This window comes from Azotobacter salinestris (assembly GCF_009363155.1).
In the GTDB taxonomy this organism is placed as follows: Bacteria; Pseudomonadota; Gammaproteobacteria; order Pseudomonadales; family Pseudomonadaceae; genus Azotobacter; species Azotobacter salinestris.
Map to the genome: position 1 here is coordinate 1041179 of NZ_CP045302.1, position 57450 is coordinate 1098628.

Annotated in this window: 49 protein-coding genes and 2 pseudogenes (1 of these 51 running past the window's edge); 23 read left to right on the top strand and 28 right to left on the bottom strand. The window is 67.1% G+C overall.

Annotated elements, in window-relative coordinates; translation table 11 throughout:
* Positions 1–22: 22 nt before the first annotated feature.
* From GCU53_RS04980 to GCU53_RS04995, 4 genes are all read right to left on the bottom strand, one after another.
* Positions 23–1393 (bottom strand): MFS family transporter, encoded by a 1371-nt coding sequence (locus GCU53_RS04980; protein WP_152386635.1) that lies wholly within the window; start codon positions 1391–1393, stop codon positions 23–25.
* 250 nt (positions 1394–1643) lie between these two features.
* Entirely contained in the window at positions 1644–2981 is a 1338-nt protein-coding gene (locus GCU53_RS04985; protein ID WP_152386636.1) for a sigma-54-dependent transcriptional regulator, read from the bottom strand.
* A 1-nt stretch (position 2982) separates the two neighbouring features.
* Positions 2983–4776: an ATP-binding protein gene (locus GCU53_RS04990; RefSeq protein ID WP_152386637.1), complete on the bottom strand. Its 1794-nt coding sequence runs from the start codon at positions 4774–4776 to the stop codon at positions 2983–2985.
* A gap of 4 nt (positions 4777–4780) precedes the next feature.
* Complete coding sequence (locus GCU53_RS04995) at positions 4781–8854, bottom strand: DEAD/DEAH box helicase (RefSeq protein WP_152386638.1); 4074 nt, start codon at positions 8852–8854, stop codon at positions 4781–4783.
* Between the two features lie 203 nt (positions 8855–9057).
* Here GCU53_RS04995 and GCU53_RS05000 point away from each other — a divergent pair, with 203 nt between their 5' ends.
* Both GCU53_RS05000 and GCU53_RS05005 read left to right on the top strand, forming a co-directional pair.
* On the top strand, positions 9058–9405 hold the full coding sequence (locus GCU53_RS05000) for a YajD family HNH nuclease (protein ID WP_152386639.1): 348 nt from the start codon (positions 9058–9060) through the stop codon (positions 9403–9405).
* A gap of 238 nt (positions 9406–9643) precedes the next feature.
* The gene (locus tag GCU53_RS05005) at positions 9644–10201 is read left to right on the top strand and encodes a magnesium transporter (RefSeq protein ID WP_152386640.1); all 558 of its coding nucleotides are present in this window, start codon (positions 9644–9646) and stop codon (positions 10199–10201) included.
* A gap of 66 nt (positions 10202–10267) precedes the next feature.
* Here the strand turns inward: GCU53_RS05005 and GCU53_RS05010 are convergent, their stop codons facing one another.
* Entirely contained in the window at positions 10268–10696 is a 429-nt protein-coding gene (locus GCU53_RS05010; protein WP_152386641.1) for a universal stress protein, read from the bottom strand.
* 65 nt (positions 10697–10761) lie between these two features.
* Complete coding sequence (locus GCU53_RS05015; RefSeq protein ID WP_152386642.1) at positions 10762–10998, bottom strand: DUF2789 domain-containing protein; 237 nt, start codon at positions 10996–10998, stop codon at positions 10762–10764.
* A gap of 320 nt (positions 10999–11318) precedes the next feature.
* Here GCU53_RS05015 and GCU53_RS05020 point away from each other — a divergent pair, with 320 nt between their 5' ends.
* Positions 11319–11528, top strand: coding sequence for a cold-shock protein (locus tag GCU53_RS05020; protein ID WP_152386643.1), 210 nt, complete (start codon positions 11319–11321; stop codon positions 11526–11528).
* 79 nt (positions 11529–11607) lie between these two features.
* Entirely contained in the window at positions 11608–11796 is a 189-nt protein-coding gene (locus tag GCU53_RS05025) for a hypothetical protein (RefSeq protein WP_152386644.1), read from the top strand.
* A 5-nt stretch (positions 11797–11801) separates the two neighbouring features.
* Here the strand turns inward: GCU53_RS05025 and gpgF are convergent, their stop codons facing one another.
* From gpgF to GCU53_RS05060, 7 genes are all read right to left on the bottom strand, one after another.
* Positions 11802–12794, bottom strand: a complete 993-nt coding sequence (gpgF, locus tag GCU53_RS05030; RefSeq protein ID WP_152386645.1) for a glucosaminyl phosphatidylglycerol flippase — start codon at positions 12792–12794, stop codon at positions 11802–11804.
* Entirely contained in the window at positions 12791–13558 is a 768-nt protein-coding gene (gene gpgD, locus GCU53_RS05035; RefSeq protein WP_152386646.1) for an N-acetylglucosaminyl phosphatidylglycerol deacetylase, read from the bottom strand. Before gpgD ends, gpgF begins: the two co-directional genes overlap by 4 nt.
* Positions 13551–14666, bottom strand: a complete 1116-nt coding sequence (gpgS, locus tag GCU53_RS05040; RefSeq protein ID WP_167520035.1) for an N-acetylglucosaminyl phosphatidylglycerol synthase — start codon at positions 14664–14666, stop codon at positions 13551–13553. The genes gpgD and gpgS overlap by 8 nt, the downstream gene beginning before the upstream one ends.
* 383 nt (positions 14667–15049) lie before the next feature.
* Positions 15050–16648, bottom strand: coding sequence for a SulP family inorganic anion transporter (locus GCU53_RS05045; RefSeq protein ID WP_152386647.1), 1599 nt, complete (start codon positions 16646–16648; stop codon positions 15050–15052).
* Positions 16649–16726: 78 nt separating this feature from the next.
* Complete coding sequence (locus GCU53_RS05050) at positions 16727–18595, bottom strand: proton-conducting transporter transmembrane domain-containing protein (protein ID WP_152386648.1); 1869 nt, start codon at positions 18593–18595, stop codon at positions 16727–16729.
* A gap of 9 nt (positions 18596–18604) precedes the next feature.
* Positions 18605–21193, bottom strand: a complete 2589-nt coding sequence (locus GCU53_RS05055; RefSeq protein WP_152386649.1) for a YbcC family protein — start codon at positions 21191–21193, stop codon at positions 18605–18607.
* A gap of 444 nt (positions 21194–21637) precedes the next feature.
* Positions 21638–22735, bottom strand: coding sequence for an IS630 family transposase (locus GCU53_RS05060; protein WP_152386650.1), 1098 nt, complete (start codon positions 22733–22735; stop codon positions 21638–21640).
* A gap of 261 nt (positions 22736–22996) precedes the next feature.
* On the opposite strand from GCU53_RS05060, the gene rloA3 reads away from it, so the two are divergent.
* Entirely contained in the window at positions 22997–23524 is a 528-nt protein-coding gene (rloA3, locus tag GCU53_RS05065) for a retropepsin-like aspartic peptidase RloA3 (protein WP_425278171.1), read from the top strand.
* On the opposite strand, the gene GCU53_RS05070 is transcribed toward rloA3, so the two are convergent.
* The 4 genes and pseudogenes from GCU53_RS05070 to GCU53_RS05085 all read right to left on the bottom strand — a co-directional run bounded on the left by GCU53_RS05070 (position 23521) and on the right by GCU53_RS05085 (position 25632).
* Positions 23521–23736 (bottom strand): hypothetical protein, encoded by a 216-nt coding sequence (locus GCU53_RS05070; RefSeq protein ID WP_152386652.1) that lies wholly within the window; start codon positions 23734–23736, stop codon positions 23521–23523. The genes rloA3 and GCU53_RS05070 overlap by 4 nt on opposite strands.
* Positions 23737–23778: 42 nt before the next feature.
* On the bottom strand, positions 23779–24921 hold the full coding sequence (locus GCU53_RS05075; RefSeq protein WP_152385995.1) for an RNA-guided endonuclease InsQ/TnpB family protein: 1143 nt from the start codon (positions 24919–24921) through the stop codon (positions 23779–23781).
* Between the two features lie 130 nt (positions 24922–25051).
* A pseudogene (locus GCU53_RS26750) lies at positions 25052–25165 on the bottom strand (YkvA family protein); the annotation flags it as partial.
* A 236-nt stretch (positions 25166–25401) separates the two neighbouring features.
* Positions 25402–25632 carry a hypothetical protein gene (locus GCU53_RS05085; protein WP_152386653.1) on the bottom strand — a complete coding sequence of 77 codons (231 nt, stop codon included), beginning with the start codon at positions 25630–25632 and terminating at the stop codon, positions 25402–25404.
* 211 nt (positions 25633–25843) lie between these two features.
* Here GCU53_RS05085 and GCU53_RS05090 point away from each other — a divergent pair, with 211 nt between their 5' ends.
* From GCU53_RS05090 to GCU53_RS05115, 5 genes are all read left to right on the top strand, one after another.
* Positions 25844–26527 (top strand): response regulator transcription factor, encoded by a 684-nt coding sequence (locus GCU53_RS05090; protein WP_152386654.1) that lies wholly within the window; start codon positions 25844–25846, stop codon positions 26525–26527.
* Positions 26528–26695: 168 nt separating this feature from the next.
* Positions 26696–27961, top strand: coding sequence for a sensor histidine kinase (locus GCU53_RS05100; RefSeq protein ID WP_152386656.1), 1266 nt, complete (start codon positions 26696–26698; stop codon positions 27959–27961).
* A gap of 125 nt (positions 27962–28086) precedes the next feature.
* Complete coding sequence (locus GCU53_RS05105; protein ID WP_152386657.1) at positions 28087–28782, top strand: class I SAM-dependent methyltransferase; 696 nt, start codon at positions 28087–28089, stop codon at positions 28780–28782.
* Positions 28779–29489 (top strand): lipopolysaccharide kinase InaA family protein, encoded by a 711-nt coding sequence (locus GCU53_RS05110; RefSeq protein ID WP_152386658.1) that lies wholly within the window; start codon positions 28779–28781, stop codon positions 29487–29489. Before GCU53_RS05105 ends, GCU53_RS05110 begins: the two co-directional genes overlap by 4 nt.
* Before the next feature lie 905 nt (positions 29490–30394).
* Positions 30395–30664 (top strand): DUF2790 domain-containing protein, encoded by a 270-nt coding sequence (locus GCU53_RS05115; protein ID WP_152386659.1) that lies wholly within the window; start codon positions 30395–30397, stop codon positions 30662–30664.
* 94 nt (positions 30665–30758) lie between these two features.
* Here the strand turns inward: GCU53_RS05115 and GCU53_RS05120 are convergent, their stop codons facing one another.
* The 7 genes from GCU53_RS05120 to GCU53_RS05150 all read right to left on the bottom strand — a co-directional run bounded on the left by GCU53_RS05120 (position 30759) and on the right by GCU53_RS05150 (position 39616).
* Positions 30759–31973 carry an aldose 1-epimerase family protein gene (locus GCU53_RS05120; protein WP_152386660.1) on the bottom strand — a complete coding sequence of 405 codons (1215 nt, stop codon included), beginning with the start codon at positions 31971–31973 and terminating at the stop codon, positions 30759–30761.
* A gap of 142 nt (positions 31974–32115) precedes the next feature.
* Positions 32116–33087 carry a carbohydrate kinase family protein gene (locus GCU53_RS05125; protein ID WP_152386661.1) on the bottom strand — a complete coding sequence of 324 codons (972 nt, stop codon included), beginning with the start codon at positions 33085–33087 and terminating at the stop codon, positions 32116–32118.
* Between the two features lie 64 nt (positions 33088–33151).
* Positions 33152–34432 carry a sugar MFS transporter gene (locus tag GCU53_RS05130; RefSeq protein ID WP_152386662.1) on the bottom strand — a complete coding sequence of 427 codons (1281 nt, stop codon included), beginning with the start codon at positions 34430–34432 and terminating at the stop codon, positions 33152–33154.
* 88 nt (positions 34433–34520) lie between these two features.
* Positions 34521–36188, bottom strand: a complete 1668-nt coding sequence (gene pgi, locus GCU53_RS05135; RefSeq protein WP_152386663.1) for a glucose-6-phosphate isomerase — start codon at positions 36186–36188, stop codon at positions 34521–34523.
* A gap of 103 nt (positions 36189–36291) precedes the next feature.
* Positions 36292–37005 carry a 6-phosphogluconolactonase gene (gene pgl, locus GCU53_RS05140; protein ID WP_152386664.1) on the bottom strand — a complete coding sequence of 238 codons (714 nt, stop codon included), beginning with the start codon at positions 37003–37005 and terminating at the stop codon, positions 36292–36294.
* Entirely contained in the window at positions 36992–38458 is a 1467-nt protein-coding gene (zwf, locus tag GCU53_RS05145; RefSeq protein WP_152386665.1) for a glucose-6-phosphate dehydrogenase, read from the bottom strand. The genes pgl and zwf overlap by 14 nt, the downstream gene beginning before the upstream one ends.
* A gap of 399 nt (positions 38459–38857) precedes the next feature.
* Positions 38858–39616: an enoyl-CoA hydratase/isomerase family protein gene (locus GCU53_RS05150; RefSeq protein ID WP_152386666.1), complete on the bottom strand. Its 759-nt coding sequence runs from the start codon at positions 39614–39616 to the stop codon at positions 38858–38860.
* A 161-nt stretch (positions 39617–39777) separates the two neighbouring features.
* On the opposite strand from GCU53_RS05150, the gene GCU53_RS05155 reads away from it, so the two are divergent.
* The 9 genes from GCU53_RS05155 (at position 39778) to GCU53_RS05195 (ending at position 49116) form a co-directional block, all read left to right on the top strand.
* Positions 39778–41175 (top strand): sigma-54 interaction domain-containing protein, encoded by a 1398-nt coding sequence (locus tag GCU53_RS05155; protein ID WP_152386667.1) that lies wholly within the window; start codon positions 39778–39780, stop codon positions 41173–41175.
* Positions 41176–41453: 278 nt separating this feature from the next.
* Entirely contained in the window at positions 41454–42845 is a 1392-nt protein-coding gene (locus tag GCU53_RS05160) for a GntP family permease (RefSeq protein ID WP_152386668.1), read from the top strand.
* A gap of 20 nt (positions 42846–42865) precedes the next feature.
* The gene (locus GCU53_RS05165) at positions 42866–43639 is read left to right on the top strand and encodes a 3-hydroxybutyrate dehydrogenase (RefSeq protein WP_152386669.1); all 774 of its coding nucleotides are present in this window, start codon (positions 42866–42868) and stop codon (positions 43637–43639) included.
* Between the two features lie 85 nt (positions 43640–43724).
* Positions 43725–45068 carry a short-chain fatty acid transporter gene (locus tag GCU53_RS05170; RefSeq protein ID WP_152386670.1) on the top strand — a complete coding sequence of 448 codons (1344 nt, stop codon included), beginning with the start codon at positions 43725–43727 and terminating at the stop codon, positions 45066–45068.
* Between the two features lie 43 nt (positions 45069–45111).
* On the top strand, positions 45112–45810 hold the full coding sequence (locus tag GCU53_RS05175) for a CoA transferase subunit A (protein WP_152386671.1): 699 nt from the start codon (positions 45112–45114) through the stop codon (positions 45808–45810).
* Between the two features lie 2 nt (positions 45811–45812).
* Entirely contained in the window at positions 45813–46442 is a 630-nt protein-coding gene (locus GCU53_RS05180) for a CoA transferase subunit B (RefSeq protein ID WP_152386672.1), read from the top strand.
* A gap of 342 nt (positions 46443–46784) precedes the next feature.
* Positions 46785–47651, top strand: coding sequence for an MBL fold metallo-hydrolase (locus tag GCU53_RS05185; RefSeq protein WP_152386673.1), 867 nt, complete (start codon positions 46785–46787; stop codon positions 47649–47651).
* Between the two features lie 157 nt (positions 47652–47808).
* Positions 47809–48270, top strand: a complete 462-nt coding sequence (locus GCU53_RS05190) for a DUF2243 domain-containing protein (RefSeq protein ID WP_152386674.1) — start codon at positions 47809–47811, stop codon at positions 48268–48270.
* 6 nt (positions 48271–48276) lie between these two features.
* Positions 48277–49116 (top strand): cytochrome c oxidase assembly protein, encoded by an 840-nt coding sequence (locus GCU53_RS05195; RefSeq protein ID WP_152386675.1) that lies wholly within the window; start codon positions 48277–48279, stop codon positions 49114–49116.
* Between the two features lie 21 nt (positions 49117–49137).
* Here the strand turns inward: GCU53_RS05195 and GCU53_RS05200 are convergent, their stop codons facing one another.
* Both GCU53_RS05200 and GCU53_RS05205 read right to left on the bottom strand, forming a co-directional pair.
* A complete protein-coding gene (locus GCU53_RS05200) occupies positions 49138–49356 on the bottom strand; it encodes a hypothetical protein (RefSeq protein ID WP_152386676.1) in 219 nt (72 codons plus the stop codon).
* 37 nt (positions 49357–49393) lie between these two features.
* Entirely contained in the window at positions 49394–49816 is a 423-nt protein-coding gene (locus tag GCU53_RS05205; protein ID WP_152389793.1) for a hypothetical protein, read from the bottom strand.
* Positions 49817–50044: 228 nt separating this feature from the next.
* Here GCU53_RS05205 and GCU53_RS05210 point away from each other — a divergent pair, with 228 nt between their 5' ends.
* The 4 genes from GCU53_RS05210 to GCU53_RS05225 all read left to right on the top strand — a co-directional run bounded on the left by GCU53_RS05210 (position 50045) and on the right by GCU53_RS05225 (position 56064).
* Positions 50045–51307: a NupC/NupG family nucleoside CNT transporter gene (locus GCU53_RS05210; protein WP_152386677.1), complete on the top strand. Its 1263-nt coding sequence runs from the start codon at positions 50045–50047 to the stop codon at positions 51305–51307.
* Positions 51308–51512: 205 nt separating this feature from the next.
* Positions 51513–52604 (top strand): glycosyltransferase family 4 protein, encoded by a 1092-nt coding sequence (locus GCU53_RS05215; protein WP_152386678.1) that lies wholly within the window; start codon positions 51513–51515, stop codon positions 52602–52604.
* The gene (locus GCU53_RS05220; RefSeq protein ID WP_244307056.1) at positions 52601–54766 is read left to right on the top strand and encodes an amylo-alpha-1,6-glucosidase; all 2166 of its coding nucleotides are present in this window, start codon (positions 52601–52603) and stop codon (positions 54764–54766) included. The genes GCU53_RS05215 and GCU53_RS05220 overlap by 4 nt, the downstream gene beginning before the upstream one ends.
* A gap of 1076 nt (positions 54767–55842) precedes the next feature.
* Positions 55843–56064: a hypothetical protein gene (locus tag GCU53_RS05225; RefSeq protein WP_152386679.1), complete on the top strand. Its 222-nt coding sequence runs from the start codon at positions 55843–55845 to the stop codon at positions 56062–56064.
* 303 nt (positions 56065–56367) lie between these two features.
* On the opposite strand, the pseudogene GCU53_RS05230 reads toward GCU53_RS05225, so the two are convergent.
* Together GCU53_RS05230 and GCU53_RS05235 are read right to left on the bottom strand one after the other, a co-directional pair.
* A pseudogene (locus tag GCU53_RS05230) lies at positions 56368–56892 on the bottom strand (type I restriction endonuclease subunit R); the annotation flags it as partial.
* A 151-nt stretch (positions 56893–57043) separates the two neighbouring features.
* Positions 57044–57450, bottom strand: partial view of a hypothetical protein gene (locus GCU53_RS05235; protein WP_152386680.1) — the 3' portion only. Its footprint extends 226 nt past the window's final position; only the last 407 of its 633 coding nucleotides appear in the window; its start codon lies off the right edge, out of view; its stop codon occupies positions 57044–57046.

The window sequence follows — 57450 nt, forward strand, 5'->3', positions numbered from 1 at the left end:
GGGACGGCGGGCGGGATGGCTCTCAGCGCTCGTGGTGCAGGTAGGCCGCCTGCTTCGGCAGGCGCAGGCTGAAGAGGAAGCCGATCGCCAGCATGCCCGAGACATACCAGTAGAAGGCCTCCTCGTGGCCGATCGACTTCAGGCCGAGCGCCACGTATTCGGCGGTGCCGCCGAACAGGGCGTTGGCGATGGCGTAGGACAGGCCGACACCCAGGGCGCGCACCTCCGGCGGGAACATCTCGGCCTTCACCAGGCCGCTGATGGAGGTGTAGAAACTGACGATGGCCAGCGCCAGGACGATCAGCAGGCCGGCCAGGACGGGGCTGTCGACGCTTTTGAGGGTCATCAGGATCGGCAGGGTGCAGAGTGCCCCCAGGGCGCCGAACCAGAGCATCGAGGCGCGCCGGCCGATGCGGTCGGACAGCGTGCCGAACAGCGGCTGCATCAGCATGTAGCAGAACAGCGCGAAGGTCATGATGCCGCTGGCGGTCTTGGCGTCCATGCCCACCGAGTTGACCAGATACTTCTGCATGTAGGTGGTGAAGGTATAGAAGATCAGCGAGCCGCCGGCGGTGTAGCCGAGCACGGTGATGAAGGCGGCCTTGTGGTGCTTGAACAGCCCCGCCAGGCTGCCGGCCTCCTTGTTGGCGCGGGTTTCGGCGCTGCTGGTTTCCTCCAGCGAGTTGCGCAGCAGCAGGGCGATCACCGCCGCCACGGCGCCGATCACGAAGGGGATCCGCCAGCCCCAGGCACGCAGTTCCTCGGTGCTGAGCAGGCCCTGCAGGATCACCACCACCAGCACCGCCAGCAACTGGCCGCCGATCAGGGTGACGTACTGGAAGGAGCCGAAGAAGCCGCGGCGGCCCTTGAGCGCCACCTCGCTCATGTAGGTCGCGGTGGTGCCGTACTCGCCGCCGACCGACAGCCCCTGGAACAGGCGGCAGAGCAGCAGCAGGGCCGGCGCGGCGAGGCCGATGCTCTCGTAGGTGGGCAGGAAGGCGATGGCCAGCGAGCCGGCGCACATCATCAGCACCGAGATCAGCATCGAGGTCTTGCGGCCGTGCTTGTCGGCGATCCGGCCGAACAGCCAGCCGCCGATCGGGCGCATCAGGAAGCCGGCGGCGAACACCCCGGCGGTATTCAGCAGCTGGACGGTGGGGTCGGCCGCCGGGAAGAAGGCCGGGGCGAAGTAGATGGCGCAGAAGGCGTAGACGTAGAAGTCGAACCACTCCACCAGGTTGCCGGAGGAGGCGCCGACGATGGCGAAGATCCGCTGGCGGCGCTCGGCGGCCGTGTATTCGGGCTCCCGGGCAGTCGTGGCTGCGGCTTCGTCGGGACGGTTGGCGGCAAGGTCGGCAGGGGCGTACAGCTCGGGACTGCTCTGCATTGTCATTGTATTTCTCCGTTTCTCGTGGGAGTTGCGGGCCGAGCGGCAGAGCGCCACGGCCGGCAGAGGGCCGCCGGACGCCGGAGCGGGCAAACGCCACGCTGGGCACCGGGGCAACGGAGGGTGCTTTAGCAGGAACCAGGCCAAGGCTTGGAAAGGCTCTGGCCCGGGGATTATCGCCAGGATGGCCGGTCGCTGCCGGCTGATTTTCGCCGATGCCGGAGGGCCGACCGGCAAGAATCCGCCGATGAACGCCTCACTCCTGGCCGTCGGCCGGCAGGAACTCGCTGCGGCTCAGGCCATGGCGCTGCATCTTCTCGTTGAGGGTGCGCCGCGGCAGTTGCAGGCGCTCCATGACCTCGGCGATGTTGCCGCGGCACTGCTGCAGGGCCTGGCGCAGGCACTGGGCCTCGAAGGCCTCCAGCTGCGCGGCCAGCGACTGCGGCGCCGCGGCCCCTGCCCTGTCGCCCAGGCCGAGGACGTGGCGCTCGGCGGCGTTGGCCAGCTCGCGCACGTTGCCCGGCCAGTCGTGGGCCAGCAGCCGGGCCAGCTCGGCGGCCGACAGCGGGCGCGGCTCGCGGCCGTGGCGTTCGGCCGCAGCGAGGGCGAAGTGCTCGAACAGCAGCGGAATGTCCTCGCGCCGCTCGCGCAGCGGCGGGATGTGCAGCTCGGCGACATTGAGGCGGTACAGCAGGTCCTCGCGGAAGCGCCCGGCGCGCACCTCGGCGACCAGATCCGGCTTGACCGCGCCGATCACCCGCAGGTCGACGGCGATGCTGCGGTTGGAGCCGAGGCGCTCCAGCGTCTTCTCCTGCAGCACGCGCAGCAGCTTGGCCTGCTGCGCCAGCGGCAGGCTCTCGATCTCGTCGAGGAACAGGGTGCCGCCGTCGGCGTGCTCGATACGGCCGATGCGCCGGCCCTGGGCGCCGGTGAAGGCGCCGCTCTCGTGGCCGAACAGCTCGCTCTCGAACAGCTGCTCGGGAATCGCCGCGCAGTTGAGCGCGACGAAGGCCTTGCCGGCGCGCGGACCGAAGGCGTGCAGGCAGCGCGCCACGCACTCCTTGCCGCTGCCGGTCTCGCCGCGGATCAGCACGTTGACTGCGGTCGGCGCCAGCTCGAGGACCTGCCGGCACAGCTCCTCCATGGCCGGCGACACGCCGAGCAGGCGGCCCTCGATGCGGTCGCGCTGCGCCACCTGGCGGCGCAGCGCGCGGTTCTCGCAGACCAGCCGGCGCATCTCCAGGGCACGCTGCAGGCTGCCGAGCAGGCGCTCGGGGGTGAAGGGCTTCTCGATGAAGTCGTAGGCGCCCTGCTGCATCGCCGTCACCGCCATGGGCACGTCGCCGTGCCCGGTGACCATGATCACCGGCAGCTCGGTGTCCAGCGCCTTGAGGCGCTCGAGCAGGGCCAGGCCGTCCATGCCGGGCATGCGCACGTCGCTGACCACCACGCCGGGAAAGTCGGCGTCGAGCAGCGCCAGCGCCTCCTCGGCACGGGCGCAGGTGCGCACCGCCAGGCCGGACAGCTCCAGCCACTGCTGCACCGCCTCGCGGATCGGCGCTTCGTCGTCGATGAAGAGAATCTGTTGCGTCATCTCACTGCTCCTGCGAACCGGCCTGCAGTGTATCCGGCGCCGCCGCGGCCGGCAGCCGCAGGCTGAACTGCGCCCCGTCGGCGAGGTTGCGCACCGCCAGCTGGCCGCCCGACTCGCGGACGATGCCGTAGGACACGGCGAGGCCCAGGCCGAGCCCCTCGCCCACCGGCTTGGTGGTGAAGAACGGCTCGAAGACCCGCGACAGGTGTTCGGCGGCGATGCCGCCGCCGTTGTCGGCGACGCTCAGCAGCCAGTCGCCGCCGTCCCGGCGCAGCCCGATGCGCAGCTCGCGGCGCGCCCGTCCGGCCATGGCGTCCAGGGCGTTGTGCAAGAGGTTGACCAGCACCTGTTCGAGGCGGATGCCGTTGCCCTCGACCCAGGCCTGCGGCTCGCGCAGGCGCAGCACCCGTACCGCGTCCTGGCGAATGCGCGCCTCCAGCAGGAGCAGCGCATGGTCGATCACGGTGTCCAGCACCAGGCGCTCGCGCAGGCCGCCCGGGGTGTCGCGGGCGAAGGTCTTGAGGTGCCCGGTGAGCGCCGCCATGCGGGTGAGCAGGCCGTCGATGCGCTCCAGGCAGGTGCGCATCGCCGCCGGGTCGTTCTTCGCCAGCAGCAGCTGGAGGCTGCCGAGCTGCATGCGCATGGCGGTCAGGGGCTGGTTGATCTCATGGGCCAGGGCTGCCGACATCTGCCCCAGGGCGGCCATCTTCGCCGCCTGCACCAGCTCGTCCTGGGCCTTGCGCAGCGCCGCGGTGCGCTCCTCGACCAGTTGCTCCAGCTCGGCCCGGCGGCGCAGCAGCAGGCGGCGGTTCTTCTGCCGCTGGCCGAGGAACAGGAAAAGGAACGCCAGTGCCAGCCAGATGCCGGCCGCCGCCAGGCCGTAGCCGCGCACCGCGCCGCCCGGCACGCGCGCCTCGCGCAGCAACTGCAGGGTCCAGCCCTCGTCGGCCAGCGCCTGGCGCAGGCGCAGGTAGTCGCGGCGGCCATCCGGGCCGTCGATGCGCAGCAGCTCGGCGTCGCCGTCGAGCTGGCGCAGCGGCTGCAGCTCCAGCGGCAGCAGGTTCTGCTCGGCATAGCGGCGGGCATCGACCAGCCGGGCGCGCAGCTCCGGGGCCAGCCCCTGCAGGTAGCGGAAACGCCAGGCCGGCCGGCTGGCGAGGATGGCCACCCCATGCTGGTCGGTCACCAGCAGGATGCCCGTCTGCCGCGCCCAGTCGCGCTGCAGGTCCTCCATCACCAGCTTGAGCGCCAGCACGCCGAGGATATGGCCGTCGCCGTCACGCACCACCCGGGAGAGGAAATAGCCGGGCACCCCGGTGGTCACGCCGACGCTGAAGTAGCGGGCGCTGCCCTCGTGCAGGGCGCCCTGGAAATACGGGCGGAAGGCGTAGTTGCCGCCGACGAAGTTGCCCGGCTCCTGCCAGTTGCTGGCGGCGATGGCCTTGCCCTGCAGGTCGAGCACGAAGATCACCCCGGCTCCCGCCTCCCGATTGAGACGCTGCAGGCGCCGGCTGAGCCGCTCGCGCGCCAGCGGATCGGCGGCGTCGCGCAGCAGCGACTGGATCTCGCTGTCCAGGGCAAGGATCGCCGGCAACGCGCGAAAGCGCTCGACCAGGATGCGCAGCGACTGGGCGTACAGCTCCAGCTGGCCGCGGGCCTCGATGACGGTCTCGCTCCAGTGGCGCCGCTCGGCGTAGCGGCCGGCCAGCCAGACGCTGGCCAGCAACCCGGCGAGGATCGCCAGCACCGCGAGCAGCACGCGCCGGCGGGCATGGAGGGCGGAGAGGAGCGGCACCGTCCTAACCGCCGCGCAGCAGGCGCAGCAGCGCCTCGGCGTCGAGCTTGGCGCTGACCTCGCCGCCCTCCAGCAGGCTGTCGGCCAGATCGCGCTTCTGTCCGTGCAGGGCGAGGATGCGCTCCTCGATGGTGTTCTCCGCCACCAGCCGGTAGATGGTCACCGGGCGCTGCTGGCCCATGCGGTGGGCGCGGTCGCTGGCCTGGTCCTCCACCGCCGGGTTCCACCAGGGGTCGAGGTGGATCACGTAGTCGGCGGCGGTCAGGTTGAGGCCGGTGCCGCCGGCCTTGAGGCTGATCAGGAAGATGTCGCCGTCGCCGCCCTGGAAGGCCTCCACCCGCGCCATGCGCTCCCTGGCCGGGGTCGCGCCGTCGAGGTACTGGTAGCGGATGCCGCGCTCCTCGAGCCACTTGCGCACGATGCTCAGGTGGTCGACGAACTGGCTGAACACCAGCGCCTTGTGGCGGCTGTCGAGCAGTTCCTCGACGATCTCGGCGAAGGCCGCCAGCTTGCTGCCGGGCAGGTCGCTGTCGGGCAGCACCAGGCTCGGGTGGCAGCAGAAGCGCCGCAGCCGGGTGATCTCGGTGAGCACCCGCAGCGGCTGGCTGCCCTCCTCGCCGCCCTGGCTGAGGGAGTCCAGCGCCTGCTGGCGCATGGCCTCGTAGAGGTGCTGCTCGGCATCGGAGAGCGGTACCCGGTAGACCACCTCGGTGCGCGCCGGCAGCTCGTCGAGCACCTGGCTCTTCAGGCGGCGCAGGATGAACGGCTGGATCAGCGCCTTGAGCGCCTTGCGCGCGCCCTGGTCGCCGCGCTCGATGGGCCCGGCGAAGCGCTGGGTGAAGTGTTCGCGGCTGCCGAGCAGGCCGGGGTTGATGAAGCGGAACAGGTTCCACAGCTCGCCCAGGTGGTTCTCCAGCGGCGTGCCGGTGGCGACCAGGCGGAAATCCGCCTGCAGCGCCATGGCTGCCTGGGAGCGCTTGCTGGCGGCGTTCTTGATCGCCTGCGCCTCGTCCAGCACCACGGTGGTCCAGTGCTGCGCGGCGAAGGCCTCGGCGTCCAGCTGCAGCAGGCCATAGCTGGCCACCACCAGGTCGCGCGGGCCCAGCCCTTCCAGGCTGCGGCTCTCGCGGTAGGCGTGCAGGCGCAGGGTCGGCGCGAAGCGGGTGGTCTCGGCCAGCCAGTTGGGCGTCACCGAGGTCGGCGCCACCACCAGCTGCGGGCCCTCGGCGGAGCGATGCAGCAGCAGGGTCAGGGTCTGCAGGGTCTTGCCCAGGCCCATGTCGTCGGCCAGGCAGGCGCCGACGCCCCATTTCGCCAGCCGCGCCATCCAGTCGAAGCCCTCCAGCTGGTAGTCGCGCAGCTCGGCCTGCAGGGTGCTCGGCACCCGCGGCCGGTAGTCGTGCAGCGATTCGAGGCGCGCCAGGTGCTCCCGCCAGGCGGCGTCGGCCTCGAAGCCGCCCACCTCCTCGGCCAGCTCGGCGAGCAGCGGCGCGGTCAGCGGGTTGAGGCGCAGGCCCTCGTCGCCATTGCGCTCGGCCAGCCGGCCCAGCTCGTCCAGGCGCCGGCGCAGGTTGCTGCCGAGGGCCAGCCAGTCCTGGTCGCCGAGGCGGACGAAGCGCCCGGGGCTGCTCTGCAGCAGCTCGAGCAGCTGGCGCAGATGCAGTACGCGGCCGTCGTCGACCACCACCTCGCCGTCCAGCTCGAACCAGTCGCCACTCTGGCGCAGGCGCAGCTGCAGCTGGCGCAGGCCGGGCCGGGCCTTGATGCGCATGCGCTCGCCCTCCGGCCAGACGCATTCGAGCAGGTCTGCATCCAGCGCCTGCAGCTCGCTCAGCACCTGCAGCGCGGCCTGCGGCTCGGCGAGTTGCCATTCGTGCCCCTCGCTGTCGGCCTCGGCCAGCGCCGGACAGGCCTGCAGCACCTGCTTGAGCCGCTGGCGCTCGACCTGCAGGTCGCGAATCGCCTGCAGCGGCCTGCCGTCCTGCTCGCCGAGCACGTTCTCGGCGCCCTGCCCCGGGCGGAACCAGCTGCCGCCGGCCAGCGGCCGCACCAGCAGTTGCAGGCGCAGGCCGTCCTGCAGCGGCAGCAGGTGGGCGTACAGCCTGCCGTCGGCGACCACCTTGTCGATGTTCACCGCCAGCTCCGGCAGGTCCGAGTGGATCGGCAGCAGCGGCGCGATGCTGCCGATGGTTTCCATCAGCTGCGCCTTGGCCGTCTGCGGCACGGTCAGCCCGCCGCCGATGATCTCGGCGACCTGCTGGGCCTCGCGGCTGAGCGGATAGATCACCAGGCGGGTCGGGGTTTCCCGCTCGACGAACAGCCCCTGGCAGTCGGCGATCCCCTCGGGCGTCAGCGCCAGGTGGATCTGCGCGCCGCGCTGCTGCAGTTGCAGGGCCACGTTGCCGGCCAGCAGGTCGAGGCGCACCTCCGGCGCATCGCTCCAGAACAGCGCCGGATGGCCGACCAGATGCGGCAGGGCGCGCTCGCCGTCGAGCTGGTAGCGGATGCCGTAGTAGTCGCTGTGCATCTGGATCTGCTGGACGACCCGGCGGTCCTGCTCCAGCAGGTAATCGAAGCTGTCGGTCTCCTCGAGCAGGCGCTTGAGCGACACCGGCCGGCCCTTGCTCCACTGGCCCCTGGCGCCGAGCTTCTGTTCGCGCGGCTCGACGCTCGGCGCCTGGGCGATGGCGCTGCCGATCATCCAGGCCAGGCGATGGGTGCTCTGCGGCTGCAGCGGGGCGCTGCCGCGGGCGCCGGGACGCAGGGCGGCCAACGCAGCCAGGGCGTGCTCCCAGAGCTCCTGGCGGCGGTACAGCTCGACCAGCGGGCGCAGCCCCTGGCGCCGGTGCCAGTCCGCCTGCGCCGGGGGCATGCCGAACTGCCGCTCGAGCAGGACATCCAGCTCCGCCACCAGCCAAGCGTAGCCCTCTTCCTCCATCTCGGCGCGGAATTGCTCCAGGCGGCGCTGCCAGGCGGAGGACGCCGGTGCGTCCATCCAGTACAACGCGATCGCGGTCAGCAGCCCGTCGAAGCCCTTCAGCTGCTGCACCCGATAAGCCGGATCGGCGCCGCGCACGCCCTTGCCCTGGAACTGCTCGAAAAGCTTGTCGAACATCTGGTAGGCGCTGCCGAGGCCCTTCTTCAGCCCCAACCCCAGCGCCTGACGCAGTGCGGCATGGTGCTGGCCGTCGCCGTCGATCAGCAGGAGCAGGCAGTAGCAGGCGTTGAGCGTGGCCGGCAGCTCGACCCGGCGCTTGCGGCTGCCGCGCTGGATACGGATGAACTCCTGGATCTGCTCCAGAGCCTCGCCGGGCTTGCCGTGCAGCAGATGCTCGAAAGCCCTGCCGAACGGCACCCGCTCGCTGCGCCCGAGGGCCTCGAAGCGCGGCCAGTCGCCGCGCCAGAGCGCCTGCAGGAACAGCTGGAAGGTCAGTTCGGCGGACCTCGCCTGATCGCTTTCGAGCAGGGACAGGCCCTGCCGGTAGGCTTCACCGGCCGCCACCAGTCCGTCGTTGGCGCGGGTCAGGTAGTCCTCCAGCAGCACTTCGCGAACCCCCGGGGTGAGCCGGGCGAACAGCTGCCGGCCGGTTTCGTCGGCCAGCAGCTGGCCGCAGGGATGCGGCAGCCCGGCCTGGTCCTGCTCCATGCCGAGCAGCAGTTGGGTCAGCTCCGGCACCTCGCCCGCCAGCAGGGCCAGCCAGAGGCCGCGCCACAGGCTCGCCGGCAGGCCGCCCGGCGTGGCGACGGCGTGCTCGATCAGCCCGCCGCGCAGCTTGGGCCACCACTGCGGCTCGCTCTGCAGCAGCAGCAGGACCTGGTTGCAGGCCAGCGGATTCAGCCTGAAGAAGCCGCGCTCGTCGGCGCGCTCCAGCCACTTCAGGCGCTGCAGGGTTTCCAGCATCTCGCCCAGCACCACGCCGTCCATGGCGCGGCTGGTGGTGGCGCGCACGCCGAGGCGCTTGAGCTGTTCGAGCAGGGTGGTCTTGTTCCTCGGGGTAGCCAGGAACAGGACATAGAGCAGTGCCTTGTAGGCATCGGGAAGGCTGGCTAGGGTCGAGCGGGCGGCAGAGCTGGACATGGGGCACCCGAAAGCGGCGAGGCAAAGGATTGGCGGAATCTTAGCAAGCTAACTCGGCCGTCTGGCCAGAGGCCGACAGCGGCATGATGAAGCATCTGCCATTCCTGCGCAGCATCGCACGGTTGCCCGGCAGGCCCCGATACCCGTAGTCTCGAAGGCATCATCCACCCAACGATCGGAACCAGCAGTCAGGCAGGCCCACCATGAGCACGAACAACAAGAGCAGCATCCCCTATGCCCAGCGCGAACAGGGTTACCGGGAAAAGGCCCTGAAGATGTATCCCTGGATCTGCGGCCGCTGCGGCCGGGAATTCTCCGGCAAGCGCCTCAGCGAGCTGACGGTCCACCACAAGGACCACAACCACGACAACAACCCCGAGGACGGCTCGAACTGGGAGCTGCTCTGCCTGTACTGCCACGACAACGAGCATTCGCGCTATACCGACAGCCAGTACCAGACCGCTCCCCGTCCCGGCGCCGACCTGGGTCCGAAGACCACCTTCAAGGCCCTCGCCGGCCTCGGCGATCTGCTCAAGGGCAAGCAGGACTGAAGCCGCCCGCCACCTGCGCCGCGTCCGCTCCGTCCCTGCAGCGGACGTCCCATCCGTCCGCACCGAACAGCCCGTCGACCTACCTCTCGTCCGCCGGCCGGTGCCGTCCGACAGCTGCCGGCAGGCCCCGAAAGCCCCATTGCTAGACTCAAGGGGGGTCTCCCCACCCGCGGCTCTTGCCGTGGGCCATCGATCGACCATTCGCCGGAACGTTTTTGCGACGCAGCGGGAGGTGAACATGAACCGGCACTACTACGTCAGTGACGATCTGGACGATCTGGAGCGAGTCGAGCAGGAGCTGGAAGCCAAGGGCATCGATACCGAGCAGATCCACGTGTTGAGCGAGCAGGATGCCGAACTCGAACGGCACGAGCGTCTGCACGGCGTGCCCTCGATGATGAAGACCGATGTGGTCAGGTCCGGCACACGGGGCGTGTTCATCGGCCTGCTGCTGGCCGCCCTGGTGCTGATCGTCGCCTATTTCAGCGACTGGACGAACACGGTCTTCGGCTGGGTACCCTTCATCTTCCTGGCCATCGTGCTGTTCGGCTTCAGCATCTGGGAAGGCGGCTTTCTCGGCTTCCAGAAGGGCAACCGCTACTTCCGCCCCCTGCAGGACAAGCTGCGCGAAGGCAAGCACGTGTTCTTCGTGGACGTGGAGCCGGCCCAGGAGCCGGTGCTCGAGCAGGTCATCCGGCGTCACCCGAAGCTGGAGGTCGCCGGGATCGGTACGGCCATGCCCAACTGGATCATGAGCGGGGAGAAGAAATGGCACCGCTTCAAGAGCAAGCTCTGAGTCTGCGCGCAGGCTGAATGAACCGGGTAGAGGGGAAAGGAAACCCTCCCTTCCCCTCGGATAGGCCTACTTGACCAGCAGCACGGGCACCGAGACCTCGTGTACCACGCGGCTGGAAACCGAGCCCATGATCAGGTTGGAGAAGTTGGTCATTCCGCGGGTTCCCATCACCACCATGTCGCAGCCGAGCAGCGCGACCGTCTTGGCGATCTCTCCCACCGTCTCGCCCAGCTCCTCATGGGCGGTGGCCTCGAGGCCGTGACTGCGGAGGAGTTCGATTCCCTTCGCATTGATCTTGCGCCCATGCTCGCGGGCGGCATTGACCAGGCTCTCCAGCATGGGGCCGGCGACGTAGTCGCCGTACATGATCGGATGCCCCTGGACGTTCAGCAGATGGATCTCCAGATCCGGCAACTGCTTCACCAGCTCCACGAGATAGAGCAAGGCGCGCTTGGCGCTTTCGGACCCGTCGAACGGAACAAGTACTTTCTTCATGGCCTGCACACTCATTGTGCCTGGTGGACGAAAAGGCCCCGGAAACCCGGCAGCCGGCAACTTCCTCAGTGCCTGGGATGCAGGCGCTCGTTGAGTTCGTCGACGAGCGGCGCCCAGTCGGCATCGTCGAGCAGCTCCTCCTTCAGCAGGGCCGCCTGGGCCGGCGTCCAGAACGGCGCCTCCGACACCTTGATTCCATCGGGCAACTGGTGGGTGGCGATGAACTCATCGATGCTGGACGAATCGGACCGCAAACCCAACTGATCGAACAGCATGGACAGATTGTGGATGGGCAATTCCATCGTTCCTTCCTCCTCTGTGGCATTGACAGGAGCGCATACCGCCTGCCTTTAACCATAGCGGAAAATCCACCGGCAACCGCTTGATCCAGGACAGCTTCCGCCCCGCAGCGGCGCCGATTGCCGCCTCCATCCATCGTGCGGATGCAGAAAAGGCTAGGTGATCCACCGGCGAGGGAGTAAAGTAGCTCCACTGTGCTGCATGCGTCACCGCGAAACGATCCGTGTGAATGTCTTCCGATCCTTTTCCGATTGCTCTTTGCGCTCAGTCAACGCCCGGGCCACATCGGTCCGGCCCTCCACTTTGTCCAAGGAGACAATCCATGTCCACTCGCCAAAACGGCACCGTCAAATGGTTCAACGATGAAAAGGGCTTCGGCTTCATTACCCCGGAAACCGGCGCCGACCTGTTCGTTCACTTCCGTTCCATCCAGGGCAACGGCTTCAAGAGCCTGAAGGAAGGCCAGCAGGTTTCCTTCGTGGCGGTGAAAGGCCAGAAAGGCATGCAGGCGGATGAAGTCCAGGTGATGTGATCGCCTGCGTCGTCCGAAAAACCGGCCTTCGGGCCGGTTTTTTCATTCTGGGCGCTTCGCCCGGCAGAGGAGAAACCTCATGACCACACGAGTTGCAGGATCGAACGTCAAGCCCAAGCCGGAACCGGCCCGGGCAACCCATGAATCCCTCGACGCCTTGGTATCGGCCTTTCTCCAGGACGGCGGCGAGATTCAGCAGATTGCCAATGGCGTCAGCGGCCAGACCAATACGCCGCCCAGCCGGCATATCAAGCTCGGCAGGAAGTAACCGTTTCAGGATTGCCGATAGCGCACCAGCCGCCGCAGCAGCGGCCGGCCGGCCAGGTGCAGGAACACCGGTGCGCCGGCGATCAGATAGAAGTAGTAGGTGACGGCGCGCCAGATCAGGATGGCCGCCCCGCTGGTCGACTTGCCGACCAGTGGGGCGAGCAGCGCCGCCGAGGCCAGCTCCGCACCGCCGGCGCCGCCCGGCAGCAGGCTGGCCTGCCCGGCGCTGAGCGCCAGCATCTGCACCAGGAAGGTCCAGGCCCAGGACAGTTCGCTGCCGAGACCGCGCAGGGTCAGGTAGAGCACGCTGTAGCGCAGTATCCAGTGCGCGACGCTGAGCAGGAACACTCCGAGCAGCACCGGGCGCGGCAGGCTCAGGCTCTGGCGCAGGGCGTTGCGAAAGCGCATCACCTGGCGCGCGTATTTCAGCCGGCGGCGCGCGCTCACCCCCAGGCGCTGCAGCAGCCGGCCGTTGAGCCGGAACATCTCGCGGTGGAAGCGGCCGAGCAAAAACAGCAGGACGAACACCCCGACCAGCAGTGCTACGCTGACGCCGAGCAGCCAGGCCAGGTGCGGATTCAGGGCATGGGACAGGGCGTAGACCAGGATGCCGAGCAGGGCGCAGGCGAACACCAGGAGATCGGTGAGCTGATCCACCGCGTAGGTGGCGGTGCCCTGCGCCGCCGACACCCCGCGGCGCATCAGCAGCGCCATCAGGGTCAGGGGGCCGCCGGCGCCGCCCGGCGTCGCGCAGATGGCGAACTCGGTGGCCATGATGATGCCCAGCGCGTCCTTCTGCCCGAGCCGGTGGCCGGGCAACAGCAGGCGCAGGCGCAGCGCATTGAGGTTCCAGCAGACCAGGATGATGCCGAGCATGGCCAGCAGCAGATTGGCCGGAAAGCCCTGCACCTGCCGCCACAGTCCTGTGCCGCCGAGCAGAATGGGGATCAGCAGGGCAGCGAGCAGGCCGCCCAGCAGCAGCCACAGGCCACGGCTCATGCGCCGCTACCCGGCAGCTGCGCAGACTGCCGGCCCAGCCAGCCGATCTTGGTCAGCGGCTGACGCCCCTCCTCCAGCAGGCGCACCAGCAGCTCCACCCAGTAGTGGCGGGAGTAGTCGTGGCGCATGTCCACCGGATGCAGTCCGAGGCGCAGCAGTGGCGCCTGCCGATGGCGGGCGGCGAGGCTCGCGCAGACCAGCCGGGACAGGCCGCGGCGCCAGCGGCTGCGGGCGCTCCAAGTCAGGCCGGGGGCATCGATGGCCTGGAAATCCGGCAACCGGTAGAGGTGGCGCAGATCGCTGGTGTAGCGCAGCGGGGTTTCGCGCAGGGCCAGGCGGGTGCCCTCGCTCATCAGCCAGGCAGGGGCGACGAAGCCGTGCAGCGGCCAGCCGCAGCGCCGGAACATTTCCATGCCCTGCTCGAGACGCTGCCGCGCCTGGAGCTGATCGAGCCGGTAGAACTCGCCTTCGTGGGTGTAGACGCGGCGCATCAGCCAGTCCTTCGGGTTGCGTGGCGGCGGAGCGTCGTCGCAGTGGTGACAACCGTGCAGGACCAGCTCGTCGCCGCGCGCCAGCCGTGCGTCGAGCTTGCGGCGCAGTTCGGGGTGCCCCGTCAACGGCTGGCGGTGATGGAAATCCGGCACTACCAGCCAGGTGATGGGCACATTGCCCAGAGCGTCCACCACCGCGACGAAATTTCGATAGTCGGCCCAGCTTTCCGGGGTGACATCGTGCAATACCAGCAGCAGGTGGCGCTCAGACATGCACGGCAACCGGCAGCTCGGCCGTGCCCAGCACGGCATGGTAATGGGCGAGCAGACCGGCAACCACGGCATCCCAGGCATGGTGGGCCTCGACGTGCTGACGCGCCTGTCGTCCCAGGCGGGCGACATCGCCCTCGAACAGCTCGCGCACGGTCGAGGCCATCGCCCGGGCGTCGTTGGGCCGGCACAGGCGGCCGGCGCTGAACGGAACGATCTCGGCCAGCGCCCCGGCGCGCGCGGCGACCACCGGGATGCCGCAGGCCATCGCCTCCAGCACCACCAGGCCGAAGGTTTCCTGGTCGCCGGCATGCAGCAGCACGTCGCTGCTGGCCATCAGCCGGGCGACCGCGGCGGCCGGCTGGAAGTCGTTGATCACCGTGACGTTGTCCGGCACCCGATGCGGCATGTCGGCACCGACCAGCAGCAAGTGGTAGGGCGTTCCGAGGCGCCGGGCGACCTCCAGCAGGATATGCAGGTTCTTCTCGCGCGCCCCGCGGCCGGCGAAGATCATCAGCCGGGTTTCCTCGGCAAGCCCCAGCTCGCGCTTGAGCCCCGGGTCGCGGCGGGCCGGCTGGAAGATTTCCAGATCGACGCCCAAAGGCTGCACGAACACCTCCCGCACGCCCAGACGCAGAAGCTTCTCCGCCATGATCCGGCTGGGCGCCAGCACCCGGTCGAACTGGCCGTAGAGATGCGCCACGTAGTCGTTCACCCGCTCGCCGCACCAGGTGCCGACACGCTTGGTCGCCAGTCGCGGCAGGTCCGAATGGTAGAAGCCGATCACCGGGATGTTCAGGCGTCGGCCGGCGTCGAGCGCGGCCCAGGCCGTCACGTAGGGATCGCCGACCTCGATCAGGTCGGGCTGCAGGCTCTGCAGTTGGTGGCGCCAGGGCGCCCGGCGCAGCGGGAAGCGATAGCCCTTGCCGAACGGCAGCAGGGGCGAAGGGACCTCGTAGATGCCGGCCTGCTCGCGGTAGCCGGGTCCGGGCACCAGCACGCTGTGGCGTACCCCAGAATACAGCCGCAGACGACGGTGCTTGGCCTCCAGATAGGTCCGCACGCCACCGCTGGCGGGGGCATAGAACATGGTCATATCGGCAATGTGCACGAGCTTCCTCCGTCCGAAGGCCTTCGGAGCTGGCCGCCTCGGCTCTGCAGCGGGACGCCCCGCCTACAGCCAGGCGTTCCCGCCATGAAAACCGCAGTGCTATAGCAACAAAAAGATAGTCTGTGCCCGTTTCGGCGTCAGGAAATCGCTTTCCGGCGAACGCGGGCGAATGGCATGCCCGGACGCGGCAGCGAAACCGGGACGCATCGGGGTAGACCGACCGAAGCGCTCCGGAGTTTCCTTGGCCCTGCCTGCCGCCGTGCGCAAAAAGGGAGTTCGCGAAGCGCGTTTGCCAAGAGGCCGGGAGAAACGGCCATCCCTGGCCGGTGGATCGGTTGCCGCTGGAGACGCGAGGTGTCCCGCCGGGCTCCGGGAATGGCCGGTCAGGCCAGCTGGACGTTGTCCGGCAGGCGCTTGCGGGCTGCCAGCGGGTGCTCCGAGAACGGCTTGAAGCGCTCGAAGCCGGTGACGGTCAGCATCCCGCCGGCATGCTCGAACTCTTCCCTGAGGTGGCTCAGGAACTCCATGAAGGTGTGGTCCACCAGATGGGCCGCGGCGAAGTCGATGGTCACCGTGCTGCTGCGCTCGAGCTGGGCGAACAGCTTCTTGAAACCCAGCAGGTTGGAGAAGATCGCCGCGCCGCCGACCTCGATCCGCTCTTCGCCGGCCTGCCGGGAGCGCGTGTAGCGGGCCTTGAAGAAGTTGCCGAACGGCACCCGGTGCGCCAGGTTGAACGCCAGTTCCGTGGCGATGCCGGCGCCGACCCCGACCAGCAGGTCGGTGGACAGCGTCACCAGCACGGTCACCACGAAGATCACCAGCTGCTCGACGCCGATGCGATAGACCTTGAAGAACTCATGGGGCGAGGCCAGGCGGTAGCCCACGGCGATCAGCAGCGCCGCCAGGGCCGCGTTGGGGATCATCTCGATGACCGGGATGAACAGCAGCATGGCGATGAACAGGAACAGGCCGTGGAAGAAGTTGCTCCAGCGGCTGCGGGCACCGAAGGTGACGTTCGCCGAGCTGCGCGCCACCTCGGAAATCATCGGCAGGCCGCCCAGCAGGCCGGACAGCGCGTTGCCCGCGCCCACCGCGACCAGGTCCCTGTTGAAGTCCGACGCGCGCTTCCAGGGATCCAGCCCGTCGACGGCCTTGACCGTCAGCAGGGACTCCAGGCTGCCGATGAAGAGGAACATCAGCACGTATTTCCAGAACACCGCGGTGCCGATCAGGGAGAAATCCAGGTTCCAGCCGACATTGGCCCAGAAGCTGCCGATGGTCACCATGTCGAACACCGGCTCGGTATGCTTGAAGTCCATGATCAGGGCCATGGGCACGGCGACCAGCAGGACCAGCATCGGCGCCGGCACCTTCTTGAGGCCCGGAATCTTCAGCAGCGGCATGCCGAAAATGATCGCCAGGCTGACGAGGCCGACCAGGGCCACGTGGGTGTCGGCGTGCATGATCGAGGCCGGAATCCGCTCGAACAGCTCGACCAGCTCGAGCCCCTTGAGGGTGGCCGGATCGATGCCGAGCAGCACGTGGATCTGCTTGGCGAAGATGATCAGGCCGATCGCCGCCAGCATGCCGTGCACCACCGAGTGCGGGAAGAAGTCGCTCAGGGCGCCGAAGCGCAGCAGGCCGAACAGCATCTGCAGCACGGCCGCCACGAAGATCGCCCCGAGCGCCAGGTGCCAGCCCTGGGCGCCGCCGCCGAACTCGACCACAGCGCCGGCGCAGATGGTGATCAGGCCGGCGGCCGGGCCCTTGATGGTGAGCCGCGAGCCGGCGAACAGGCTGACGAACAGGCCGCCGATCATGGCGGTCAGCACGCCCATGGCTGGCGGGAATTCGCTGGCCTTGGCGATGCCGAGACTCAGGGGAAGCGCCAGCAGGAATACCAGAAATCCCGATACCACATCGCTGCGCCAGTTTTGCTTGAGGCCTTCGAGGCCGTCTTCCGGAATTGCACTGAATTTCATAAGGTAATGACTCCTTCGATATTTACATGCACTTACTACTGCTCGGTATGAATATCTCCAGCCAAACTTCTCGATGAATCAGCAAGACTTGTACGCCACTTCGTAAACCGACTTGGCATGCGGCCCGAGGAATACCCGCGCATAAATGCGGATGATCGACAAACCGACCAGGACGAAACTGAAACTGGTCAAAAAGGCCAGGCCGACCTGCTCTTCCCCGATATGCGCGAACATCAGGTCTTCGCCGATGAACGTCGGACTGATCGGAAAACCGGTGGCGCACAGACAACAGAGCAGAAATACGAACGCGATCTTCGGATGCTGGCGGCAATGGCCGTGGAAACGGTCGAGATCGATGTCGCCCTCCAGATGCTTGAGTCGCCGCAGGCACAGAAATCCGATGACTCCGGCCAGGGCGACGCCGCTCAGGTAGATATAACTTTCGCTGAAGTCGAAGTTGACGTTGAAGGATGTGGCCAGGGCGATCCAGAAGTGCGTCAGGATTGCCAAAAGCCAGGCCATCCGCGCGCGCCTGCGTTCGGTGAAGGACTTGAGCACCAATACCGCTGCCATCGATGCAAAGATCACCGGCCATACTTCCGTGACCGCGGTCGGCAACGCTTCACGGTTGTAGACGAGGAATAAACCCAGCAGATAAACCGGCACGAAAATGCCGACGACCCGCCAGAAGGTCAGAAAGTCCAGATGTCGCCCCAGGCGCTTCATGGGATTCCACAACCTGCGGTACATGAAGGCATCCAGGTCGAACTCCCGCACCGAGAGCATGTAGAGGGAATACATGAACTTCTTGGGCAGCACCCATTTCGCATGGTGCTGCCGCGGCACGAAGTTGTAGAACTGCTCGCGGATCAGGTAGGTCACCACCGACGGCGAAACCAGCAGCTGGTAGGTGCGCAGGAAGGCATTCCCGGCGAAGTGCACCAGGGCCAGGGTGTCGAGGCCGGCGGCGATCTCGATGAAGATCAGGCCGATCTGGGCGATGGAGGCATAGGCGATCTGGCTCTTGATCGCCGACTGCGAGCGGGCGATCACCGTGGCGACCACACTGGTGGCCAGTCCCAGCAGGCCGACGACGATGCAGACGAGCCATTGATCCCGCCAGAGCGGCGCGGTGCGCAGCAGCAGGAACACCCCCATGTGCACCGACAGCGAGCCGTAGAAGATCGCGCTCGACGGCGTCGGCCCTTCCATGGCCCGCGGCAGCCAGCTGGAGAACGGCAGCTGCGCCGACTTGGCGGCGGCGGCCACCAGGATCATCAGCGCGATGAGGACGCCGGCCAGGGTGTGCGGCTGCAGGTGCTCGAGCACGAAGGCCCGGTCCTCGAGCATGTGGAAGCTGACGTTGGCGTGGAACAGGTGGTGCATCATCCACATTGCCAGCAGCAGGCCGACATCGCCGATCCGGTAGATGGAGAACACCTTGACCGCGTTCTTCACCGGCAGGTAGCGGTCCCGGTAGAAGGCGATCAGCAGGAACGAAGTGATCCCCAGCACTTCCCAGCCGATGAACATGGTTTCCATGTTCCCGGAGAACACCACCATGTCGTAGCCGGCATAGAAGAACAGCACCGTGCTGAAGAAGCGCTTGTAGCCCGCCTCGCGGTGCATGTAGTGCCGGCTGTAGAGCAGCACCATGAAGGTCAGGAAGGCGCCGACGAACACATAGGTCGCGGTGATCCGGTCGAACAGGAAGTCGATGTAGAACTCGTAGCTGTCCGTGCGGAACAGTACGAAATCCTTCAGTTCCAGCGTGGGAAAGCCGTGAAATGCCCAATAGGCCAGGAACAGGCCGAAGCCGGCGAGGTTGGCGCCGACCGTGACCAGGGCGGTGCGCGAGATCCGTGTCTCGTCCCGTTCCGGATGGGTCAGGCTGATCAGGAAGCCGATCAGCGGTAGAAAGATGAAGATCTGCAGTACGGAGGCCATGGCAGCTCCCTAGTTCAGGGCGAGGACAGGCAGGTTGTCCGCCTGGGTTTCGAAGAGTTTCTCGAGGTCCACGGCGACCTCGATCCGCTCGGTCAGCGGGCGGTACGGCTCGAAAGCGCCGTCCCGGAAGCGGAACAACTCATGGGTCTCGGGGTTGACGACCGCGAGGTTCAGCCATTCGTTGGCGAACCACTGCCAGGTGGTCGCCTGCTGCCGGAGGGTGTTCAGAACTATCTCGGGGAACTGCTCGACGACGATCATCATCCGCACCGGGTGGTGCACCTCGATCATCTGGCTCGGCAGGCCGGGGCGCAGGTCGCCGTCGTTGCCGTTGGCCACGCCGATCAGGCCCATTACGTTGTGCGGCAACTTGCTGCCCGCCCCCAGCTTCTGGTTGTCGACGTGGGAGAAGAAGTACTCCAGGTTGATTCCGCCGCAGACCGGCGCCGCGGCGCGCAGGATGCCGAGCAGGAACCTGCCATCCGGATCGATCCGGTAGTCGTAGGAGTTGAGGAACGAGCGCCGGTCGAGGAACAACTTGCGGCTCAGGAAGCGGCGCCCGACGATGCACAGGGCGTTGGTCGCGTGGTTCAGCTCGGGACGCGGCTCGAACAGCGACACGGAACGCGCCTTGACCGCCTCGTGCACCCGCTCCGGCGGCTGCCGGCTGTCGGTCAGCTCGAAGCGCCGCGAGCGCTCCTTGGCGTTGAGCGCCAGGGCCTTGTCGAAGACGGCCACGTTGGCCTGGTGCCGGGCGCGGTTGTCGGGGTCGAGCGACGCCTCGTCATAGAAGGCGATCTCGTCGCGGGTGGTGTCGTGCAGCGCGCCGACGAACCGGGTTGTCGCCGGGATCTCGATGCCCTTGCCGGCGAGGATCCGTCGCACCTCGGGATGGTTGAGCATGAAACAGATCACCCGCGCGTTCACCGACCCCGGCCGGCCCGAGCAGGCCCCGCAGTCGTAGGCGGCATAGTGCGGGTTGTTGGTGTTGCTCGCGCCGTGCCCGACCACGTAGACGATGGGCGCGAAATCCCGGACCAGGCCGATGCTGCTCAGCAGGTTCTCCGCGCGCTGGGCCATCTCCTCGAGGGTGAAGCCGATCTGCAGGCCGTCCTCGCGGTCGTCCGGCGAGCGGTTCAGGATGGTCAGGCTGGAGGTGCGATCCATGTGCTGGAAGGACGAGGCGCCGAGGGGGCTCGCCGAGGGCTTGAAGATGTTGTCGAGGAGCTTGATGGCCGACCAGAAGCCGAGGGTCTGCGAGATCACCCAGCCGCCGAAAAGGTCGTGCGAGTGCTTGCTGAAGTGCGGCTCGGCCTTGCGCCTGTCCCGGCTGCCGGTTTCCTTGATCAGGTAGCCGGGCTCGATCGGTCCCGGACATACCTTGGTGTGGGACTTCGCATTCTTCGGCTTGAAGTAGAACTCCACCCCGAAGAAGCCCGGCGTCCCGTAGGTTTCGCAGTGCGGATCGAGGCTTTCGAGGTGCCGGCGGAACGAGCAGATGCGGTCGTCGATGCAGAACAGGCCCTGGAAGCTCTTCTCCGGCTGCGCGGGACTTTCCGCGGGCTGGCGCTGGATGGCGCTCAGCACGGGATCGTAGAAGCTCCACTCCAGCGCCTCCTGCCAGATCGCCAGGACATCGTGCAGCTCGGTCCGGGGCACCTCGGCCAGGAGGTCCGCCGGCTCGCCGGCCAGGTTCGCCACCAGCGGGCTCCAGTGTCCGTCGAAATGCTCGTCGAGCGCGTCGATCTCGAGGAGCAGCTCGAAGACGATCAGCTCGCGCAGGCTGATCCGGCGGCTGTCGATCAGGGTGCCGGGCTGCGCCTCGATCACCGTGACCATGCCCGACCAGCCCGGATGGGCGAACTGCTGATCGAACAGGTAATGCGCGAACAGCGCCTCGTCGCGCACCAGGATTCTCAGCAGATCGGTGATGGAGCAGTCCTGCTCGAGCAGCAGCCGGCGCGCCCGCTCGCGGCGGAAGAAGCTGGTGAAGCTGTGGCGCTCCAGCTCGCGGATGGCGCTCAGGAAACCCTCGCCGCTGGACGGGAAGGCCCACATCGAGATGCCCTGGTCGAGATAGCTGCAGAGAATGCGGAACAGCAGCGGATGCACCAGCGAATCCAGGTCGATCCGGTGGCTCCTCTTCCAGTTCGCCCGTACGGAACCGATGCGCGGCAAGGGCGGCGACGCGAAGCTCCCCTCGACGACCTTGGTCTTCCAGAGGTCGAACCGATCGCCCTTGTGCTGGCGGACGACCCAGTCCAGCACGGCCGGCGTTATCTCGCCCTGCCGATAGAGACTGCGGTATTTATCCAGTTTCAGAGACAGGTTGTATCCGAAGATACCCGAGGCATTTCTCGCCGCATCGTGAAACTTCGAACTCTGGAAAGCATGCAAGGTATTGTGGTGAACGAAATCCTTCAGAGGAGCTTGTTTCGGAAGATAATGCTCAAGCTCGTGCAATACGGCTGTCTCGTCGAAACTACCGGACTGCGCTGGATTTTCTGATCTGGCGCTCATCGATTTATCTCCGGAGACCATCGGCGTACTTCGAATGGCCCCAAGAAAGATTGAACAAAGCCGCGCCCTGCCGGTCATTCGAAAACAAAAGTCCCGAATGACATATCCGAACAAGACAGGCCACTTCTCTACCTGATTCAATGTGATGGCGTTGCCGGCGACGCTCTGCCGGAGAGGACTTGCGGATTGATGACACGCCTCTCTTCAGCCTGCCCAGGAAATAACGCCGCGCTCTCCGGAGAGCGCGCATGGCATTCCCGATGAAATTTCCTTCATCTCGTTCGTGAAAAAATTGTTCTCTTCCAAGATTCTCTAACGGCCGCTTCAGAGCCTCCAAAAAAGTATTTCAAGATATTACAAGAAATTTCAGACTATTCAACAGAGGCACATTGCATGCCAATCGATAGCAAGGCAAGCACATAAAAACTTTACTTAAAGATAGATTAACCATTGATGATGTGAAAAAAGCATCACTATTCGGAAAGCTTTTCCCTTACTTTTGACAACCACTAGTGTGGTGAATCACAAGTTCGCTTCATTATTTCTTTGCAAGGCTCGAGCAGCCCTGTCGACAGAGGCCAAGATTTCACCTGCTCCCTTACGCCAGCGGAAGGGCCTTGGATTCTGGTTGTAGGTCGCCAGGTAATACTCGATGGACTGCTCGAGATCCTTCACGCTGGTATGGGCCTGGCGCTTTATCCACTTCTGGGTGAGCATCGAGAAAAAGCGCTCCACCAGATTCAGCCATGACGCGGACGTCGGGGTGAAATGCACGTGATAACGCGGGTGCGCGACAAGCCAGGCGCGCACCTTGTCGGTCTTGTGCACGGCATAGTTATCCATGATCAGGTGTATGGCCTTGTCGCTCTCGACCGTTTCCTCGATGGCCCTGAGAAACTCCAGGAATTCTGCGCTGCGGTGACGGCGCTTGAGACGTCCGATCACCTCGCCGGTGGCCACATCCAGGGCGGCAAACAAGGACGTCGTGCCATGGCGCTGATAATCATGGGTACGGGTCGCCGGATACCCAGGCTCCAGCGGCAGCCCCGGCTGTGTTCGATTGAGCGCCTGGATCTGGCTTTTCTCATCGACGCACAGTACCAGCGCTTTATCCGGCGGATTCAGGTAGAGCCCTACGATATCCTGCACCTTGTCGACAAAGGCAGGATCGGTGGACAGCTTGAAGGTGTGCTCCAGGTGAGGCTTGAGCCCGAAGGCTCGCCAGATACGCTGTACGCTCGCCGGTGAAATATGGGTGGCCTTGCTCATCCGGCGCGAGCTCCAATGGCTGGCATCGTCGGGCCGGGTCTGCCGCACCCGGTCGACCACTTCCTGGACCTTTTCATCACTGATGCTGCGTGGGCGGCCTGAGCGCGGCTCGTCATTGAGGCCTTGCAGGCCCAAACGGGCGAAGCGAAGGCGCCACCTCGAAACGGTTTGCGCCGTAATGCCGAGCCGTCGAGCAATGGAAGAGCCGGACTCGCCTCGAGCGCAGGACAGAATGATCTCGGCGCGCAGCTGCATATCGGCAGGCCCCTTGTGCCTGGCTCGGCGGCGGGTGAGTTCGGCATGCTCGTGTTCGGTCAGTTCGATCCGAACGGCTGGGCGGCCTGTTTTCATCGCATGCCCTCCGAAAAAACTCTGCCAGCTCCGCGGTAGACAAGACTTATCCTGAGTAGTTGTGATTCACCACACTAGAAAGAGTGGGGATTAATATCAAGGTGCCATTTGCGACAACACAAATATCCATGCGGCGCTGGCTCATGAAGAAGAGAGACGGCAGACCGGAGTACCTTTGCCGGGATATCGAATGCAGGCCTGCCAAGCGGCAACATTTCTTTCACCTGCGACCTACTATGGTGGGCTCATTTTTCCAGGAGCCTGTCACCCATGCGTTTGCCCAAGACCCTTCCGTTGATGCTGCTGCTGAGCGCCACCGCCCTCCCCGTTGCCGCCAAAACGCCCGAGCGGGTTTTCGGCTGGATCGAGAAGGGACTGATTCAGCCGGAGAACATCCCGGTGAAGATGAAACTGGATACCGGCGCCCTGACCTCCTCCCTGGATGCCAAGGATCTGCAGCGCTTCGAGCGCGACGGCGACCAGTGGGTGCGCTTCAACGTCGAGGTGACCGACAGGGATAGCGGCAAGCCGATCGACTCCGCCTTCGAGCGCCGGGTGCTACGCAGCGTGAAAGTCCGCGGTGCCGGCGGTGCGGAACGCCGGCCGGTGGTGAGAATGCGGATCTGCATCGGCAAGCGGACCTACGACGAGGAGTTCTCCCTGAACGACCGCAGCAGGATGAACTACCCCGTGCTGATCGGCCGGCGGACCCTGGGACACCTGGGCCTGGTGGACGTTTCCCGGACCTTCACCGTCGACCCCGAGTGCGGCCGCGGCAGCGCCGATTAAGGTATCAGCCAGCGCCCGGCGAGGCCGACTGCCAGCGCCCAGAGCAGCAGGATCAGTCCGGCCGCCGGCCAGTTGACCGGCCGCAGCGCCTGCCGCCGCTCCCACTCCTCGGCCTGCAGCCGGCCAGCTGCGAGCACTGCCGGTGGCAGCAGGCGCAACGCCAGGAGGATGCCCAGCGGCAGCAGGAGCGCATCGTCCAGATAGCCGAGCACAGGATTGACTGCTCCCCTCCCTGAAGGAAGGGGATTCCCAATTCACCGAGAACCGGACAGCGGTACTTGACCAATGCCACTTACATTCTCTCCAAGGGCTAACACCGCCAGCCCGGCGGCTTTAATGTTGATCGCGGCATTCACGTCGCGGTCGTGTTCGGTTCCGCACTCCGGGCAGCTCCAGGAGCGGACCGGCAGAGGCAGCCGCTCAAGGATATGCCCGCAACACGAGCAACGCTTTGAGCTGGGATACCAGCGGTCGATGCCGACCACCTGCCTCCCAGCCCAGCCACCCTTGTACTCCAGCTGGCGAACGAACTCGCCCCAGCCGGCATCGGCGATGGCTTTGCTCAGCTTCGGGTTGCGGATCAGGTTCTTCACGGCGAGGGATTCGACGCAGACCACTTGGTTCTCGTTGATCAGTCTGCGGGACAGCTTGTGCAAGCGGTCCATGCGGCAATCGGAGATTCTGGCGTGAATACGGGCCACCTTCAGCCGGGCCTTGGCGCGGTTCTTCGAGCCGAGCTTTTTCCTGCTCAGCCGGCGCTGCGCCAGGGCCAACCGGGTGGCGTATCTGGCCGTATGGCGGGGATTGCCGATGCGTTCGCCCTCGCTGGTGACGAACAGGTCTTTCAGGCCCAGGTCGATGCCGATCATCTGCGGCGTGACGGGCAAGGCCTCAGGTTCGAACTCGCACAGGCAGGACACGAAGTACCGGCCTGCAGAGTCTTTGGAAACGGTGACGGTGGACGGCTCGCCAGGAAGCGGCCGGCTCCAGCGGATATCCAGCGGCGTCCTGGACTTGGCCAGGTACAGCTTGCCGTCCCGGTAGCTGAACGCCGACCGGGTGAACTCGGCGGACTGGCGATGCTTCTTGCTCTTGAATGCCGGGTACTTCGTGCGGCCCGCAAAGAAGTTCCTGAACGCGGTCTGCTGATGGCGAAGGCACTGCTGCAGCGGGACGCACGACACCTCGTTCAGCCACGGCAACTCACCGGAGCGCTTGAGCCTGGTGAGTTCCGCATTGGCTTCCAGATACCCGACCTTCTCCTGCCGCTGGAAGAATGCATCGGTTCGCCAGCGCAGGACATGGTTATAGACAAAGCGCGTACAGCCGAACGTCTGAGCCAGCAATTGCGCCTGCTCAGGTGTCGGGTAGAAACGGTATTTGTACGCACGGTTCATGCATCACATTTTGCCATCCGCAATGTGAAGATGGCCACACCGAAACGGAGGAAGCGGGAACAGGGGCGCTCTGCGAGCGCCGCGCTATCCCTCCCCGGACTAGAAGTCCGGGGTTTCCCGCGCAAAATCAGATGAAGTCGGGGATCAGGTCAATGGGGCTCAGCGCATAGGCGACCACGCAGACGACCAGAAGCCTCGCCGGCCAGGGCGTTTCCGGACTCCGCGCGCAGAACCAGAGGGTCATGACTTGCCGCTTCAGGCGGCGTGCCCAGCCTTGCAGACGATGCTTGAGAGTGGCGAGCGTCACCGTGGAGATTCCGTGCCGAACAGGGACGCCATCAATAGCAGAATTCGCTCGCCGGAGCAGGCCGGCACATGCCCGGGCAACCGAGCGAAGGCCAGACGGAAGCTCGAGCGGGCACGGCCTTCGCGCGCCGCTTTCGCCGCCCGTCGGGCAGGTTGCGTCCGGGACAGGCCCCGTCAGCGCTGCAGTTCCTCCCAGTCGGGCAGTATCCCCAGGTCGCGTGCCCACATGGCCAGATCGACATGCCTGGCCATGACGACATCCTGCGCGGTATCCATCGCATAGAAATCGCCCAGTTCGGCGTATCCCTGGGAATCCTCCCGGCAGCGGCACAGCTGCTGGTTGTCCTTTCTGAGGGCCCGGTTGATCCTGGCCAGCAGAGCACGCTCGGTCACCTTCACTTTCATGGGAACCACCTCCTCTTGGGATGGAGAGGCTATGTGCCCCTAAGTGTGTAGCACTGGAAGAGTGGACAGCGGTGGATGCGACGAGCGGGCCTGCCTGTACGGGACGCCAGGCAAGCGCTGCCCCGACGGCGCCGGTCGGCCCGCTCCCGCATGCCCTCCGCCCCCGCGGCTTGCTACAGTAGCGGCCCGTCCCTGCCGAGAATTTCCGACCATGCGCATTCTGGTCATCGAAGACAACCGCGACATCCTCGCCAACGTGCTCGACTATCTGGAGCTCAAGGGCTACACGGTCGACTGCGCCCAGGACGGATTGAGCGGACTGCACCTGGCGGCCGCAGGGCAGTACGACCTGATCGTGCTGGACATCATGCTGCCGGGGATCGACGGCTACCAGGTCTGCGAACGCCTGCGCCGCGATGCGGGCATCGAGACGCCGATCATCATGCTGACCGCCCGCGACGCGCTGGACGACCGCCTGCAGGGCCTCAACAGCGGCGCCGACGACTACCTGCTCAAGCCCTTCGCCCTGTCCGAGCTGGTGGCGCGCATCGAGGCGGTACTGCGCCGCACCCAAGGCAGCCGCAAGCGCCAGCTGCAGGTCGGCGACCTGGTCTACGACCTGGACACCCTGAGCGTCAGCCGCGCCGGCAAGCCGCTGCGGCTGAACCCGATCGGCTACAAGCTGCTGGCCATCCTGATGCAGAAGAGCCCGGCGGTGGTGCGCCGGGAGTTCCTGGAGAACGCCCTGTGGGGCGACGATCTGCCGGAGAGCGACAGCCTGCGCAGCCACATCCACCAATTGCGCCAGGCGCTCGACAAGCCCTTCGACAAGCCCCTGCTGCACACCATCCACGGCGTCGGCTACCGCCTGACGGAGAACCCGGATGCCAGTTAGGCTGAGTCATCCATTGCTTCCCCGCTTGCGTTTCTGGCGCCCCCCGGAGGACGGGTCTGTTTTGGCACGGCGCTGCCTTGTTCGTCGTTCATTCGGAATGACCGAACCTCTCTCCTCCCCCCTTGCCCTGTGCCGAAACAGGCTCCGTCGCAACGAGGGAAACAAGGGATGACACACCCCAAGCAGCCCTTCGCCCGGCGCATCGTCATCGCCTTCACCCTGATGACGCTGGTGGTCAGCGGCTTCTTTTCCCTGAGCATCGTCGCCATCGTCCACTTCGTCGAGAAGCATCTGGTCTCCCAGGAGCTGAAGAGCGAACTGGACATCGTGATCAACCAGGACATCCGCCAGGGGCTCGTCCCGCGGCTGGATGCCACCACCCGCTTCTTCGCCTCGAACCTGCCGCAATACCCCATCCCCGAACCGCTGCAGCAGGTCGAAAAGGGCTTCAGCGAACTGCGCGAGGACGGCCGCGCCTACTATGTCTACGCGACGAAGAAAGACGGCCAGACCTACATGCTGGTGGAGGACCAGAGCGAGTTCGAGGAACGCGAGCAGCTGCTGTTCAAGGTGATCCTGCTCTGCTTCCTGCTGAGCGTGATCGGCGCCTGGCTGCTCGGCCTGCTGCTGGCGCGCAAGGTGATCGCGCCGGTCACCCGCCTCGCGCGCCAGGTCCGCCACCGCGACCAGTTGCTGCCGCTGGCCCCGCCGCTGGCGCCGGAATACCCCGACGACGAGGTCGGCCACCTGGCGGCGGCCTTCGACAGTACCCTCGGCCAGCTGCGCCAGAGCCTGGATCGCGAGCGCCTGTTCACCAGCGACGTCAGCCACGAACTGCGCACCCCGCTGATGGTCATCCAGGGCGCCTGCGAACTGCTCGGCGAGGCCGATCTGCAGCCCCAGGCCAGCCGCCAGGTGGCGCGGATCGGCCGGGCCGCCCAGGAAATGCACGAGCTGGTGCAGACCTTCCTGATCCTCGCCCGCGCCCGGCACGAGGAGGCCACCACCGGCGGCAGCGCCACCCTGGCCAGCGTGGCGAAGGAGCAGAGCCAGCGCTGGGGGCCGCCGATCCGCGCCAAGGGCCTGGACTTCGAGCTGATCGTGGAAGGCGAGGACCATGCCCTCTACAATCTCACCTTCCTGCGCACGGTCCTCTCCAACCTGCTGCGCAACGCCCTGCACTACACCGAGAGCGGCACGGTGCGGCTGATCCTGGAGAACGGCGGCTTCCGCGTCGAGGACAGCGGCGCGGGCATCCCCGCCGAGCAGCGCGAGCGCATCTTCCAGCCCTTCGTGCGCGGCGAGCAGGCCCGTGGCGAGGGTCTCGGTCTCGGGCTTTCGCTGGTCAAGCGGATCTGTACGCACCAGGGCTGGCAGGTCCGGGTGAGCGACCTGGAGACGGGCGGCAGCTGCTTCCGGATCCGTCTGAAATAGCCACGGCGCCTGGCACCATCGCGACGAACGGAACGCCACCGATCCCGTCCTGTCATTTTTTGGCAACGGGTCGTTGCGTTTCGCGGTACTATCGCCATCATCCCCAGCCCAACGAACTCCTTGCCATGTCGAGAACACGCATCAGCGGACTGGAACTACCGCGCCATTTCGGCCAGACCCAGGCCGCACAATGCCTGGCCAGGCATTGCGACCGTCTTGTCCGGCAGCTTTCCCACTGGCGTGACGGACAACTGATCCGGCGTGCGCTGAAGCAGGCCGGCGATCCCAATCTGCTCCTGGATCTGCCGTGCGGCGCCGGCCGCTTCTGGCCCCTGCTGACCGAGCAAGCCAACCGGGTGGTGCTCGCCGCCGACAGCTCGGCGGAAATCCTGTCGGTGGTCGAAGCCAACCACGCCGACGAGGTGCTGGCCCGGGTGCGGACCTTCCAGACCTCTCCCGTCGCCATCGACCTGCCCGACAACGCGGTCGACGGCATCTTCTGCATGCGCCTGCTGCACCACGTCGCCGACCGCGAGAGCCGCCTGGCCATCCTCCGCGAGTTCCACCGGGTCAGCCGCGACAGCCTGATCATCTCCCTGTGGGTGGACGGCAACTTCAAGGCCTGGCGGCGCCGCTATCTGGCGCAGCTGCGCGCGGCGCAGGAAGGCCGCGCCGAGAAGCGCAACCGCTTCGTCATCGAGCGGGCCACCATCGAGGCCGAATTCCGCGAAGTCGGCTTCGACATCGCCGGCCACCACGACGCCCTGCCTGGCTATGCCATGCGGCGCATCTATGTGTTGCACAAGAGGACCTCTGCGTGACCGAATCGATCGCCTTGCAGTCGTTGGACTCCTTCGCCGGAACCTTCCAGTGCTGGTGGAACCGCCAGGGGGAATGGGTTGAGGAACCCAATGCCCGTCGGGCCGGGGAAAGCGGCGTGCAGCGCCTGAGCGCGCACAGCGTGCCGCTCTACAGCAAGCGCCAGACCGGCCACCTCTACCACTCGCTGCGCCACCCCCTCGGCCGGCCGACCGTGCTGCGCGAGCAGGATGCCCTCGAGGCCGTCGAGCGTCTCGGCGTGCGGGTGCCGAAGATCGTCTTCTGTTCGGCGCGCAAGACCGACGGCAAGTGGCAGGCCCTGCTGGTCACCGAGTCGCTGGAGGGCTTCGTCAGCCTGGACGACTGGTACCGTGGCGATGCGCGCCAGCGCTGGGGCGAAGCGGTCCACCGGCAGGTGCTCGAGCAGCTGGCCCTGACCCTCAGCCGCCTGCACCGGGGCCACTGGCAGCACGGCTGCTGCTATCCCAAGCACATCTTCGTCAAGGTCGAGGAGCGCGACGGACGCCCGCAGGTGGAGATCGCCCTGATCGACCTGGAAAAGAGCCGCCAGCGCCTGCGCGTCGCCACCGCCTCGCGGCGCGACCTGGACCAGCTGCGCCGCCACAGCCCGGCCATGTCGCCGGCCGAGTGGGCCGTCCTCAAGGCCGCCTACGACAAGGCCCTGGCCGCGCCGGCCGAAGACGCCTGAGTGCACAGAGGGCTTCGGCCCTCTCCTTGTTCTTCGGGCTGACGCTCGGCCGGCAGCCTCCCGTCCGAGGCGCCGCCCCGAACGACTGCGCCGAAGCCCGAGGCGCCCTCCCCGGCCGTCACCTTTCATTCGCACAATCCGGCGCAAATGCCCTGCGGAACCGCCCGGTTCAGGCCCCGGGCCATCGGTCGGACGGGAAGGTATGCGCTCCATCCCCACGCCCCTTTACGGCAGGGGGATAGCGAAACGCGAACAGGCTCTCAGGCATCCGGAAAGCCCCCCGGCGAGTGCGCCGCAGCGTTGCAAAGAATTACTCGGACATTGAGCCAAGTGTAAATAAATATTTAATCGCACCAACTTTCCCGAACGAAAACAGTCCTCAGCAACCTGCCCGAACAACCTCCGATAGATGACAGAATGTTTCGTTGCATTCGGTTTCATTTGTCGGGCAGATCCAATATTTCAATTTCATTAACGTATGACCGTGGATCGCACTTCGTCATGCGCCGCATGCTCGTCACTCATGAAGTGGGTCCCTGTCAGCCCATTGATTCAGGAGGTATGCCATGAATAACCGGCACTTCCGGACAGAACGTGCCGCAAGCCACATCCGAAGTTCACATGCAATCCGGACTCACCGTGCCGAGGCCTGCCCGGCAGTACGGTCGGCTTGCGGATCGCACGTCCCCGCCGACCGCCATCCTACCTCCGGGACCAGGCCGCGACTGCCTCCGGACGCCTCCACGGGCATGGCACCTTCACACCCCGTCTAGCGCGAAGCGCCGGTCAGCGCGACCGGGCCGCCCAGGCGGACTCCATCGATCGCATGGAAACCGATGCCGAGCGAAAGGCTCCGCATCCGCTATTTCTATTGCCTGCGGAAAAGGAACGATATTTTATTCAACATGAAAACCATGAAATCACTCCTGGCCACCACTGCACTTGCGACAGCCACTCCGGGCATCGCCGAAGTCACCAACTCGGAAACTTGCAAAGCCAAGCCCTATGAATATTCGATGAACCTGGATATTGCCGAACTGATAAAGATCGAATATCGCCGACCCACACCTCTTTATTGCGGTGTCGTGCCGGCGGAAATGACTTATCGGGACTCCGGCGGCAAGATCAAGGTCGTCGAATATTTGTATCCCGATACCAGCGGCTGCATGGATTGAAACTTGAGGGCCTGAAACAGACAGCGGCGGAAGATCCGCCCGGGCGAGCCTGTCGACTGCCCGGGCGACTCTTGCGCCGCGATGCGATGCGGGATCAGTTCCCGCCCAGATCGACCAGCGGCGTTTCGCGCACTTCGGTTGGACGCCCAGCCTGGATCTCGTCGATCCGCTGCAGGGCCTGCTCCACGTCCGCCCTGCCGGCGAGCAGCGTGAAGCCTAGCTGGAAGTGGCGCTGCTCCCGGGGGCCGATGGTCGGCACCAGGCCCAGCGGGCGCTGGAAGCGGCGGTTGTAGGAGAAGCTGGTACCGGGCTCCAGGCCGGTGACGTAGCCCTGGCGCTCGGTGTCGGTGTTCTTCCACAGGGAGAACACCGGCAGCTGGCCGATATCGAAGGCGACCGCCACGCCGCGGTCGCCGGCGCGGTTGTGCAGCACGGCCAGGCTTTCGCCCAGCGCATCGCCGTAGGGAATCAGGTTGTAGACGGTCTCGTCGTAACCCTCGGTCGGCCCGCGGTAGCTCTGCCATTCGTCCAGTTCGCCGCGGGCCCTTTCGTTGAACGGCGACACCTGTTTGACCGGGGCGACGAAGCGTGCGCCCTGCTCCAGCAGCGGGCTGCCGAAGTTGTTGTGGTAGAGCGCCTGGTACTCCCTGGGATAGTCGCCGCGGTTGGTCAGGCTGTCGTCAAGGCTGAAGCTCAGCGCGCCCGGCTCGGTGCTCAGTTCGCTGACGATGGCGAAGTCGACTTTCTTGAACGCCTGCTCCTTCAGCTCGCCGCGCAGGCGGATGGTATGCGGCGGCTTCTCGTCGACGGTCAGCACCACCCGCGACGCCGGGATGTTCGATGCCCGGCCGTGCAGGCTGAGCAGTTCGCCGTTGTCCACGCCGGGATGACCGATCCACTCGTAGCCGCAGCGGGTGACCAGTTCGTTGAAGCCCTCCAGCCAGCCGAGGCCGCCGCGGGCGTTCCGCTCGATGAACGCCGGGTTGACCACCTCGCCGACCGGCGAATCCCAGCCCAGACGGACGTCGCCGGCCACCGCGCGCAGCACGTTCATGCCGCGGGTCGGCACCACGCTGATGGTCATGGCGCCGTTGTCGATGTCGATCAGGCAGACGCCTTCCTGGCGTCCGCCGTGCAGGGTGCGCAGGCTGATCGAGAACGGCCTGTCGGTCTCGATGCCCAGCTGTCGGCTATCGATGCTCCAGTTCTGCGGGGGCCTGTCGCTGTCGATCAGGACAAACTCGCGGACCGGTGCGGGCATGGCGCTGGCGATGGCGCCCGGGCCGTCGGGGCCGGAATGCTTCTTCATGGTGAATCCCTGTGCATTTGATCGGGTTGTCGGCCGCACGGGCCGAGAGGGGAACGAGGGAGACGGGGACGCGCAGGCGGCGCCCTCTCTCCCCGCTCCTCCGAAATCAGCGCGCGCCGATCCGGACCACGCTGAATACAGGTTAGACGACCGGCTCCGGCCGGCCGGCCGGAGCCGCCAGCTCGTGGCGACGCGGCAGGTCCGGACCGCGACGCTGGCAGGTCAGCGCCGCCGCCGCCTGGGCGAAGGCGAGCATCTGCTCGAGGTGGGTCTTCTCCAGGCTGTCTAGCCCGGCCGGACGGTCGAAGCCCTGCTCGGCCAGGTAGGTGATCAAGGCCGCCTGGAAGGTGTCGCCGGCGCCCACGGTATCCACCATGGTGATCGCGTTGGCCGGGCTGGACCAGCTGCCGTGGGCGCGGCTGAACACCATCACGCCGTTCTCGCCGCGGGTGAGGAACACCAGACGGCACTGGTGCTGCAGGAAGCGCTCGGCCATTACCGCCGGGTCCTCGCCCGGATAGAGCAGCTCCAGGTCCTCCTCGCTGACCTTGACCAGGTGGGCATGCCGGGCGAAGGCGCCGATCCGCTCGCGCCAGACGTCGAGGTCGGGCTCGACGTTGAGGCGCACGTTCGGGTCGAGGGTGATCAGCAGCTCCTGCGAGGCCCTCTCCACCACCCCGTAGAGGGTGTCCGCGGTCGGCTGCACGACCAGCGAGTAGGAGCCGACATGGATGCCGCGCACCTCGCCGCCCAGCGCGGGCACCTGCTCCGGACGCAGCTGGCGGTCCGCTCCGGAATGCCCGTAGAAGCTGTAGTGGGGCACGCCCTGGCCGTCCACGGCGACCAGACTGAGGGTGGTGGTGGCCGCCTCGAGCGGGACCAGATAGCGGGTCGACACCCCCTCGTCCTCCAGCACCTGACGCAACTGCAGGCCGAGAAAATCGCTGGAGATCCCGGTCAGCAGGGCGGAATCCACCCCCAGCCGGCTGAGCCCCACCGCCACGTTGAAGGGAGAGCCGCCGGCAATCGCCTTGAAGCCCACCTGGCGGGGCAGTTCACTGTGCGCTGGCTCGACGAACAGGTCGAACAGCGCTTCGCCGCATACTAGAAACATTGCGCACCTCTTGCTCTCGGATTTCGACGGCGCCGGGAAAGCCGTTTTCCCGGCGCCTGCCGGTTTATTCGGCCTTGGCGGCCAGGCTGGACGCACAGGACTCGGCCGGCTTCTGGTAAAGCCCGTACAGCGCCACCACTACACAGCAGGCGAACGGCACGATGAAGGACATCGCCATGCCCGAAGCATCGGCGATCGCCCCCATGACCAGCGGCAGGACCGCGGCGCCGACCAGGGCCATCACCAGGATCGAGCCGCCCCGGTTGGTCTGCCGGCCCAGGCCCTGCACGCCCATGCCGAAGATGGTCGGGTACATGATCGACATGAAGAAATACATGGCGATCATCGCGATGACCGAAACCTTCTCCACCGCCAGCATGGCGACGACGCTCAGGAAGGCGCAGGCGATGGCGTTGAACACCAGCAGGTTGCGCGCCGGGATGCGGCGCATCAGCCAGGTGCCGGAGAAACGGCCGATCATGTAGCCGATCATCGCCACCGAGAGCAGGAAGGAACAGAACTGGGGCGTGCTGCCCTGCCAGTGCTCCAGGGCGAAATTGATGAAGTAGGCCCCGACCCCGACATAGGCGCCGATGTTGCAGAACTGTGCCAGCAGGGCGAAGGTGAAGTTCTTCTGGCGCCACAGCGAGACGTCCTCCCCGGCCGGCGCCTCGGCGGCCTCAACCTCGCTGCCGACCTCAGGGAAGGCGGTGCGGGCGAAGACCACCATCAGCCCCACCACCAGCACGGCGAGCGACACGTAGATCAGCGAGGTCGGCGCGATGGTGCTGCCGGCCAGCTCGAACGGCGGCGCGTAGAGCACCGCACCGCCGATCATCGGCCCGAGGAACACCCCCAGGCCGTTGAAGGACTGGGCGAAGTTCAGGCGCTGCACGGTCTTGTCCGGATTGCCCAGTGCGGCGGCGTAGAGGTTGGCGGACACTTCCAGGCAGGCCAGGCCGCAGGCGAGCACGAAGAGCGCGATCAGGAAGGCGCTGAAGGTCGCGGCCATGGACGCCGGCACGAAGAGCAGCGCGCCGATCGCGAACAGGGCCAGGCCGAGCAGGATGCCGGCCTTGTAGCCGCAGCGCTCCATGAACAGGCCGACCGGCAGCGCCATGATGAAGTAGGCGCCGAAGTAGGCGGTCTGGATCAGGCCGGACTTGGCCCGGGAGATGTTCAGGGTTTCCTGGAAATGGTGGTTCAGGACGTCCAGCAGGCCATGGGACAACCCCCACATGAAGAACAGCGCCGTCACCAGGACAAAGGCGAAGGTCGTGGAAATGGGAGCGGTCTTTCCGGCCGTGGCTTGCGAGCGCTCCTGCAGACTGACTTCGATGTTCATCTAACCTTTCCTCTTGGAGTTATTGTTCAGGTACGGACAGGCCCGCGCCCTGTGGCGCAGGCCTGCCGGGTGCAACACCCCGTCGGGATCAGCCGCGGTGACGGCCGCGGAAGTAGTCGATCAGGCCCTGGGTCGAGGAGTCCTCGGCCGGCGGTGCCTCGTAGCTGGTCAGGCGGCCGTAGACGTTCTTGCCGAGCTCCTTGCCCAGCTCGACGCCCCACTGGTCGAAGGAGTTGATGCCCCAGACCACCCCTTGGACGAACACCTTGTGCTCGTACAGGGCGATCAGCGCGCCGAGGCGGCTGGGGTTGAGGGTTTCCACCACCAGGGTGTTGCTCGGCCGGTTGCCGGGGATCACCTTGTGCGGCGCCAGGCGCTTCACTTCCGCTTCCGCCAGGCCCTTGGCGCGCAACTCGGCCTCGGCCTCCTCGCGGCTCTTGCCACACATCAGCGCCTGGCTCTGCGACAGGCAGTTGGCGTACAGCCACTGGTGGTGGTCGGCCACCGGGTTGTGGCTGACCACCGGCACGATGAAGTCCGCCGGGATCAGCGGAGTGCCCTGGTGCAGCAGCTGGTGGTAGGCGTGCTGGCCGTTGCAGCCGACGCCGCCCCAGATCACCGGGCCGGTGCCGCAGGACACCGGGCTGCCGTCCTGGCGCACGCTCTTGCCGTTGGACTCCATGTCCATCTGCTGCAGGTGCTTGACGAAGTTGCGCAGGTAGTGGTCGTAGGGCAGGAAGGCGTGGGTCTGCGCGCCCCAGAAGTTGTGGTACCAGATGCCGAGCATGGCCAGCAGCACCGGCATGTTGTTCTCGAACGGCTCGTTGCGGAAATGGCAGTCCATGGCGTAGGCGCCAGACAGCAGGTCCTTGAAGTTGGCCATGCCGATGGCCAGGGCGATCGGCAGGCCGATGGCCGACCACAGCGAATAGCGCCCGCCGACCCAGTCCCACATCGGGAAGATGTTCTTCTCGCGGATGCCGAACTCGATCGCCGCCTGCTTGTTGCTGCTCACCGCGATGAAGTGGCGATAGAGCTTTTCCTCGGTCCCCCCCTTGGCCAGGTACCAGGTGCGCGCGGCCTGGGCGTTCTTCAGGGTCTCCAGGGTGCCGAAGGTCTTGCTGGAGATGATGAACAGGGTGGTCTCGGCGTTCAGCCGCGCGGTCAGCTCGCGGAACTCACTGCCGTCGATGTTCGCCAGGTAGTGGCAGCGCACGCCGGACTGCTGGGTGTAGGGCAGAAGCGCCTCGGACACCAGCTCGGGGCCGAGGTAGGAGCCGCCGATGCCGATGTTCACCACGTCGGTGATGGCCTTGTCGTTGTAGCCACGCCACAGCTTGTTGTGGATGCGCCCGACGATGTCGGTCATCTGCGCCAGGGCGGCGTGCACGTCGCGCATGATGTTGTGGCCGTCGATGACCAGGCTGTCGCCCATCGGGCGACGCAACGCGGTGTGCAGGACCGGGCGGCCTTCCGAGGCGTTGATCCTCTCGCCGTCGAACATCGCCCGGGTGGCCTGCTCGACGCCGGCCTCGCGGGCCAGGTTGACCAGCAGGTCGCGGGTTTCCTGGGTGATGAGGTTCTTCGAGTAGTCGAGGAAGAGGCCGCAGCTGGTGGTGGAGAACTCGTCGAAACGGCCGGGATCGCTCAGGAACGCCTCGCGCATGTGGAAGTTCTGCATGGCCTGGCGGTGTTCCTGCAGGGCCCGCCAGGAGGCCAGAGCGGTGACGTCGAACGCGTGCTGGTAGTAGCTCATGGAGTACGGCTTCCTTCAATCTGTCTTGGACTTGTAAGGGGTGCGTCTGATACGGCCATCCTGACTGGCTGCGAAGCGGAGCGTTCCCTCGCGGTCCGCGGCCTCAAGGGCTCCAGTGGATCTCCAGCCCGTCGCCGAGGAAGGCGCGGATCGGCATGCGCAGCGGATCGGCACGCAGGGCCTGGCGCAGGGTCTCCAGCTTGGCCGGGCCCTGGATGGCCAGGCAGCGCAGGCGTGCCCGCGCCAGCACCGGCCAGGTCAGACTAATCCGCGGGTGCGGCGCGACCGGCGCGAGCATCGCCATGCATGGCTCGGCGCAGGTGCCGGCCAGGGCCTGGGCGAGGTTCGGGCTGCCGGGGAACAGCGAGGCGGTGTGGCCGTCCTCGCCCATGCCCAGCACCACCGCATCGACCGGCCGCTTGAGCGCCGCCAGCGCCCGGCCGGCCAGGCGGGCCGCCTCCTCCAGGCTGGCCGCCGGCTGGTAGAGGCCGAGGAAGCTCGCCGCGGCAGCCGGGCCCTGCAGCAGATGGCGGCGCACCAGCGCTTCGTTGCTGCCGTCCTGGTCCGGCGCCACCCAGCGCTCGTCGACCAGGCCGACCTGCACCCGGCTCCAGTCCAGCTCGCGGGCAGACAGCGCCTCGAAGAAGGGCACCGGGCTGCGCCCGCCCGATACCAAGAGACTGGCCCGGCCATCGGTGTCGATGGCCTGGCGCAGCACCTCGGCCACGCGGTCGGCCAGGCCCTCGGCCAGGGCGGCGCCGTCGGCCAGCGACCGAGTCACCAGCCCGGCCGGCAGATCGAGTTCAGAAATCCCCATACCAGCTCCTCCCGTCACGGGTGATCAGTGCAATCGAAGACAGGGGCCCCCAGCTGCCCGCCGCATACGGCTTGGGCGCCTCGCCCTGCAGGCGCCAGCCGGCGATCAGCCGGTCGCACCAGCGCCAGGCGTACTCGATCTCGTCCTTGCGCACGAACAGGTTCTGGTTGCCCTTCATCACCTCCAGCAGCAGCCGCTCGTAGGCGTCGGGAATCCGCGCGCTGCGGTAGGTGTCGGAAAAATTCAGCTGCAAGGGGCCGCTGCGCAGCTGCATGCCCTTGTCCAGCCCCTGCTCCTTGGTCATCACCTGCAGGGCGATGCTCTCGTTCGGCTGCAGGCGGATGATCAGCTTGTTGCCGATCAGGGGGCGCTGCTCCTCGGCGAAGATGTAGTGCGGCGCCTCCTTGAAGTGGATGACGATCTGCGACAGCTTCTGCGGCATGCGCTTGCCGGTGCGCAGGTAGAACGGCACCCCGGCCCAGCGCCAGTTGCGGATCTCCGCGCGCAGGGCGACGAAGGTCTCGGTGTCGCTGCGCGGGTTGGCGTTGTCCTCCTCCAGGTAGCCGGGCACCGGCTTGCCGAGGATGTTGCCGGCCACGTATTGGCCGCGCACCACCTGCTGGCTGAGCTGGGCGGCGTCGATCGGCGCCAGCGCCTTGAGTACCTTGACCTTCTCGTCGCGGATGCTGTCGGCCGACAGGTCGCTCGGCGGGTCCATGGCGATCAGGCAGAGCAGCTGCAGCAGGTGGTTCTGGATCATGTCGCGCAGCTGGCCGGCCTTGTCGAAGTAGCCCCAGCGGCCCTCGATGCCGACCTGCTCGGCCACGGTGATCTCCACGTGGGAGATGTGGTTCTGGTTCCACTGGGTCTCGAACAGGCTGTTGGCGAAGCGCAGGGCGATCAGGTTCTGCACCGTCTCCTTGCCCAGGTAGTGGTCGATCCGGTAGGTGCGGTCTTCCGGGAAGTGCCGCGCCACCGCATCGTTGACCTTGCGCGAGGAGGCCAGGTCGTGGCCGATCGGCTTCTCCAGCACCACGCGGGTGCGCTCGGCCAGGCCCACCTCGGCCAGCCCGGCGCAGATCGGCTCGTAGAGCGCGGCCGGGGTGGCGAAGTAGGCGACCAGCCGCTCGGCATCGCCGGCCCGGTCGGCCAGCGCGGCGTAGTCGCCCGCATTGAGGAAGTCCATCGACAGGTAGTCCAGGCGGCCGAGGAAGCGCTGCAGGACGCCCTCCTCCAGCTCCGCCCCCGGCACGTGGCGGCGCAGGTGCTCGGCGACGATGTCCCGGGTCCCCTCGCCGGCATCCAGGGCCAGCGCCAGCAACCGCGTGTCCGGGCACAGCAGGCCGGCGCGGTCCAGTTGGTAGAGGGCGGGGAACAGCTTGCGCAAGGCCAGGTCACCCAGGGCGCCGAACAGGGCGAAGGTGCAAGGCTCGATAGTATTGGTAGTAGCCATGGCGCTTGTTCTTTTTGTAAAAGAAGGCGCAATAAAACCATCATTGAATCGATTCATCAACAGCAAATGTTGTTATAAAAACAAATTTTATAGTAGAAAGATATTATTGGACCCAGTCGCTCGCGTGCCATGGGACATCACCCTGCACGCTTCGCCTGAGCCGCGGAGACGGGCGAATCGAGAGGCAGTTGCCGATCGACGTGATACCCGGCGGCATGGCCGGCAGGTCCGGGAACGGACCCGGCCCTTCCGGAGCACGCATCGGCTGGCGGAGATCGTCTTCGCCATGGTCGCTCTGCCGGCGGCGGAGCAGTTCGCGCCCGAGGCCGGCAGCCGGTTCCGTTAGGTCCTGGCTGCCGGGCAAGGTTCCCCCAGACGTCGCGCCGGGGAAGAAAAGGCTCAGCGCCCCTCGAACCGCGGCGGGCGCTTTTCGCCGAGCGCGCGCAGCCCTTCCTGGAAGTCCGCCGAGGCCGAGCAGTGCTGCACGTCCGCCTCCACCGCCGTGCGGTCCAGGGTGCCGCGGGCGGCCGCGTTCAGGTGGCGCTTCATGCCGGCCACCGCCAGCGGGGCCAGTTCCGCCAGGTTAGCGGCCAGCGCCTCGGTCGCCTCGGCCAGCCGCTCGGGACTGTCGTACAGGTGGGTGAGCAGGCCGACCTCCAGCATGCCCCTGGCGTCGAGCTTCTCGCAGGCGAGGATCAGCCGCTTGGCGGCGTTCAGCCCGAGGCGCGACACGTAGCGCTGGAACAGCCCGGCGTAGAGGTGCAGGCCGAAGCGCGCCGCCGGCATGAGCATCTGCGCTGCCGGGCCGCCGAGGCGGAAGTCGCAGGCCAGCAGGATGTCGGTGGCGCCGCCGAACACCCCGCCCTGCACCTCGGCGATGGTCAGGGGACGCAGGTTCTCCAGGGCGTCGGCGACCGTCTCGAAGCGCCCGCCGTCGCCGGCCGCGGCCAGGTCGTCGAAGCTGTAGCCGGCGCAGAAATGCCGCCCCTCGGCGCGCAACAGCACCACCCGCACCTGCGGCGCCGCCTCGATGCGCGCCAGGCAATCCAGCAGCGCCGTCAGGTCCGCCTCCTCCAGGCGGTTGGCCTTGTCCGGCCGCCGCAGGCGCAGGGTCGCCAGGGGGCCGGAAATCTCCAGGGAAGGGATGCTGCCACTCATGAGTCACTCCTGACCGAACCGATCGATCCGCCCATTCTCAAGGCACCCCGGCTCGCCCTCAAGGCGTCGATGGTCGCCCCCGCTTCCGAGCCCGGCTTGCAGTGCGGCCGCTCTTGAGCGAACGTCCGCAGCAGGACCCTCTTCACGCAGCGGAGCGCAGCATGGATTCCACCGACCGCCTCAAGGACTACCGCAGCACCCGCCTGCAGGCGATGCGCTCGCTGTTCGAGATCGTCGAGCAGTCCAGCGAGGGCACGGTGATCGTCGACCGCGACGCGCGCATCGTCTGGATCAACGAGCGCTACGCCCGGCGCTTCGGTCTCGCCGATCCGGCCGAGGCCCTCGGCCAGCCGGTGGAGAGCGTGATCCCCGGCAGCCTGCTGCGCGAGGTGGCGCACAGCGGCCGGCCGATCCTGCTGGACATGCTCGATACGCCGAAGGACCCGCTGGTGGTCATGCGCCTGCCGATCCGCGACGAGAACGGCCAGCTGATCGGCGCCATCGGCTTCGCCCTGTTCGACGAACTCAAGCGCCTCTCGCCACTGGTCCGCCACTACCTGAGCATGCAGGAGGAGCTGGCCTCGACCCGCTCCCTGCTGCAGGCGCGCCAGGCCCGCTACAGCTTCGCCCAGTTCATCGGCACCAGCACCCCGGCCCTGGAGGTCAAGCGCCGCGCCCGCCGCGGCGCGGCCAGCGAGGCACCGGTGCTGCTGCTCGGCGAGACCGGCACCGGCAAGGAGCTTCTGGCCCACGCCATCCACGCCGCCTCGCCGCGCGCCCACAGGCCCTTCGTCAGCCTGAACATGGCGGCCATCCCGGAAAGCCTGCTGGAGGCGGAATTCTTCGGCACCGCGCCGGGCGCCTACACCGGCGCCAGCCGCAAAGCACGGCCCGGCAAGTTCCAGATCGCCCAGGGCGGCACCCTGTTCCTCGACGAGATCGGCGACATGCCCCTGCACCTGCAGGGCAAGCTGCTGCGCGTCCTGCAGGAGAAGGAATTCGAGCCGGTCGGCTCCAACCAGATCCTGTTCAGCGACGTGCGCCTGATCGCCGCCACCTCCTGCGACCTGGAAACGGCGGTGCGCCAGGGCCGCTTCCGCGCCGACCTCTACTACCGGCTGAACGTGCTGCCGATCCGCCTGCCGCCGCTGCGCGAGCGCCTGGACGACCTGCCGGCGCTGTGCGAGGCGATCCTCGGCCAGCTCGGCAGCGACCAGGCGCCAAGCACTGCCGCCCTGGCCCTGCTCGCCCGCCACGACTGGCCGGGCAATATCCGCGAGCTGCGCAACCTGCTTGAGCGCGCCATTCTGCTCGGCGACGGCACGCAGCTGGATGAGGCCATGCTCGCCGCCGCCCTGGAACCACAGCCGCGCCCCGTGCCGGTCGCGGCGCCGGCCGCCGGCGAAAGCTACCGGCAGGCCATGCAGCGCTTCGAGCGCGAGCTGCTGGAGAACGCCCTGGCGAGCGCCGGCAATGCCCTGGAGGCCGCGCGGCGCCTGGGCCTGAGCCGCTCCACCCTGTACCGCCGGCTGGCCGCGCTGGGCATTCCGTCCCGATAACGGGAACAATCCCGAAAATGGGAATCCGCCGACCTCGCCTCTAATCGCCCCTCCAGCCGCTCCTGCAGCCGCATCTTTCCCGAATATGGGAAAGCACTGCCGTGCATCCCGAAAAAATCCTTATGAATCAATGGGCAACTTCGATGGCATGGAATTCGCTGTAAGAAATTCCGCGGACTTCCGCACCGATAACAACAATATCCCCCGTCGTGATCCATCCTTAGCGCAGGCCATTGACGGCCTTCCGCTCGACACGGCAGGTTCAAGGAGATTCCCCCATGAGTGTCATCGTCGCCCTCGCGGCCCTGGCTCTGCTCATGCTGGCCGCCTACCGCGGCTACAGCGTGATCCTCTTCGCCCCCATCGCCGCCCTCAGCGCCGTGCTGCTGACCGACACCAGCGCGGTAGCACCGGCCTTCAGCGGGGTGTTCATGGAAAAGATGGTCGGCTTCATCAAGCTGTACTTCCCGGTGTTCCTGCTCGGCGCGGTGTTCGGCAAGCTGATCGAACTGTCCGGTTTTTCCCGCTCCATCGTCAGCGCGGCGATCCGCCTGCTCGGCACCCGCCAGGCGATGCTGGTGATCGTGCTGGTCTGCGCCCTGCTCACCTTCGGCGGGGTGTCGCTGTTCGTGGTGGTGTTCGCGGTCTATCCGTTCGCCGCCGAGATGTTCCGCCAGAGCGACATCCCCAAGCGCCTGATCCCGGCGACCATCGCCCTCGGCGCCTTCACCTTCACCATGACCGCCCTGCCGGGCACCCCGCAGATCCAGAACATCATCCCCAGCGCCTTCTTCGGCACCAACGCCTGGGCCGCCCCCTGGCTGGGGCTGATCGGCTCCCTGTTCATCCTCGTGGTCGGCATGCTCTACCTGCAGCGCCAGCTGCACAAGGCCCGGCGCGCCGGCGAGGGCTACGGCACGCAGCTTCGCAACGAACCGGAAACCGCCGCCGACCTGCGCCTGCCCAACCCCTGGCTGGCGCTCTCGCCGCTGCTGCTGGTGGGCGTCTCGAACCTGCTGCTGACCGGCCTGATCCCGCTCTGGTACGGCGCCAGCCACAGCCTGCAGCTGGTCGGCATGCCGGCGCCGCTGGTGACCGACGTGAACAGGCTGACCGCTATCTGGGCGGTGGAAGGCGCCCTGCTGCTGGGCATTCTGCTGGTGCTGGCGAGCAGCTTCGGCACGGTGCGCAGCCGGCTCGCCGAAGGCACCCAGACGGCCGTGGGCGGCGCCCTGCTGGCGGCGATGAACACCGCCTCGGAGTACGGCTTCGGTGGCGTGATCGCCTCGCTGCCCGGCTTCGTGCTGGTGGCCGACGCCCTGGAGGCCATCCCCAACCCGCTGATCAACGAGGCCATCACCGTGAACCTGCTGGCGGGCATCACCGGCTCCGCCTCGGGCGGCATGAGCATCGCCCTGGCGGCCATGTCCGATACTTTCATAGCCGCCGCCAACGCCGCGCAGATCCCCCTGGAGGTGCTGCACCGGGTGGCCTCCATGTCCAGCGGCGGGATGGACACCCTGCCGCACAACGGCGCGGTGATCACCCTGCTGGCGGTCACCGGACTGACCCATCGCGAGGCCTACAAGGACATCTTCGGCATCACGCTGATCGCCACCCTCGCCGTGTTCTTCATCATCGGCGTGTTCTACGCCACCGGTCTGGTCTGAACGACCAAGGAGACAAGCCCATGACGATTCTCGGCGGCAAGACCGCTCTGGTCACCGGCTCCACCAGCGGCATCGGCCTGGGCATCGCCCACTGCCTGGCCGCCGCCGGCGCCAACCTGGTGCTCAACGGCTTCGGCGACGCGCAGCAGGCGCTGCAGTCGGTGCGCAGTCACGGCCACGAAGTGCGCCACCATCCGGCCGACATGTCCAGGCCCGAAGAAATCGCCGCGCTGATGGCGTTCGCCGAAGGCGAGTTCGGCGGTGTCGACATCCTGGTCAACAACGCCGGCATCCAGCATGTGGCCCCGGTCGAGGAATTCCCGCCGGAGCGCTGGGACAGCGTCCTCGCCATCAACCTCTCCTCGGCCTTCCACACCACCCGCCTGGCCCTGCCCGGCATGCGCCGGCGCAACTGGGGGCGGATCGTCAACATCGCCTCGGTGCACGGCCTGGTCGCCTCGGCGCAGAAGTCCGCCTACGTCGCCGCCAAGCACGGCCTGCTCGGCCTGACCAAGGTGGTCGCCCTGGAAACCGCGCAGACCCCCATCACCTGCAACGCGATCTGCCCCGGCTGGGTGCTGACGCCCCTGGTGCAGCAGCAGATCGACGCCCGCGCCCTGGCCAGCGGCGACCCCGTCGGCGCCCGCCACGACCTCCTGGCCGAGAAGCAGCCGTCGCTGGAGTTCGTCACCCCCGAGCAGCTCGGCGCGCTGGTGCTGTTCCTCTGCAGCGAATCGGCCAGCCAGGTGCGCGGCGCGGCCTGGAACATGGACGGCGGCTGGGCGGCGCAGTGACGCACGCCGCCGCCGAAGAACGATGACGACCGGAGCGACGACAATGGCAACGACAACGACAATAACAACACCCAGGAAGCACTCAATGTTCGCCAGGATCACCCACCTCTGCGTGCTGCTGGTGCAGCGCTACCTGCCATCGCCCTTCGTGTTCTCCGCCCTGCTCACCCTGCTGGTGCTGGCCGCCGGCATGCTCTTCACCGGCCAGAGCCTGCCGGCCATGATCCGCCACTGGAACGCCGGCTTCTGGACCCTGCTGGCCTTCGCCATGCAGATGGCGCTGATCTTCGTCACCGGCCACGCCCTGGCCAACGCGCCGGCGGTCAGCCGCCAGCTCGACCGCCTCGCCGGCCTGGCGCGCAGCCCCGGCCAGGCGGTGGTGCTGGTCACCCTGGTGGCGCTGGCCGGCTGCTGGCTCAACTGGGGCTTCGGCCTGGTGGTCGGCGCGGTGTTCGCCCAGGCCCTGGCGCGGCGGGTCGTCGGCGTCGACTATCCGCTGCTGGTGGCCGCCGCCTACTCGGGCTTTCTGGTCTGGCATGGCGGCCTGTCCGGTTCGATTCCGCTGGCCCTGGCCAGCGGCGGCGCCGATCTTGCGCGCGTCTCCGGCGGCGTGCTCACCGAGGCCATCGGCATCCAGCGCAGCCTGTTCACCCCGCTCAACCTCGCCATCGTCGCCGGCCTGGCGATCGGCCTGCCGCTGCTCAACCGCGCCATGCACCCGCACGAGGGCGCCCGGGTGGCCGATCCCGCCCTGCTCGCCGAGGTGCGCCCGCAGCCGCCGCGTCGCGACACCCCGGCCCAGCGCCTGGACGACAGCCGCCTGCTCGGCCTGGCGCTGGTCGGCATGGCGCTGGTGTATTTCGTCGGCCACTTCGCCAGCCAGGGCTTCGCCCTCGGCCTGAACGTGGTGATCGCCCTGTTCCTGTTCGCCGGCCTGCTGCTGCACGGCACCCCGGAACGCTACATGCGCGCCATGGACGAGAGCGTGCGCGGCATCGGCGGCATCGTCCTGCTGTTCCCGTTCTACGCCGGGATCATGGGCATGATGATGGGCGCCAACGCCGAGGGCGTGTCCCTCGGCCGGCAGATCAGCGAGGCCTTCGTCGCCTGGTCCAGCGCCGACACCTTCCCGCTGCTGGCCTTCCTCAGCGCCGGGGTGGTCAACGTCTTCGTGCCCTCCGGCGGCGGCCAGTGGGCGGTGCAGGGTCCCATCATGCTGCCGGCCGGCCAGGCCCTCGGTGTCGCCCCGGAAGTCACCGCCATGGCCATCGCCTGGGGCGACGCCTGGACCAACATGATCCAGCCGTTCTGGGCCCTGCCGCTGCTCGGCATCGTCGGCCTGGGCGCCCGCGACATCATGGGCTATTGCTTGATCATGCTGCTCTATTCCGGGGCGGTGATCTGCGCGGCCTTCTATTTCCTGACCTGATCCGCCCGCGGCGGACGGTCCCGCACCATCGAGAGAGGAACCCATGAACAAGCTCTATCCCAGCGCCCAGGACGCCCTCGACGGGCTGGTGGAGGACGGCATGACCCTCGCCGTCGGCGGCTTCGGCCTGTGCGGCATTCCCGAGACGCTGATCGCCGCCCTGCGCGACTCCGGCAGGAAGCAGCTCACCGTCATCAGCAACAACGCCGGCGTCGACGGCTTCGGCCTCGGCCTGCTGCTGGAGACCCGGCAGATCCGCAAGATGATTTCCTCCTACGTCGGCGAGAACAAGGAGTTCGAGCGCCAGTACCTGTCCGGCGAACTCGAGTTGGAGTTCACCCCTCAGGGCACCCTGGCCGAGAAGCTGCGCGCCGGCGGCGCCGGCATCCCCGCCTTCTATACGAAAACCGGCTACGGCACCCTGGTCGCCGAGGGCAAGGAAACCCGCCAGTTCGACGGCGAGTGGTACGTGATGGAGAGGTCGCTGACCGCCGACGTCGCCCTGGTCAAGGCCTGGAAGGCCGACAAGGCCGGCAACCTGCTGTTCAGGAAGACCGCGCGCAACTTCAACCCGCTGGCGGCGATGGCCGGGCGGATCTGCGTGGCCGAGGTCGAGGAGATCGTCGAGACCGGCGAGCTCCACCCCGACCAGGTCCACCTGCCGGGCATCTACGTGCAGCGCCTGGTGCTCAACCCCAGTCCCGAAAAACGCATCGAACAACGTACCCTGCGGAGTGCCTGACCATGGCCTGGAATCGTGAACAGATGGCGCAGCGCGCCGCCCGGGAGCTGCAGGACGGCTTCTACGTCAACCTCGGCATCGGCCTGCCGACCCTGGTCGCCAACTACATCCCCGACGGCATGGAGGTCTGGCTGCAGAGCGAGAACGGCCTGCTCGGCATCGGCCCCTTCCCCACCGAGGAGGAGGTCGACCCGGACCTGATCAATGCCGGCAAGCAGACCGTCACCACCGTCCCGGGCAGCAGCTTCTTCGACAGCGCCGCCTCCTTCGCCATGATCCGCGGCGGCCACATCGACCTGTCGATCCTCGGCGCCATGCAGGTCTCCGAGCACGGCGACCTGGCCAACTGGATGATCCCCGGCAAGATGGTCAAGGGCATGGGCGGGGCCATGGACCTGGTGGCCGGGGTGCGCCGCGTGGTGGTGCTGATGGAACACTGCGCCAAGGGCGGCGCGCACAAGCTCCTCGAGCGCTGCGACCTGCCGCTGACCGGCGTCGGGGTGGTCGACCGGATCATCACCGACCTGGGCGTGCTCGACGTCACCGAGCAGGGCCTGAAACTGGTCGAGCTGGCCGAGGGGGTGACCTTCGAGCACCTGCAGCAGGCTACCGGCTGCCCGATCCGGCGCTGACGGCGCCTGACTGGCGGCGGCCGGCCGTTTCCCTTCCGGCATGGCTGTATGCGGGTTCCACCCCATGCCTCATGCCTCTTGCGCGGCTGCCTGCGGGCATCGCGCTTTTTTATTCCGAGCGGGCGCCCCGTGCGGCGGCGCCTGAACGAAAACGGTGGACAAGCAAAGCGTTGTCCACCCTACCCAGCCTGCTCTCCCACGCAGGGTGGATAACGGCGCAGCCTTATCCACCGCCCGGCACCGCCACGCGGCGGGAAGCCCCCTCGCCCCTGTGCAGCGAAGCAGCCGAGGGGTTAGCCTTGGCCAGGCGATCACAACAACTACTAAGGAAGGATCCATCCCATGCGTACCCTGACCACCCTGCCCGGCAACAGCCAGAAACTCGACGGCGGCGCCATGTTCGGCAACGCCCCGCGCGCCATGTGGGAGCGCTGGATGCCGGCCGACGAGCTGCACCGCATCGACCTCGGCTGCCGCGCCCTGCTGGTGCGCGAGGACGGGCGCAATATCCTGGTGGAAACCGGCATCGGCGCCTTCTTCAGCCCCGAGCTGAAGGAGCGCTACGGCGTGCAGGAGAGCCGCCACGTGCTGCTCGACAAGCTCGAGGCGCAAGGCCTGTCCGACGCCGACATCGACGTGGTGGTGCTCACCCACCTGCATTTCGACCACGCCGGCGGCCTGCTCGCCCCCTGGGCCGAGGGCGAGCCGCCGCGCCTGCTGTTTCCCAACGCGCGCTTCGTCACCGGCCGCCGCCAGTGGCAGCGCGCCTGCCAGCCGCACGCCCGCGACCGCGCCTCCTACATCCCGGAACTGCTGGAGCTGCTGGAAGCCAGCGGCCGCCTGGAACTGCTCGACGACGGTCAGACCTCCGCGGTGCTCGGCCCGGACTGGCGCTTCCACGTCAGCGACGGCCACACCCCCGGCCAGTTGCTGCCCGAGGTGGCGATGCCCGGCGGCCCGGTGGTGTTCGCCGGCGACCTGGTTCCCGGCGCGCCCTGGGTGCACCTGCCGATCACCATGGGCTACGACCGCTTCCCGGAAGGCCTGATCGAGGAAAAGACCGCCCTGCTCGAAGACCTGCTGGCCCGCGGTGGCCGCCTGGTCTTCACCCACGACCCCAAGGTCGCCATGGGCCGCCTGACCCGCGACGCCAAGGGCCGCTTCGGCCTCAGCGAAAGCAGCGGCGAGGTGGTGCAACTGGCCGAGTGAGGCCCGCCGGATGAAAAAGGGCCTGCGGGCCCTTTTTCATGCCATGGCCTGTCCGCCTGTGCGCCTGTCCTGCACCGGATGTCGACTCCCCGGAACCAGGCGCGGCCTTCCCCTCTCACTAGGGACGTCGAGGAACGGAAACGAAGGAGGGAAGGCGATGACCGTCCAGGTGCAGAGCGACATGCGCAAATCCATGCTTGCCACGGCGTTGATCGGCATCGGCCTGATGGCCGGCGTGGATGAAATCGTCTTCCACCAGCTGCTCGGCTGGCATCATTTCTACGATCTGGCCACGCCGCAGATCGCGCTGTTCTCCGACGGCCTGCTGCACTCCGCCGAGCTGATCGTGCTGGTCGCCGGCTTCTTCCTGCTGCTCGACCTGCGCGGCAGGCAGGCCCTCGCCCCGACCGCCGCCTGGGCCGGCCTCTTCATCGGCCTCGGTGGCTTCCAGCTGTTCGACGGCATCGTCGACCACAAGGTGCTGCGGCTGCACCAGATCCGCTACGGCATCGACAACCTGCTGACCTACGACCTCCTCTGGAACGCCTCGGGCGCGGTGCTGCTGCTGATCGGACTGCTGCTGTCCAGGCGCCTGCGTGCCCGCCCCCGGATGGCCTGATCGCGCATGGAGCACACCGCCCATGCCCAGCCCCACGCCGGCAGCGCCCTGGCCTTCCTGCTCCTCGCCCTGCTGCTCGGTGCCTATGCACTGGCCACCCGCCCAGGACGCGCCGGACGGCGCTGGAGCCCCTGGCGCACGCTGAGCTTCGCCCTCGGCACCGCCCTGCTCGGCCTGGCCCTGGCGCCGCCCTTGGCTGCCTTCGCCCATGCCGACCTGCGCGGGCACATGCTCCAGCACCTGCTGCTGGGCATGTTCGCGCCCCTCGCCCTGGTCCTGGGGGCGCCCGGCACCTTGTTGCTGCGCAGCCTGCCGAGGCGGGCTGCGCGCGCGCTGGTGGCCTTCCTGGCCACCCGGCCGGTGCGGACGCTGATCCATCCGCTGACGGCGCTGGCGCTGGATATCGGCGGCATGTACCTGCTCTACCTGACGCCCTTGTACGCCTTCAGCACCAACGATCCGGCCGTGCACTTCCTGGTGCACCTGCACTTTCTGCTGTCGGGCTACCTGTTCACCTGGTCCATCGCCGGCCCCGATCCCGCGCCGCACCGCCCGGGTCTGAAGCTGCGCCTCGGCGTGCTGTTTCTCGGCACCGCCCTGCACGCCACCCTCGGCAAGCTCATGTACGCCTATGGGTTTCCGCAGGGCACGGCGCACGACTTGCGCGAGATCCAGGCCGCCGCGCAGCTCATGTACTATGGCGGAGACGTGGCGGAACTGCTGCTGGCGATCGCCTTCTTCGCGCGCTGGTTTCGCCGGTCACACGCCGGGCCACTCGGCGCCCTCTCCCCACCGGAAAAAGGAAAGACAGCGGCGCCTGCCGTCACCTGCCGGCCCGACAGATGAGTCCGGGAACACGAAAGCAGATCAGGCCCCGCCTTCCTGCAGACGCTGCAGCTCCCGCCGCACCATGCCGGCGTACTGCGGCGGGCTCAAGGCATACAGCTCCCCCGCCACCCAGCTCAGCCAGCGCGCGCCGAGGCGCGCGCGTTCGGCCAGCAGCCGCTCGGCCTCGGCCAGCGCCCGCGCCTGATGGGTGCGGTGGTAGTCGGCGCGGGAAGGCTTGTCGTGGTCGTGGTCGTGCATGGCTTCTCCCGAAAGGTCGACGGCGCGCGGCAGTCGCTCAGACCAGTTCCTCGTCGTCGCGGACCAGCACGCAGCGCCGGCCCTGCTCGTCCTCGCTGCAGTCGTAGACGTAGAACATCGCCACCTCGCCCGTTTCCAGCGTGGCCGCCACGTAGTCGCCGGGCTCGACCGTGAAGAAGCCGCGCGATGCCGGCGCGGCCTCGCATTCGATCAGGGCGGTGACGAACAGCGCCGGATCGTTCTCGTCGAAGTAGTCGGCGCGCATCTGCTCGTCCCACTCCGCCGGCGCCTGGAACGGCCCGGTGAACAAGATTTTGGCATCGCCCAGATCCTCCTCCTCGGCCTCCGGGTCGCGCTCGTCCGGCCGGTAGAGGGTGCAGTCCTGCGCCGCCCCGTCGCCGAGGATCGCCTGCCGCGCCGCCAGCCGCCGCTGCGGGTCCAGCCCGGCGGCCTGGCACATCTGCGTCCATACCGCATCCGCCTGTTCGTTCTGTTTCATGGGAATCTCCGTTGTCGTGGGGCTGCCGGCCGTTCGGCCGTGCGCCGTATTGTCCCGCATTCGGGAACGGCGGATCAGCCCCGGCATCGCGCTCCGCAACCGAAGTGGGGCGAGCAACCAGGCCCGCACCGCGGATACACTGGCGCCCCCACAGACGACGGGGAGATCGATCACCGGGAGAGCGCGCGCATGTTCAGCATATTTCAGGGGCTTTTGGGGCTGGCCGTGATGATCCTGCTGGCCTGGACGATCGGCGAACGGCGTTCGCGGGTGCGGCCCCGGGTGATCGTCGCCGGGCTTTTGTGCCAGTTCGCGCTGGCGGCCGTGCTGCTGAAGTTTCCCGGCGCCAGCCGTTTGTTCGAGCCCCTGACCGCGCTGGTGCAGGCCCTGCAACAGGCCACCGCGGCCGGCAGCGCCTTCGTCTTCGGCTTCATCGGCGGCGGCGCGGCGCCCTATGCCGTCACCAGCCCGTCCAACGGTTTCGTGCTGGCCTTCCAGGCGTTGCCGCTGGTGCTGGTGATCAGCGCCCTGTCGGCGCTGCTGTTTCACTGGCGCATCCTGCCGCTGGTCGTCAGGGGATTCTCCTGGCTGCTGCAGAAGGCCTTCGGCATCGGCGGCGCCGTGGGCTTTGCCAGCGCCGCCAATGTCTTCGTCGGCATGACCGAGGCCCCCTTGCTGATTCGCCCCTATCTGGCAGGCATGTCGCGCAGCGAACTGTTCGCCGTGATGGTCACCGGCATGGCCACCATCGCCGGAACCGTGATGGTGCTCTATGCCACCTTTCTGCAAGGCAGCATTCCCGATCCGGTCCGGCATCTGCTGATCGCCTCGCTGATCAGCGCGCCGGCGGCCCTGCTGATCGCCCATGTGATGATTCCGCCCGGACAGGACCCGGCGGAACCGCAAGGCCCGTCCCTGCCGCCGGCGGAGCGGCTCCGCTACCACAGCGCCATGGATGCCGTGACCCGCGGCACCCTGGACGGCCTGCAGCTCTGGCTCAACATCATCGCCATGCTGCTGGTGCTGGTCGCGCTGGTGCATCTGGTCAACCTGGGCCTGGCCTGGCTGCCGGCGGTTGCCGGCGCGCCGCTGACCCTGGAGCGCCTGCTCGGCTGGGCAATGGCCCCCATCGTCTGGCTGACCGGCATTCCCTGGGCCGAGGCCATGACCGCCGGGGCGCTGATGGGCGTCAAGACGGTGCTGAACGAGTTCATCGCCTATATCCAGCTCGCCGGCCTGCCGGAAGGCGCGCTGAGCGAACGCAGCCGCCTGATCATGACCTACTCGCTGTGCGGATTTTCCAACATCGGCAGCCTGGGCATCCTGATCGGCGGCCTGGGCGCGCTGGCGCCGGAACGCCGCGGCGAAATCGTCGAACTCGGGCTGCGCGCCCTCTATGCCGGCACCCTGGCGACCCTGATGACGGGGGCGGTGGTCGGGCTGATTGTCTGAGGGTTTCCAGGCGCCTGCGCGGCCCCCCAGGCCAGCGACACACCCGACCGCCACGCTGCGCCACACGTCGGGAGACAGGACGGGCGTCACAGAATAGCCATACTTGTCCTGAAATTCCGCTGGAACGCGGGGTCCTTCCCAAAGCACGACTCTCTTCATCTGGCCGGGAGCAGCCGGATCCAAGGGGGCCAGGAGATTTCCGCGATTGAAGATTGCGCAGATCGTCCCGCTCTACGAGGCCGTACCGCCACACCTGTACGGCGGTACCGAACGGGTGGTCGCGCACCTGACCGAGGCACTGATCGAGCTGGGGCACGAGGTGACCCTGTTCGCCTCGGCCGACTCGCGCACCCGTGCCCGGCTGGTGGCGATGCGCAAGCAGGCGCTGCGGCTGGACCCCGCGCCGCTCAAGTCGGACCTGGCGAGCCACCTCGTCCTGCTGCAGGAAGTCCGGCGCCATGCCGACGAGTTCGACGTCCTGCACTTTCACACCGACCTGCTGCATTTCCCGTTCTTCGAGGACATGGCCGGGCGGACGCTGACCACGGTGCACGGGCGGCTCGACATGAAGGACCTGTCCGAGGCCTACCGGCGCTGGAACGCCTTCCCGCTCGCCTCGATCTCCGAGGACCAGCGCAAGCCCCTGCCCTTCGCGCACTGGCACGGGACGGTCCATCACGGCGTCGACGACGAACGCTTTCACTACCACGACCAGCATGACGCCCCCGGCGACGGCTACCTCGCCTTCCTCGGGCGCATGTCGCCGGAAAAGCGGCCCGACCGCGCCATCGCCATCGCAATACGCGCCGGCATGCACCTGAAGATGGCTGCCAAGGTCGATGCGGCGGATCGCGAATACTTCGAGCGGAGCATCCGTCCGTTGCTGGACCATCCGCTGATCGAATTCCTCGGCGAAATCAGCGACGCCGACAAGGTGGAGCTCCTCGGCAATGCGAGTGCGCTGCTGTTCCCCATCGACTGGCCGGAGCCCTTCGGGCTGGTGATGATCGAGGCGATGGCCTGCGGCACGCCGGTCGTCGCCTGGCGCTGCGGGTCCGTGCCGGAAGTGATCGAACAGGGCGTGACCGGGCTCATCGTCGACAGCGACGAGCAGGCCGTGGCGGCGGTCCACGAAGCGCTGAGCCTCGACCGGCGGCGTGTGCGCGCCGCCTTCGAGCGGCGCTTCTCGTCGAAGATCATGGCGAGCGCCTATGTCGATCTCTACCGGCGGCTGCCCGCCCTCGCCAAGCACGGCCTGGCATCCGCCCCTCCCCCGCAAGGAGGCTCGAACCCATGACCCAGGGGATGACCCGGGAGCCGGCGCTCGCCGAGCTCGATATCGAGGAGGTGCTCGAGCGCACCCCGCAACGCCTGCTCGTGCTCAAGGAGGGCGACACCTTCCTGGTGGCCGACATTTATGGCGACGTGACCGGAGACGCCGACGGGCTCTTCCATGACGACACCCGGATCCTGTCGATCTTCCGCCTGCGCTTCGCCGGCCAGAAGCCCTCGCTGCTGTCGGGCATGGTGAGCCAGGACAACGTGTTCTTCACCGCCCACATGACCAATCATCCGCTGTCGCCGCTGGAAAGCTCGGCCACCCCCAAGGGCGTCATCCACATCGAGCGCAAGCGCTTCCTCTGGGACGGGCGGATCTTCGAGCGCATCTGTCTGTTCAACTATGGCGATCAGCCGATGCAGGCGCCGCTGACGCTGCAGTTCACGGCCGATTTCCACGACATGTTCGAGGTGCGCGGCGAGACGCGCCCGAAGCGCGGCCAACTGCATCCGGCGCAGGTCGGCGACCGCACCGTGCAATTGAGCTACACCGGGCTGGATCAGCGGCGGCGCGGCGTCCGTATCGAGTTCTCGGAGGCGCCCGGACAGCTGGACGAGGGCTGCGCCGAATTCCTGGTCGACATCCGCGAACACGCCTGCTGGACGCTGCATGTGGAGATCGGCACCGGGCCGGCGGCGGTCCCCGACAGCACCCGCTACCGGGCGGCGGCGGCCGCGGCGCGGCGCAGCATGCGCGCCCGCCAGCGCCGCGGCGCGCGCCTGCAGTCGTCGGCGCGCCTGTTCCAGGGCTGGCTGGACAAGTCGCGGTCCGACCTGGCGCTGCTGACCACCGAGCTGCCGACCGGCCCCTATCCCTATGCGGGCATTCCCTGGTTCTCGACCCCCTTCGGCCGCGACGCCATCATCACCGCCCTGCAGACCCTGTGGCTCGACCCGGCCCTGGCGCAGGGCGTGCTGGCCTTCCTGGCCCGCCATCAGGCCAGCCAGACCTCGACCTTCCGCGACTCCGAGCCGGGCAAGATCATGCACGAGATGCGCAAGGGCGAGATGGCCGCGGTCAACGAGCTGCCCTTCGCCCAGTACTACGGCGGCGTCGACACCACGCCGCTGTTCGTCGTGCTGGCCGGGGCCTATGCCGAGCGGATGGGCGACGTCCAGGCGGTCGATCCCATCTGGCCGGCCCTGGAGGCCGCCGCCCAGTGGATAGAGCGCAGCGCCGCCAGCACCGCCAACGGCTTCCTCAGCTATGCGCGCGGCGAGACCAGCGGCCTGGCCAACCAGGGCTGGAAGGACAGCCACGACTCGGTGTTCCACCAGAACGGCACCACCCCGGAAGGACCGATCGCCCTCATCGAGGTGCAGGGCTATGCCTACCGGGCCTATCTGAGCATGGCCGAACTCGCCGCCTGGCGCGGCGCCGCCGAGGCGGCCGAGCACTGGCGGCAGCGCGCGCAGGAACTGCGCACCGCGGTCGAGCGGCATTTCTGGCAGGACGACCTGCGCTTCTACGCGCTCGCCCTGGACGGAACGGGCCGGCCCTGCCGGGTGCGCGCCTCCAATGTCGGCCATCTGCTGTACATGGGCCTGCCGACTCCGGAGCGCGGGCAGGCGCTGGTGCGCCAGCTGCTGTCGCGCGCCTTCAACTCCGGCTGGGGCATCCGCACCCTGCCGCCCGAGGCGGTACGCTTCAATCCCATGTCGTACCACAACGGCTCGGTCTGGCCGCACGACGTCGTCCTGGGCGCCGCCGGCATGGCGCGCTACGGGGAGCGCGAGGGCATCGTGCATCTGATGAGCGGCCTGTTCGAGGCCGCCACGCAGTTCGGCATGCGCCTGCCGGAACTGTTCTGCGGCTTCGAGCGCATCTCCGGCGAGGCGCCGATCGCCTACCCGGTCGCCTGTCTGCCGCAGGCCTGGGCCGCCGGCTCGGTATTCATGCTGCTGCAGGCCTGCCTCGGCCTGCGCATCGATACCCGCCGCCAGACCATCGAGGTGGAGCAGCCGCGCCTGCCGATCGAAATCGACCGCCTGCAGGTCCGCCACCTGCACATCGGCAAGCAGAGCGTCGACCTGAACTTCCAGCGGCTGGGTCCGCGCGTGGTGGCCTTCATCGAACAGCAGCACGGCCCGCAGCCGGTGCGGCTGTCGGTGCAGTTCTGAGGAGGCGGGACCTTTGGGGGGACGTGGCCCCGCCCCCCTCACCCCGGAGACGAAAAAGGCCCGCTTGGCTGCGGGCCTCGATCCGACTGGCGCGGCAGCGGGAATCGAACGACACCGGCCAAGGCCGCACGAATACTGATCGGGCGGCCGCAGGTGGCGCTGCGTGTGGGTTGGCCTCGCTGGCGGTCTGGTCGGCATGGTGTGCCGGCGACGTGTCGTCAGTTGGGCCATGATCCCTGCCAATCGCGACGGCCAGCTTCGGTGGGGTCAGCAGATATTCGGAAAAAGCGGGAAGGTGTGCCCAGTGAGACGATCTGGGCTCGGTGCCAAGTGCTGAAGCGATGACAGCCCGCCCTCGCGCTCGACCAGCTCAGGCCCATGGATACGGGATCCGGTTACCCGGCCCTGGCCTCCCAGATCACACCGGCAATGGCTACCACCGACAACAGTGCCCAAAACTCAAGCTCCACGTCCATCGCAGACCTCCCGCAACACTACTGAGCGATCACCATTACCTTGTACACCGAAGATTCAGATAACGGAACCAAGATTGATAAATCGATTCAGCAATGCTGATAGAAGGTGGCTCGAGCCGAGGGGTCCGGGATTTGCCCTATACGGCCGAGCCGACGAATGCCGGTGCGAGCTTTGCGGAAAGGGAAAAAAGCGGGGCACGCCGTCTCCATGGCGATGTGCCCGGACTTTCCGCCCACCTTGCATGGGGTGTTTCGCCGATCGGCCAGCAACCTGACAGCAAAGCCCCCTGCGGAGAAATAGGTGCATCGCTGCGAGAGATGCTGGAACACTTTTCATCGGCGCAAACAAAAACGGCGAGGGGTTAGCCTCGCCGCTTCGTAATCACCACATCCCTGGGGCTCATCATCCTGATGAAGTAGCCGCTATCCTGCGACTTTCCTTGGCCGCCATCCTTGGTCAGCCTGCGTCGATCCTTCGACGTCTTTGTGGGATTCACTCTACCGGGGCAGCCGGCCTGGATAAATTGGGAAAGCTCTCGATCTTTTGTAGGCCATGACTTACAGGGAGAAAGGCGCCTGATGTTTAGGCGCTTGAGATCCGTGGCCCCTCGCACGCAGGCCGGCAGCGCGCAGGGTTTTCCCGGCGATCTTCATGCGGTGCACGATGCTGGCGAGCATCGCGGCCTCGATGGGCTCTTGTTCGTGAACCTGCAGCTCCAGGGCTGCGCGCAGCGCTTGGAAAGGCGTATCAGGCCGCTGATGCGCGATCTGGCTCTTGAGATGCGGAAAGCGGAAAAGGCTTGGCACGAACAGCTGGAATGACCCTGCAGGTTATCCCTCCTTTGACGAAGCCTTGAGCGCCCCATGGCGCGTGGGAGTGATCAGCTCCAGAAGGGTTTCCCTCTGCCCGGCCGTCCTGACGACCTGACAGAGGTCCCCCTGACCGACTGTGGTGTGCTTGCCGACATGCTCCGCCAGGTAGGTTTGCGATTTGCACGACACTCCATTGCGGCTGCACACCAGGCAAGCGAAGGACTCGGCCTCCGACTCATCCTGAGCTTGGGCAAGATGCGGTCGTTTGGGGATATTGAGCGCCTCGTCTGCTCCAGGATGCCCGAGAAAGGATCAAACCGCCTGCTCCTCCACGGTCGTCAGCAGCTTGTAGATCACCCTGGCGAACGCCCGGCTCTTGGCCACGTTGTCGAGCACTTCCAGCGACAGCTTTTCATGATCGGTCATCGCGTCGAGCACGATGTCCTCCACGCGCTTGGGGAACAGGCCGTGCATTACCTGTTCGGCGGGCTGGCTGTTGACCTGAGCCATGACGTCTTCCTCGCGGCTGATGCGCTGGGCGATGCCGGTGAGGAAGTGCAGCTGGTCCTCGTCGCTGACTTCGGCGCCGAAGATGTCGTTGAGCGCCTCGATGATTTCCGAGAGCTGTTTCTTTTCCGGGTCGTGGGGCTTGCCGCTGCCCACGGCGCTGGCCGGGTCGAGGCTGTAGTCGCCCTGCTCCTCGCTCAGGCGCAGGTCGTGCTCGGCGCGTTTGGTCAGGCGGTAGTGGGTCAATTGCAGTTCGGAAACGTCGATGTCGTCCTCCTGCAGGCGGTCGATGCGCAGCAGCGGGTGCAGGTGCTTGGCATAATCGAGCAGTTTTTGATAGTCGGCACTGCTGCGATAGAGGCGCGAATCGTCGAGCAGTTGATCCAGCAGTGAGCGGGCAGCCTCTGACTCGAACAGGTCTTGCTGATACATCATGGCTGGTCACTTCGTCCTTGAATGAGTTCTGATGAGGCTCGGTCGATCAGTCGCAAGAGTCGAGCGACGGATGCACGGCAAGCGCCCCGGCCAGCCCAGCGGCGAACAGGCGGACGATGGGCTCCGGAGTCAGCACCGCGACCTCCTGCCCGGCCGGGATGATCGGCTGCAGCGGCGAATAGCCGGCGAACGACCAACGCCACTGGTGGCCCTTCCAGAGCAGCACGCACTCGCCGTCGTGCTCGATCATGCTGCCGTCCGGAAGCTCGGCGAGCTTCGCGGTCCAGGTACGCTGGCTGCCGTCATCGTTGAGGCGGGCGGCGTGCAGCAGGTTGTCGATGGCCTTGGCCGACAGGTCCTGCTGCTCCGGGAAGGCCCTGGCCCAGGCCGCCTTGAACCGCTTGTAGTCCGGGCAGCGGCATTCGGCGCAAGGGCGGTGGCCGGCGGCGTAGG

Bases quoted from the DNA above. Each gene is read 5' to 3' on its own strand.
- GCU53_RS04980 (WP_152386635.1), bottom strand. From the start codon at position 1,393: ATGACAATGCAGAGCAGTCCCGAGCTGTACGCCCCTGCCGACCTTGCC.
- GCU53_RS04985 (WP_152386636.1), bottom strand. From the start codon at position 2,981: ATGACGCAACAGATTCTCTTCATCGACGACGAAGCGCCGATCCGCGAG.
- GCU53_RS04995 (WP_152386638.1), bottom strand. From the start codon at position 8,854: ATGTCCAGCTCTGCCGCCCGCTCGACCCTAGCCAGCCTTCCCGATGCC.
- GCU53_RS05000 (WP_152386639.1), top strand. From the start codon at position 9,058: ATGAGCACGAACAACAAGAGCAGCATCCCCTATGCCCAGCGCGAACAG.
- GCU53_RS05005 (WP_152386640.1), top strand. From the start codon at position 9,644: ATGAACCGGCACTACTACGTCAGTGACGATCTGGACGATCTGGAGCGA.
- GCU53_RS05010 (WP_152386641.1), bottom strand. From the start codon at position 10,696: ATGAAGAAAGTACTTGTTCCGTTCGACGGGTCCGAAAGCGCCAAGCGC.
- GCU53_RS05015 (WP_152386642.1), bottom strand. From the start codon at position 10,998: ATGGAATTGCCCATCCACAATCTGTCCATGCTGTTCGATCAGTTGGGT.
- GCU53_RS05020 (WP_152386643.1), top strand. From the start codon at position 11,319: ATGTCCACTCGCCAAAACGGCACCGTCAAATGGTTCAACGATGAAAAG.
- GCU53_RS05025 (WP_152386644.1), top strand. From the start codon at position 11,608: ATGACCACACGAGTTGCAGGATCGAACGTCAAGCCCAAGCCGGAACCG.
- gpgF (WP_152386645.1), bottom strand. From the start codon at position 12,794: ATGAGCCGTGGCCTGTGGCTGCTGCTGGGCGGCCTGCTCGCTGCCCTG.
- gpgD (WP_152386646.1), bottom strand. From the start codon at position 13,558: ATGTCTGAGCGCCACCTGCTGCTGGTATTGCACGATGTCACCCCGGAA.
- GCU53_RS05045 (WP_152386647.1), bottom strand. From the start codon at position 16,648: ATGAAATTCAGTGCAATTCCGGAAGACGGCCTCGAAGGCCTCAAGCAA.
- GCU53_RS05050 (WP_152386648.1), bottom strand. From the start codon at position 18,595: ATGGCCTCCGTACTGCAGATCTTCATCTTTCTACCGCTGATCGGCTTC.
- GCU53_RS05055 (WP_152386649.1), bottom strand. From the start codon at position 21,193: ATGACCGGCAGGGCGCGGCTTTGTTCAATCTTTCTTGGGGCCATTCGA.
- GCU53_RS05060 (WP_152386650.1), bottom strand. From the start codon at position 22,735: ATGAAAACAGGCCGCCCAGCCGTTCGGATCGAACTGACCGAACACGAG.
- GCU53_RS05075 (WP_152385995.1), bottom strand. From the start codon at position 24,921: ATGAACCGTGCGTACAAATACCGTTTCTACCCGACACCTGAGCAGGCG.
- GCU53_RS05085 (WP_152386653.1), bottom strand. From the start codon at position 25,632: ATGAAAGTGAAGGTGACCGAGCGTGCTCTGCTGGCCAGGATCAACCGG.
- GCU53_RS05090 (WP_152386654.1), top strand. From the start codon at position 25,844: ATGCGCATTCTGGTCATCGAAGACAACCGCGACATCCTCGCCAACGTG.
- GCU53_RS05100 (WP_152386656.1), top strand. From the start codon at position 26,696: ATGACACACCCCAAGCAGCCCTTCGCCCGGCGCATCGTCATCGCCTTC.
- GCU53_RS05105 (WP_152386657.1), top strand. From the start codon at position 28,087: ATGTCGAGAACACGCATCAGCGGACTGGAACTACCGCGCCATTTCGGC.
- GCU53_RS05115 (WP_152386659.1), top strand. From the start codon at position 30,395: ATGAAAACCATGAAATCACTCCTGGCCACCACTGCACTTGCGACAGCC.
- GCU53_RS05120 (WP_152386660.1), bottom strand. From the start codon at position 31,973: ATGAAGAAGCATTCCGGCCCCGACGGCCCGGGCGCCATCGCCAGCGCC.
- GCU53_RS05125 (WP_152386661.1), bottom strand. From the start codon at position 33,087: ATGTTTCTAGTATGCGGCGAAGCGCTGTTCGACCTGTTCGTCGAGCCA.
- GCU53_RS05130 (WP_152386662.1), bottom strand. From the start codon at position 34,432: ATGAACATCGAAGTCAGTCTGCAGGAGCGCTCGCAAGCCACGGCCGGA.
- pgi (WP_152386663.1), bottom strand. From the start codon at position 36,188: ATGAGCTACTACCAGCACGCGTTCGACGTCACCGCTCTGGCCTCCTGG.
- pgl (WP_152386664.1), bottom strand. From the start codon at position 37,005: ATGGGGATTTCTGAACTCGATCTGCCGGCCGGGCTGGTGACTCGGTCG.
- zwf (WP_152386665.1), bottom strand. From the start codon at position 38,458: ATGGCTACTACCAATACTATCGAGCCTTGCACCTTCGCCCTGTTCGGC.
- GCU53_RS05150 (WP_152386666.1), bottom strand. From the start codon at position 39,616: ATGAGTGGCAGCATCCCTTCCCTGGAGATTTCCGGCCCCCTGGCGACC.
- GCU53_RS05155 (WP_152386667.1), top strand. From the start codon at position 39,778: ATGGATTCCACCGACCGCCTCAAGGACTACCGCAGCACCCGCCTGCAG.
- GCU53_RS05160 (WP_152386668.1), top strand. From the start codon at position 41,454: ATGAGTGTCATCGTCGCCCTCGCGGCCCTGGCTCTGCTCATGCTGGCC.
- GCU53_RS05165 (WP_152386669.1), top strand. From the start codon at position 42,866: ATGACGATTCTCGGCGGCAAGACCGCTCTGGTCACCGGCTCCACCAGC.
- GCU53_RS05170 (WP_152386670.1), top strand. From the start codon at position 43,725: ATGTTCGCCAGGATCACCCACCTCTGCGTGCTGCTGGTGCAGCGCTAC.
- GCU53_RS05175 (WP_152386671.1), top strand. From the start codon at position 45,112: ATGAACAAGCTCTATCCCAGCGCCCAGGACGCCCTCGACGGGCTGGTG.
- GCU53_RS05180 (WP_152386672.1), top strand. From the start codon at position 45,813: ATGGCCTGGAATCGTGAACAGATGGCGCAGCGCGCCGCCCGGGAGCTG.
- GCU53_RS05185 (WP_152386673.1), top strand. From the start codon at position 46,785: ATGCGTACCCTGACCACCCTGCCCGGCAACAGCCAGAAACTCGACGGC.
- GCU53_RS05190 (WP_152386674.1), top strand. From the start codon at position 47,809: ATGACCGTCCAGGTGCAGAGCGACATGCGCAAATCCATGCTTGCCACG.
- GCU53_RS05195 (WP_152386675.1), top strand. From the start codon at position 48,277: ATGGAGCACACCGCCCATGCCCAGCCCCACGCCGGCAGCGCCCTGGCC.
- GCU53_RS05200 (WP_152386676.1), bottom strand. From the start codon at position 49,356: ATGCACGACCACGACCACGACAAGCCTTCCCGCGCCGACTACCACCGC.
- GCU53_RS05205 (WP_152389793.1), bottom strand. From the start codon at position 49,816: ATGTGCCAGGCCGCCGGGCTGGACCCGCAGCGGCGGCTGGCGGCGCGG.
- GCU53_RS05210 (WP_152386677.1), top strand. From the start codon at position 50,045: ATGTTCAGCATATTTCAGGGGCTTTTGGGGCTGGCCGTGATGATCCTG.
- GCU53_RS05220 (WP_244307056.1), top strand. From the start codon at position 52,601: ATGACCCAGGGGATGACCCGGGAGCCGGCGCTCGCCGAGCTCGATATC.